55 protein-coding genes are annotated in these 55656 nt (G+C 70.1%); 34 read left to right on the top strand and 21 right to left on the bottom strand.

Translation table 11 applies throughout. The features are described 5' to 3' along the window. The first annotated feature begins 106 nt into the window (after positions 1 to 106). The 6 genes from tagH (at position 107) to ASC98_RS19760 (ending at position 5370) form a co-directional block, all read left to right on the top strand. Entirely contained in the window at positions 107 to 2236 is a 2130-nt protein-coding gene (tagH, locus tag ASC98_RS19785; RefSeq protein WP_056810089.1) for a type VI secretion system-associated FHA domain protein TagH, read from the top strand. A 35-nt stretch (positions 2237 to 2271) separates the two neighbouring features. Beyond that, complete coding sequence (locus tag ASC98_RS19780) at positions 2272 to 3090, top strand: PP2C family serine/threonine-protein phosphatase (protein ID WP_056810086.1); 819 nt, start codon at positions 2272 to 2274, stop codon at positions 3088 to 3090. An 89-nt stretch (positions 3091 to 3179) separates the two neighbouring features. Next, entirely contained in the window at positions 3180 to 3770 is a 591-nt protein-coding gene (locus ASC98_RS19775; protein ID WP_056810082.1) for an OmpA family protein, read from the top strand. 84 nt (positions 3771 to 3854) lie between these two features. After that, positions 3855 to 4316, top strand: a complete 462-nt coding sequence (locus ASC98_RS19770; protein ID WP_056810081.1) for a helix-turn-helix domain-containing protein — start codon at positions 3855 to 3857, stop codon at positions 4314 to 4316. Then, positions 4313 to 4888 carry a PIN domain-containing protein gene (locus ASC98_RS19765; protein ID WP_056810078.1) on the top strand — a complete coding sequence of 192 codons (576 nt, stop codon included), beginning with the start codon at positions 4313 to 4315 and terminating at the stop codon, positions 4886 to 4888. Before ASC98_RS19770 ends, ASC98_RS19765 begins: the two co-directional genes overlap by 4 nt. A gap of 2 nt (positions 4889 to 4890) precedes the next feature. Further along, a complete protein-coding gene (locus ASC98_RS19760) occupies positions 4891 to 5370 on the top strand; it encodes a GNAT family N-acetyltransferase (RefSeq protein WP_056810076.1) in 480 nt (159 codons plus the stop codon). 181 nt (positions 5371 to 5551) lie between these two features. Here ASC98_RS19760 and lolD read toward each other — a convergent pair whose 3' ends face one another. From lolD to ASC98_RS19730, 6 genes are all read right to left on the bottom strand, one after another. After that, positions 5552 to 6238 carry a lipoprotein-releasing ABC transporter ATP-binding protein LolD gene (lolD, locus tag ASC98_RS19755; protein WP_056810073.1) on the bottom strand — a complete coding sequence of 229 codons (687 nt, stop codon included), beginning with the start codon at positions 6236 to 6238 and terminating at the stop codon, positions 5552 to 5554. Further along, a complete protein-coding gene (locus ASC98_RS19750; RefSeq protein WP_056810070.1) occupies positions 6231 to 7487 on the bottom strand; it encodes a lipoprotein-releasing ABC transporter permease subunit in 1257 nt (418 codons plus the stop codon). The genes lolD and ASC98_RS19750 overlap by 8 nt, the downstream gene beginning before the upstream one ends. Positions 7488 to 7530: 43 nt before the next feature. Beyond that, positions 7531 to 8322, bottom strand: coding sequence for a GTP cyclohydrolase FolE2 (folE2, locus tag ASC98_RS19745; protein WP_056810066.1), 792 nt, complete (start codon positions 8320 to 8322; stop codon positions 7531 to 7533). 89 nt (positions 8323 to 8411) lie between these two features. After that, positions 8412 to 10301 (bottom strand): 1-deoxy-D-xylulose-5-phosphate synthase, encoded by a 1890-nt coding sequence (gene dxs / locus ASC98_RS19740; RefSeq protein WP_056810063.1) that lies wholly within the window; start codon positions 10299 to 10301, stop codon positions 8412 to 8414. 7 nt (positions 10302 to 10308) lie between these two features. Further along, positions 10309 to 11196 carry a polyprenyl synthetase family protein gene (locus ASC98_RS19735; protein WP_056810061.1) on the bottom strand — a complete coding sequence of 296 codons (888 nt, stop codon included), beginning with the start codon at positions 11194 to 11196 and terminating at the stop codon, positions 10309 to 10311. Continuing rightward, positions 11193 to 11447, bottom strand: coding sequence for an exodeoxyribonuclease VII small subunit (locus ASC98_RS19730; RefSeq protein WP_056810057.1), 255 nt, complete (start codon positions 11445 to 11447; stop codon positions 11193 to 11195). Before ASC98_RS19730 ends, ASC98_RS19735 begins: the two co-directional genes overlap by 4 nt. Before the next feature lie 220 nt (positions 11448 to 11667). Here ASC98_RS19730 and ASC98_RS19725 point away from each other — a divergent pair, with 220 nt between their 5' ends. The 4 genes from ASC98_RS19725 to ASC98_RS19710 all read left to right on the top strand — a co-directional run bounded on the left by ASC98_RS19725 (position 11668) and on the right by ASC98_RS19710 (position 15153). Then, the gene (locus ASC98_RS19725; protein ID WP_056810054.1) at positions 11668 to 12822 is read left to right on the top strand and encodes an aromatic ring-hydroxylating dioxygenase subunit alpha; all 1155 of its coding nucleotides are present in this window, start codon (positions 11668 to 11670) and stop codon (positions 12820 to 12822) included. Between the two features lie 48 nt (positions 12823 to 12870). Beyond that, positions 12871 to 13764 carry a DMT family transporter gene (locus ASC98_RS19720; protein WP_235581326.1) on the top strand — a complete coding sequence of 298 codons (894 nt, stop codon included), beginning with the start codon at positions 12871 to 12873 and terminating at the stop codon, positions 13762 to 13764. A gap of 11 nt (positions 13765 to 13775) precedes the next feature. Further along, on the top strand, positions 13776 to 14630 hold the full coding sequence (locus tag ASC98_RS19715) for a sulfurtransferase (protein WP_056810048.1): 855 nt from the start codon (positions 13776 to 13778) through the stop codon (positions 14628 to 14630). Between the two features lie 88 nt (positions 14631 to 14718). Further along, on the top strand, positions 14719 to 15153 hold the full coding sequence (locus ASC98_RS19710) for a universal stress protein (protein WP_056810045.1): 435 nt from the start codon (positions 14719 to 14721) through the stop codon (positions 15151 to 15153). Positions 15154 to 15157: 4 nt separating this feature from the next. On the opposite strand, the gene ASC98_RS19705 is transcribed toward ASC98_RS19710, so the two are convergent. Together ASC98_RS19705 and ASC98_RS19700 are read right to left on the bottom strand one after the other, a co-directional pair. Next, positions 15158 to 15934 carry a ZIP family metal transporter gene (locus ASC98_RS19705; RefSeq protein WP_056810042.1) on the bottom strand — a complete coding sequence of 259 codons (777 nt, stop codon included), beginning with the start codon at positions 15932 to 15934 and terminating at the stop codon, positions 15158 to 15160. A gap of 57 nt (positions 15935 to 15991) precedes the next feature. Beyond that, on the bottom strand, positions 15992 to 16804 hold the full coding sequence (locus ASC98_RS19700; RefSeq protein ID WP_056810040.1) for a dienelactone hydrolase family protein: 813 nt from the start codon (positions 16802 to 16804) through the stop codon (positions 15992 to 15994). A 100-nt stretch (positions 16805 to 16904) separates the two neighbouring features. Between ASC98_RS19700 and ppx the strand changes: the two genes are divergently transcribed. After that, positions 16905 to 18407, top strand: a complete 1503-nt coding sequence (ppx, locus tag ASC98_RS19695; RefSeq protein ID WP_056810036.1) for an exopolyphosphatase — start codon at positions 16905 to 16907, stop codon at positions 18405 to 18407. A gap of 36 nt (positions 18408 to 18443) precedes the next feature. On the opposite strand, the gene ASC98_RS19690 is transcribed toward ppx, so the two are convergent. The 4 genes from ASC98_RS19690 to imuA form a co-directional block, all read right to left on the bottom strand. Beyond that, entirely contained in the window at positions 18444 to 18770 is a 327-nt protein-coding gene (locus ASC98_RS19690) for a hypothetical protein (RefSeq protein WP_056810033.1), read from the bottom strand. Between the two features lie 94 nt (positions 18771 to 18864). Further along, complete coding sequence (locus tag ASC98_RS19685) at positions 18865 to 20355, bottom strand: S8 family serine peptidase (RefSeq protein WP_162249314.1); 1491 nt, start codon at positions 20353 to 20355, stop codon at positions 18865 to 18867. A 25-nt stretch (positions 20356 to 20380) separates the two neighbouring features. Then, complete coding sequence (locus tag ASC98_RS19680) at positions 20381 to 21910, bottom strand: DNA polymerase Y family protein (RefSeq protein WP_056810026.1); 1530 nt, start codon at positions 21908 to 21910, stop codon at positions 20381 to 20383. 27 nt (positions 21911 to 21937) lie between these two features. Next, positions 21938 to 22744 (bottom strand): translesion DNA synthesis-associated protein ImuA, encoded by an 807-nt coding sequence (imuA, locus tag ASC98_RS19675; protein WP_082542094.1) that lies wholly within the window; start codon positions 22742 to 22744, stop codon positions 21938 to 21940. Between the two features lie 131 nt (positions 22745 to 22875). Between imuA and ASC98_RS19670 the strand changes: the two genes are divergently transcribed. Both ASC98_RS19670 and ASC98_RS19665 read left to right on the top strand, forming a co-directional pair. Then, the gene (locus tag ASC98_RS19670) at positions 22876 to 23850 is read left to right on the top strand and encodes a helix-turn-helix domain-containing GNAT family N-acetyltransferase (RefSeq protein WP_056810023.1); all 975 of its coding nucleotides are present in this window, start codon (positions 22876 to 22878) and stop codon (positions 23848 to 23850) included. A gap of 7 nt (positions 23851 to 23857) precedes the next feature. Continuing rightward, positions 23858 to 24232 carry a YchJ family protein gene (locus tag ASC98_RS19665; protein ID WP_056810019.1) on the top strand — a complete coding sequence of 125 codons (375 nt, stop codon included), beginning with the start codon at positions 23858 to 23860 and terminating at the stop codon, positions 24230 to 24232. On the opposite strand, the gene ASC98_RS19660 is transcribed toward ASC98_RS19665, so the two are convergent. From ASC98_RS19660 to ASC98_RS19650, 3 genes are all read right to left on the bottom strand, one after another. After that, on the bottom strand, positions 24233 to 24763 hold the full coding sequence (locus tag ASC98_RS19660; RefSeq protein ID WP_157598088.1) for a hypothetical protein: 531 nt from the start codon (positions 24761 to 24763) through the stop codon (positions 24233 to 24235). A gap of 165 nt (positions 24764 to 24928) precedes the next feature. Further along, complete coding sequence (locus ASC98_RS19655; RefSeq protein WP_056810153.1) at positions 24929 to 26005, bottom strand: hypothetical protein; 1077 nt, start codon at positions 26003 to 26005, stop codon at positions 24929 to 24931. 17 nt (positions 26006 to 26022) lie between these two features. Beyond that, positions 26023 to 26292, bottom strand: a complete 270-nt coding sequence (locus ASC98_RS19650; RefSeq protein ID WP_056810152.1) for a MoaD/ThiS family protein — start codon at positions 26290 to 26292, stop codon at positions 26023 to 26025. Between the two features lie 44 nt (positions 26293 to 26336). Between ASC98_RS19650 and rarD the strand changes: the two genes are divergently transcribed. The 4 genes from rarD to ASC98_RS19630 all read left to right on the top strand — a co-directional run bounded on the left by rarD (position 26337) and on the right by ASC98_RS19630 (position 30660). Then, positions 26337 to 27212: an EamA family transporter RarD gene (gene rarD, locus ASC98_RS19645; RefSeq protein WP_056810010.1), complete on the top strand. Its 876-nt coding sequence runs from the start codon at positions 26337 to 26339 to the stop codon at positions 27210 to 27212. A gap of 97 nt (positions 27213 to 27309) precedes the next feature. Continuing rightward, positions 27310 to 28209: a chitosanase gene (locus tag ASC98_RS19640; RefSeq protein ID WP_304433556.1), complete on the top strand. Its 900-nt coding sequence runs from the start codon at positions 27310 to 27312 to the stop codon at positions 28207 to 28209. Between the two features lie 69 nt (positions 28210 to 28278). Then, a complete protein-coding gene (locus ASC98_RS19635) occupies positions 28279 to 29163 on the top strand; it encodes an alpha/beta hydrolase (RefSeq protein ID WP_056810005.1) in 885 nt (294 codons plus the stop codon). Between the two features lie 78 nt (positions 29164 to 29241). Further along, positions 29242 to 30660, top strand: coding sequence for a hypothetical protein (locus ASC98_RS19630; RefSeq protein ID WP_157598089.1), 1419 nt, complete (start codon positions 29242 to 29244; stop codon positions 30658 to 30660). Between the two features lie 10 nt (positions 30661 to 30670). Here ASC98_RS19630 and ASC98_RS19625 read toward each other — a convergent pair whose 3' ends face one another. The 4 genes from ASC98_RS19625 to ASC98_RS19610 form a co-directional block, all read right to left on the bottom strand. After that, complete coding sequence (locus tag ASC98_RS19625; protein ID WP_056810149.1) at positions 30671 to 31246, bottom strand: DUF3501 family protein; 576 nt, start codon at positions 31244 to 31246, stop codon at positions 30671 to 30673. 14 nt (positions 31247 to 31260) lie between these two features. Then, the gene (locus tag ASC98_RS19620; RefSeq protein WP_056810000.1) at positions 31261 to 32607 is read right to left on the bottom strand and encodes a (Fe-S)-binding protein; all 1347 of its coding nucleotides are present in this window, start codon (positions 32605 to 32607) and stop codon (positions 31261 to 31263) included. A gap of 4 nt (positions 32608 to 32611) precedes the next feature. Continuing rightward, positions 32612 to 33031, bottom strand: coding sequence for a rubrerythrin family protein (locus ASC98_RS19615; RefSeq protein ID WP_047510032.1), 420 nt, complete (start codon positions 33029 to 33031; stop codon positions 32612 to 32614). 126 nt (positions 33032 to 33157) lie between these two features. Further along, positions 33158 to 34024: an alpha/beta hydrolase gene (locus ASC98_RS19610; protein ID WP_056809997.1), complete on the bottom strand. Its 867-nt coding sequence runs from the start codon at positions 34022 to 34024 to the stop codon at positions 33158 to 33160. 146 nt (positions 34025 to 34170) lie between these two features. On the opposite strand from ASC98_RS19610, the gene ASC98_RS19605 reads away from it, so the two are divergent. The 6 genes from ASC98_RS19605 to ASC98_RS19585 all read left to right on the top strand — a co-directional run bounded on the left by ASC98_RS19605 (position 34171) and on the right by ASC98_RS19585 (position 39200). Then, complete coding sequence (locus ASC98_RS19605; protein ID WP_056810147.1) at positions 34171 to 34662, top strand: pilin; 492 nt, start codon at positions 34171 to 34173, stop codon at positions 34660 to 34662. 126 nt (positions 34663 to 34788) lie between these two features. Then, positions 34789 to 34911 carry a hypothetical protein gene (locus ASC98_RS32065; RefSeq protein WP_255358683.1) on the top strand — a complete coding sequence of 41 codons (123 nt, stop codon included), beginning with the start codon at positions 34789 to 34791 and terminating at the stop codon, positions 34909 to 34911. A 112-nt stretch (positions 34912 to 35023) separates the two neighbouring features. Next, a complete protein-coding gene (locus ASC98_RS19600) occupies positions 35024 to 36727 on the top strand; it encodes an ExeA family protein (protein WP_056809995.1) in 1704 nt (567 codons plus the stop codon). Between the two features lie 11 nt (positions 36728 to 36738). Next, positions 36739 to 37419, top strand: a complete 681-nt coding sequence (locus tag ASC98_RS19595; protein ID WP_056809993.1) for a general secretion pathway protein GspB — start codon at positions 36739 to 36741, stop codon at positions 37417 to 37419. Between the two features lie 156 nt (positions 37420 to 37575). Further along, complete coding sequence (locus ASC98_RS19590) at positions 37576 to 37809, top strand: DUF2630 family protein (protein ID WP_056809991.1); 234 nt, start codon at positions 37576 to 37578, stop codon at positions 37807 to 37809. A gap of 89 nt (positions 37810 to 37898) precedes the next feature. Continuing rightward, positions 37899 to 39200 carry a UDP-N-acetylglucosamine 1-carboxyvinyltransferase gene (locus ASC98_RS19585; protein WP_056809989.1) on the top strand — a complete coding sequence of 434 codons (1302 nt, stop codon included), beginning with the start codon at positions 37899 to 37901 and terminating at the stop codon, positions 39198 to 39200. 1 nt (position 39201) lies between these two features. Here ASC98_RS19585 and ASC98_RS19580 read toward each other — a convergent pair whose 3' ends face one another. Continuing rightward, positions 39202 to 39708: a GyrI-like domain-containing protein gene (locus ASC98_RS19580; RefSeq protein ID WP_056809987.1), complete on the bottom strand. Its 507-nt coding sequence runs from the start codon at positions 39706 to 39708 to the stop codon at positions 39202 to 39204. Between the two features lie 25 nt (positions 39709 to 39733). After that, complete coding sequence (locus tag ASC98_RS19575) at positions 39734 to 40894, bottom strand: imelysin family protein (RefSeq protein WP_056809985.1); 1161 nt, start codon at positions 40892 to 40894, stop codon at positions 39734 to 39736. Between the two features lie 184 nt (positions 40895 to 41078). Between ASC98_RS19575 and ASC98_RS19570 the strand changes: the two genes are divergently transcribed. From ASC98_RS19570 to ASC98_RS19520, 11 genes are all read left to right on the top strand, one after another. Then, positions 41079 to 42203: an acyltransferase gene (locus ASC98_RS19570; RefSeq protein WP_056809983.1), complete on the top strand. Its 1125-nt coding sequence runs from the start codon at positions 41079 to 41081 to the stop codon at positions 42201 to 42203. A 13-nt stretch (positions 42204 to 42216) separates the two neighbouring features. Then, complete coding sequence (locus tag ASC98_RS19565) at positions 42217 to 43710, top strand: lipopolysaccharide biosynthesis protein (protein WP_056809981.1); 1494 nt, start codon at positions 42217 to 42219, stop codon at positions 43708 to 43710. Positions 43711 to 43795: 85 nt separating this feature from the next. Next, positions 43796 to 45067, top strand: a complete 1272-nt coding sequence (locus ASC98_RS19560) for an O-antigen ligase (protein WP_056809979.1) — start codon at positions 43796 to 43798, stop codon at positions 45065 to 45067. A 71-nt stretch (positions 45068 to 45138) separates the two neighbouring features. Continuing rightward, a complete protein-coding gene (locus ASC98_RS19555) occupies positions 45139 to 46107 on the top strand; it encodes a polysaccharide deacetylase family protein (RefSeq protein WP_162249315.1) in 969 nt (322 codons plus the stop codon). Beyond that, entirely contained in the window at positions 46107 to 47855 is a 1749-nt protein-coding gene (locus ASC98_RS19550) for a phosphotransferase family protein (protein WP_056809975.1), read from the top strand. Before ASC98_RS19555 ends, ASC98_RS19550 begins: the two co-directional genes overlap by 1 nt. Before the next feature lie 28 nt (positions 47856 to 47883). Then, positions 47884 to 49047 (top strand): glycosyltransferase family 2 protein, encoded by a 1164-nt coding sequence (locus tag ASC98_RS19545; protein WP_157598090.1) that lies wholly within the window; start codon positions 47884 to 47886, stop codon positions 49045 to 49047. Further along, on the top strand, positions 49044 to 50204 hold the full coding sequence (locus ASC98_RS19540; RefSeq protein ID WP_082542099.1) for a hypothetical protein: 1161 nt from the start codon (positions 49044 to 49046) through the stop codon (positions 50202 to 50204). Before ASC98_RS19545 ends, ASC98_RS19540 begins: the two co-directional genes overlap by 4 nt. A gap of 855 nt (positions 50205 to 51059) precedes the next feature. After that, the gene (locus ASC98_RS19535) at positions 51060 to 52142 is read left to right on the top strand and encodes a glycosyltransferase (RefSeq protein WP_082542100.1); all 1083 of its coding nucleotides are present in this window, start codon (positions 51060 to 51062) and stop codon (positions 52140 to 52142) included. Beyond that, positions 52139 to 52750 carry a polysaccharide deacetylase family protein gene (locus ASC98_RS19530; RefSeq protein WP_056809969.1) on the top strand — a complete coding sequence of 204 codons (612 nt, stop codon included), beginning with the start codon at positions 52139 to 52141 and terminating at the stop codon, positions 52748 to 52750. The genes ASC98_RS19535 and ASC98_RS19530 overlap by 4 nt, the downstream gene beginning before the upstream one ends. Beyond that, positions 52747 to 53898 (top strand): glycosyltransferase, encoded by a 1152-nt coding sequence (locus tag ASC98_RS19525; protein ID WP_056809967.1) that lies wholly within the window; start codon positions 52747 to 52749, stop codon positions 53896 to 53898. The genes ASC98_RS19530 and ASC98_RS19525 overlap by 4 nt, the downstream gene beginning before the upstream one ends. Next, positions 53895 to 55067 carry a glycosyltransferase family 2 protein gene (locus ASC98_RS19520; protein ID WP_056809965.1) on the top strand — a complete coding sequence of 391 codons (1173 nt, stop codon included), beginning with the start codon at positions 53895 to 53897 and terminating at the stop codon, positions 55065 to 55067. The genes ASC98_RS19525 and ASC98_RS19520 overlap by 4 nt, the downstream gene beginning before the upstream one ends. Positions 55068 to 55656 lie beyond the last annotated feature (589 nt).

Genomic DNA, 55656 nt, shown 5'->3' with positions numbered 1-55656 from the left:
CGCATGACTTTCGTTGATTGCCAATCCGGATCGCGCGGCGGATAAACCGGCTTCAGGCGCGCCGGCCCCGCACGGCGGGCGTGCCTGCCTCGCTGTCGGAGCCCTCATGATCCTGGTGATACGCGCCCATACCCTGAAGAACGAGACCCTGTCTCAGTCGATCACGGGCCACTTCGACGAACGCGGTGGCACGATCGGCCGTTCCGACACGAACACGCTGGCCCTGCCCGATCCGGAGCGCCACATCTCGCGCCTGCAGGCCGAGGTCTGGTTCAGCAACGGCTCGTTCTCGATCCGCAACGTCGGCAGCGCCAATGCGATCGTCGTCAACGGCCGGCCGATCAACGCCGGCGAAGGCAGCACGCTCGGCCATGCCGACGAACTGGTGATCGGCGGCTATGTGATGCGGGCGACGCTGGCCGCGCCCGAGACCACGCCGCGCACCGACGAGCGGGCGCCGATCGATTCGCGCACGGTGATCAAGGCTTCGGCGGTCGAATCGCGCACCAACCCGCGCCTGCAGCTGAGCCCGCCGATGCCGCCGGCCCCGCCGACGCCCCGCCCGCTCGGCGGCACGACGGCAGCCATGCCGCCGCCCGCGCAGCCGACGCCGCCACGCGCCACGCCCGCGCCGATCGATTCGGCCAACCCGTTCGGCGACCTGCTGGGCGGCCCGAGCGGCCCGGGCGCCAGCGATCCGTTCGCCGACCTGATGGGCGGCGCCCGCGAGTCGAGTCCGACCGGCACAATGCCGTCGTTCCGGCCGGCCGCCGCGCCGATGGTGGCTCCGCCGCCTCCGTTCGCGCCACCGCCTCTTGCGCCGCCGCCTTTCGCGCCACCTCCGCCGGCCACGCGCGCGTCCGCGGCTTTCGCGCCGCCGCCGCCCGCCACCGCCAGCCGGCTGCCGGACGATTTCGACCCGTTCGCCGATTTGCCGTCGCCATCGTCCGGATCGGCAGCGGCCGATCCGCTGGCCGGCTTCATGGGCAGCTCGGCCTCCGCGCCGCCGCCGGCGCCGTCCGGCGGCTCGCTGCCGGTGGATTTCAGCCTCGGCGACCTGCTGGGCACGCCCACCGCCGCGCCGTCGTCGAGCCTCGATGCGATGTTCGGGCTGGGCCAGGCGCCGGCTGCCGGCAGCGGCGGCGATCCGCTGGCCGCCTTCCTGGCCGCGCCCGCGCCGGGCGGTGCGTCGGCCAACACCGATCCGCTGGCGATGTTCGGCGGCACCGCGCCGGCAGCGCCGGCCGCCGCGATCCCGGCCGATTTCGACCACACGCCCGAGCTGCGCGGCGCCTACGTGCCGCCGGCGGTGCAAAGCCCGCCGCCGGCCGCGCCGCCGGCACGCCCCCTCCCGCCGGCCCCGGTGGCGCCGCCGCCGTTCGATCCCAACATGACGCAGGTCAGCTCGCCGCGCCCGCCGGCACCGCCGCGCGCCGCGCCGCCGGCCGCGCGAATCCGCGGCGAGGACCTGACCCCGACGACCACGATGCCCGGCGTGCGCCCGGCCCGGCCGTCGCTGATGACCTCGGCCCCGATGCCGCTGACGCCGATGCCGCCCGCGCCGGTGGCACCGCCGGTCGCTGCGCGCCCGCCCGTGGCAGCGCCTGCCCATGCCGCCGGCGACACATCGCCCGAGGCACTGTGGGCGGCGTTCTGCGAAGGCGCCGGCATCCACCTGCAGCCGCCGCAGGGCCTGAACCCGGCGCTGATGCGCGTCATCGGCGAGGTGCTTCGCCATTCGGTCGACGGCACGCTGAAGCTGGTCGCCACGCGTGCCGCCGCGAAGCAGGAGCTGCGCGCCGACGTGACGATGATCCAGGCGCGCAACAACAACCCGCTGAAGTTCTCGCCGGACGCCGGCACCGCGATCGAGCAGCTGCTGCAGCCGCCGATGCGCGGCTTCATGGTGGGCCCGGCCGCAGTGCACGACGCGATGGACGACCTGGTCGGCCATGCGATCGGCACGATGGTCGGCATGCGCGCCGCGCTCGAAGGCGTGCTGAAGCGCTTCGAGCCGTCGCAGCTCGAGGGCAAGCTCTCGGGCAACAGCGTGCTCGACAGCGTGCTGCCGATGAACCGCCGCGCGAAGCTGTGGGAGCTGTACCTGCAGCACTACCAGCGCATCCACGACGACGCCCAGGAGGATTTCCACGAGCTGTTCGGCAAGGCCTTCATCAAGGCCTACGAAGACCAGCTCGACCGCCTGGACGCCGAGCGTCACCCCGGCGGCACCTGATCCATCGCCGTTTCCAAAGCCGCCGCACAGGACGCATGGCCATGCTGCAAGTCGAGATCGCCGCCCGCAGCGAGGTGGGTGGGCGAAGCCGCAACGAGGACGACCTGCGCCACGGCGTCAGCGGGCCGTTCTGCTATGCCGTGCTGGCCGACGGCGCCGGCGGGCACCGTGGCGGCAACGTCGCGTCCGACATGGTCGTGCGGATGACCGCGCTCGGCCTGCAGTCGGCCACGCAGGCCACGCCCGAGTACCTGACGCAGCTGGTGTGCGACACGCATGCGGCGATCAACGAACAGCAGCAGGGCAAGCGCAGTGCCGAGCGCATGCATGCCACGCTGGTCGCGCTGTGGATCGACACGCGGCGCGAGGAAGCGCTGTGGACGCACGTCGGCGATTCGCGGCTGTACATGCTGCGCCACGGCCGCGTGTGCCACGTGACGCGCGACGACAGCGTCGTGCAGCGCATGGTCGATGCCGGCTACCTGACGCCGGAAGAAGCGGTCGGCCACCCGCACAAGAACCAGCTGCTCAGCGCGATGGGCACCGAAGGCCCGGTCGAGCCGAGCACGCTCGAAACCCACATGCCGATCGAAGACGGCGACGCCTTCCTGCTGTGTTCCGACGGCTGGTGGGACCTGTTCTCGAAGCGGGCGATCGAGGCCGCGTTCGCCGCTGCCGATTCGGCCGAGGACTGGCTGGACCGCATGGGCGAAGCGATCCGTGCGGCCGCCAGGCCGAAGCAGGACAACTACAGCGCGGTCGCGGTGTGGATCGGCGATCCGTCGGAAACCACGCGCATGTCGGGGCTGTGGGACGACGACACGATCGGTGGCGGCGCGGGCAAGGCCCCTTGATCGCGGGGTGCCGTGACCCGGCGTGACCTTGGTCGCTTCCCGATGTCCGTGACGCAGGCATCATTCCAGCATCTGTACGGAGGTCCCTGATGGACACGCTGAGCTTCAATTCGTCTTCGCTGCGCCGGGTCGCCGGTCTGGTCCTCGCCACGCTGCTGGCGGCTCCTGTGGCGACGCCGCTGTGGGCCCAGGACATGGGCGACACGCGGGTGCTGAAGGGCAAGAACGTCACCGAGAGCAACCTGCTGGACGCGCTGACGCCGCCACCGGAGCCGGTCGTCACGCGCAGCCTGAAGGTGAGCCGCGACGGCGCCGGCGTGTCGGCGCCGGAACGCAAGGCGAGCGCATCGCTGCTGATCACGTTCCTGACCAATTCGTCGGAGCTGACCGAATCGGCGAAGCAGCAGCTCGACGTGGTGGCCGGCGCGCTGAAGAACGACCGGCTGGCCGACTACAGCTTCAACGTCGAAGGCCATGCCGACCCGCGCGGCAACCCCGACGCGAACATGCTGCTGTCGCAGCAGCGCGCCGAGAGCGTGCGCGACTACCTGGTGACGACCCACAGCATCGCCGCCGACCGGCTGAAGGCCGAGGGCAAGGGCGACCACGACCTGCTGAACCGCGCGGTGCCGGCCGCGCCGGAAAACCGGCGGGTGACGATCGTGACGAACGCGAAGTAGCGCGGTCGGCACGGCCGACATTTCGTTTATTGCGTTTATCGACCGCCTCGCATAGAGTCGTGCTCCGCTGATCAGGAGTACGCGATGGCGCCCGCGCCCAAAGTGATGTTGCCCGTCGAACGGGAGGTGCAAGCTGCCGCACAAGGGCAGCGTGCATTGGCTGCGTATCTGGCGACGCAGTTCGAGACGCAGCGCATCCAGATCTTCGATGACCAGAACCGGGCCCATCAGGTTGAGTTGCCGACCTCCGCGCTGCGCCTGCTGGTTGACATCCTCAGTGAGCTCGCCGATGGGAACGCCGTGCAAGTGGTGCCGGTCCACGCGGAGTTGACGACCCAGGAGGCCGCCGACCTGCTCAATGTGTCGCGTCCTCATCTCGTAAAACTCCTCGAAGGCGGATCGCTGCCGTTCCACCGGACGGGCAAGCATCGACGAATCCGCTTTGCCGACCTGATGGCATTCAAGGAATTGCGTGATCGCGACAGCGAAGAAGCACTCGATGAGTTGGCGCGCCAGGCGCAGAACCTGGGAATGGGCTACGAGTGAGGCACTCGCCGTTCACGGTGGTGTACGACGCCTGCGTCCTCTACCCGGCCCCGTTGCGGGACCTGCTGGTGCGACTTGGCTTGTCAGGGTGCTTCAGGGCGCGCTGGAGTGCGCAGATTCATGACGAGTGGCGACGCAACCTGCTCCGCAATCGCCCCGACCTCACTTCCATGCAGGTCGAACGCACCTCGGGCCTGATGGACCGCGCGATACCGGATGCGCTGGTGAGCGGCCACGAGCATCTCGTTGCAGGCCTGCACTTGCCGGATCCTGACGATCGCCACGTGCTCGCTGCGGCTATCCGTTGCCACGCCAGCGTCATCGTGACATTCAACGAGAAGGATTTTCCACACGAGGCCCTGTTCCAGCTCGGCATCGAGGCGCAGCATCCTGACGTGTTCATCGACAACCTGTTCGATCTCGACCCTGCCGTCGTGATTGGCGCCGCGCAACGCCAACGTGCGCAGTTGAAGGCACCGCCGATCGACGTGGACCTCTATCTCGAAATCCTGCTGCGCCAAGGCCTCGTCCAGACCACCAAACTGCTGACCCCTTACCGGGCCATCCTGTAGCCATGTCCGACATGCTCGTCACGCTTTACAAGCTGCCCCCACTCGACGACGCACTGGCAGCAGTCCGCCGCCATGGCATCACGGTGCGCCGTGCCCTCGCCCCCGAGAAGCCGCGCATCCTGGCGTGGGCGGCCGAACACTTCCCCGGCTGGGTGGCCGAGATCGACGTCGCGATCGGGCGGCTGCCGGTCGCCTGCTTCATCGCGGTCCGCGACCAGCAGATCGTCGGCTTCGCGTGCCATGACGCGACCTGCAAGAACTTCTTCGGCCCGGAGGGCGTGCTCGATGCGGTGCAAGGCCAAGGCGTCGGGCGGGCACTGCTGCTGGCCGCGTTGCATGCGCAGCGAGAACTGGGCTACGCATACGCGGTCATCGGCAGCGCCGGGCCGAAGGCGTTCTACGAGAAGACGGTGGGTGCGGTGGTGATCGAGGGGTCGTCGCCCGGAATCTATGCCGGGATGTTGCGAGGCGGTCTCGAATAGAGCTGCGCTTCTTGCGCAACGCTTTCCCGGCCGCCTCGGCCAGCATCGGCGTCAGTCGCCCCACGCGGTACGCGTGGCGGCACTCGCACCATGGAAGCCAGCACCAGGGCCACCCGTCGCAGGTGTCCGGTCTGGACGCCTCATGAGTGATCGACTTCGCGGATTCGGTTCCACCGACCGCTCAGTCGACCAGCCGCCCCTGCTTCAAACGCAGCACCCGGTCGCAGCGCTTCGCCAGCCCTTCGTCGTGCGTGACCATCACGAAGGCCGTGCCCTGGTTGCGGGCCAACTCCAGCATCAGTGCGAACACCCCATCGGCAGTCTCGCGGTCGAGGTTGCCGGTCGGCTCGTCGGCCAGCACGCAGGCCGGCTTGCCGGCCAGCGCGCGGGCGATCGCGACGCGCTGGCGCTCGCCGCCCGACAGCTCCGACGGCCGGTGGTGCACGCGCGCCGCCAGGCCCACCTGCGCCAGCACCGCCTGCGCCTGCTCGCGCGCCTCGGGCTGCGTCAGCCGGCGAATGCGCAGCGGCATCGCGACGTTGTCGAGCGCGGTGAACTCCGGCAGCAGATGGTGGAACTGGTAGACGAAGCCCAGGTGCCGGTTGCGCCAGGCGCCCTGCTCCGTCGCGCTCATGTGCGAGAAATCGCGGCCCTTCAGTTGCACCGCGCCGCTGTTCGGGGCCTCCAAGCCGCCCATCAGGTGCAGCAGCGTGCTCTTGCCCGAGCCCGAGGCGCCGACCACCGCCACCGTCTCGCCGGCGTGCACGTGGAGCGCCACGCCCTGCAGCACGTGCACGTCGAGCCCGCCTTCGCTGAAGCGCTTGTGCAGCGCCTGCGCATCGATCACCAGTTCGCGCGGGTCACTCATAGCGCAGCGCCTCCGCCGGTTGCACGCGGCTCGCGCGCCAGCTCGGGTAGAGCGTCGCGACGAACGACAGCACGAGCGAGATCAGCGTGATCGGCACGATGTCGGCGGCCTGCGGGTCGCTCGGCATGCGGCTGATCAGGTAGATGCTCGACGGCAGGAAGCTGGTGCGCAGCAGGTGCTCGATGAACGGCACGATCACGTCGATGTTCAGCGCGATCAACAGCCCGAAGCCGACGCCCGACAGCGTGCCGATGATGCCGGACGCCGCGCCCTGCACCATGAAGATGCCCATGATCGAGCGCGGGCTCGCGCCCAGCGTGCGCAGGATCGCGATGTCGGCCTGCTTGTCGGTGACGGTCATCACGAGGGTCGAGACGAGGTTGAAGGCGGCCACCGCGACGATCAGCGTCAGGATGATGAACATCAGGCGCTTCTCGAGCTGCACCGCGGAGAACCAGTTTCGGTTGGTCCGCGTCCAGTCGCTGACGATGAACTGCGGACCGAAGGCCTGCGACAGCTGCTCGGCGACGTCGCGCGCCTGGAACAGGTCTTTCAGGCGCAGCTGCACGCCGGTCGGGCCGTCGGTGCGGAACAGCTTGGCGGCATCGTCGACGTGGATCATCGCGAGGCCGCTGTCGTATTCGTAGTGGCCGGCGTTGAAGGTGCCGACCACCGTCATCTGCTTCAACCGCGGCACCACGCCGGCCGGCGTGACCTGCCCGCCGGGCGCGACGATCGTGATCTTGTCGCCCTCGTGCACCCCGAGCGAACGGGCCAGCTCGATGCCGAGCACGATGCCCCATTCGCCGGGCACGAGCTTCGACAAGGTCGAGTCCTTGATGCTCGCGGCGAGGTCGGTGACGGTGGCCTCGTCATCGGGCGAGATGCCGCGGACGATCGCGCCGCGCATGTCGTCGCCGCGCGCGATCAGCGCCTGCGCCGCGATGAACGGCGCGGCGCCGGTCACCTGCGGGTTCTCGCGCGCCTGCTTCGCGGTCAGGTGCCAGTCGGGCAGCGCCTGGCCCTGGCCGTCCATCACCTCGACGTGGGCGACGACCGACAGCATGCGGTCGCGCACTTCCTTCTGGAAGCCGTTCATCACCGACAGCACGATGATCAGCGCCGCGACGCCGAGCGCGATGCCGAGCATCGAGACGCCGGAGATGAAGGAGATGAAGCCGTTGCGACGGCCGGTGCGACCGGCGCGCGTGTAGCGCACGCCTATTTGTAATTCGTAGGGCCAGTTCATAGGTGCCGGGATGCTACCCGGATTGCCCTCCGCATCGCACCGGTCACAGGCGTTCGATGCGGGCGAACGCGCTGTGGTTGTGGATCGACTCGAAGTTCTCGACGTCGACCGTGTAGCGGCCGATGCGCGGGTCGGCATTCAAGCCCAGCGCGACATCGCGCACCAGGTCTTCGACGAACTTCGGGTTCTCGTAGGCATGCTCGGTGACCCACTTCTCGTCGGCGCGCTTCAGCATCGGCCAGATCTCGCTCGACGCCGCGTTCTCCGCAAAGCGCACCAGCTCGCCCCACGGCACGTCCTGCAGCAGCTCGGCCCGGATCGTCACGTGCGAACGCTGGTTGTGCGCGCCGTAGTCGGAGATCTCCTTCGAGCACGGGCACAGCGACTTCACCGGCACCAGCACCTGCGACCACACGACCGGCTTGCCGTCGCGCATCTCGGCGACCCAGCTGCCCTGGTAGTCGAGCAGGCTCTCGACGCCGGACACCGGCGCGCGCTTGCGGATGAAGAACGGGAACTTCACCTCGACGCGGCCGTGCGTCGCGTGCAGCTTCTCGAGCATCTCGGCGAAACGCAGCTTCAGGCCGTCGGCATCGAGCGGCTCGCCGAGCGCATCGAGCCACGCGACGAAGCGCGACATGTGCGTGCCCTTCTGCTCGGCCGGCAGCGCCACGTCGAGCTCCCACTGGCCGATCGTCGGCTGCACCGTCTTGCCGAACTTCAGCTGCAGCGGGTAGCGCACGTCCTTCACGCCGACGCGCTGGATCGCCAGGTGGCGCTCGTCGCGCTCGCTCTGCGTGTCGGGAATGTGCAGCGCGTCTTTCAAATTCGTCATGTGATTCATGTCGGACTTCTATCTGTCAACAGCCGCAAGGATGACAGGAATCAGTGCGCCCACGGCGCGAAAGGACTTGACGACGCCGTTCAAACCCTTTGGCCGGCGACCGGCCTCACCAGCGCCGGGCGCGCGCCGAAGCGCTTCAGGATCGATTGCTCGATGCCCGCCGCATCGAGCCCGCAGGCAGCCAGCAGCTTGGCCGGATCGCCATGCTCGACGAACACGTCGGGCAGGCCGAGCTGCAGCACCGGGATCTCGAGCCGCGCGGCCTGCAGGGCTTCGAGCACTGCGCTGCCGGCACCGCCCATCACGCAGCCTTCTTCGACCGTGACGATCGCATCGTGCGTGCGCGCGAGCTCGGCCACCAGGTCGGCGTCGAGCGGCTTCACGTAGCGCATGTTGGCCACCGTCGCGCCGAGTGCCTCGCCGGCAGCGAGCGCCGGGTACAGCAGCGTGCCGAAGGCCAGGATCGCGATGCGCTCGCCGCGGCGGCGCACCTCGCCCTTGCCCCAGGGCAGCGACGTCAGTTCGGGGTCGATCGCGACACCGGCACCGGCGCCGCGCGGGTAGCGCACCGCCACCGGATGGTCCTGCTCGAACGCGGTGGTCAGCAGCTGGCGGCACTCGCGCTCGTCGGCCGGTGCAAGCACGCTCATGTTCGGCACGCAGCGCAGGAACGCGATGTCGTAGGCACCGGCATGCGTCGCGCCGTCGCCACCGACCAGGCCCGCGCGGTCGAGCGCGAACACCACCGGCAGGTTCTGGATCGCGACGTCGTGCAGCAGCTGGTCGTAGGCGCGCTGCAGGAAGGTGGAGTAGATCGCGACCACCGGCTTCAGGCCTTCGCAGGCGAGGCCGGCGGCGAAGGTGACCGCGTGCTGTTCGGCGATGCCGACATCGTGGTAGCGATCGGGGAAGCGCTTCTCGAACTCGACCATGCCCGAGCCTTCGCGCATCGCCGGCGTGATGCCGATCAGGCGCTTGTCCTTCTCGGCCATGTCGCACAGCCACTGGCCGAAGATGGCGGTGAAGGTGGGCTTGCTCGGCTTGGCTTTCGGAAAACCCTCGGCCGGGTCGAACTTGCCGGAGGCGGCGTGGTACTTGACCGGATCGGCCTCGGCCAGCTGGTAGCCGTAGCCCTTCTTCGTGACGACGTGCAGGAACTGCGGGCCCGGGCGGTCGCGCAGGTTCTCGAGCGTCGGGATCAGCGAATCGAGGTCGTGCCCGTCGATCGGGCCGACGTAGTTGAAGCCGAATTCCTCGAAGATCGTGCCGGGCACGACCATGCCCTTCGCATGCTCCTCGAAACGGCGCGCCAGCTCGAACAGCGGCGGCGCGTTCTTCAGCACCTGCTTGGCGCCTTCGCGCGCGGCGGCGTAGAACTTGCCGCTCATCAGGCGGGCCAGGTAGCGGTTCAGCGCACCGACCGGCGGCGAGATCGACATGTCGTTGTCGTTCAGCACCACCAGCATGTTGGCCTGCGACACGCCGCCGTTGTTCAGCGCCTCGAAGGCCATGCCGGCGGTCATCGCGCCGTCGCCGATGATCGCGACCGAGCGGCGCTCCTCGCCCTTCAGCTTGGCGGCCACCGCCATGCCGAGCGCGGCCGAGATCGAGGTCGACGAATGCGCGGTGCCGAAGGTGTCGTACTCGCTCTCGTCGCGCCGCGGGAAGCCCGACAGCCCGCCGAGTTGCCGCAGCGTGGCCATGCGCTCGCGGCGGCCGGTGACGATCTTGTGCGGGTAGGTCTGGTGGCCCACGTCCCACACCAGCCGGTCGTGCGGCGTGTTGAAGACATGGTGCAGCGCGACCGTCAGCTCCACCGTGCCGAGGTTGGATGACAGGTGCCCACCGGTCTCGGCAACGCTGTGCAGCAGGAAGTCGCGCAGCTCGCTCGACAGCTGCTTGAGCTCGACGCGCGACAGCCGGCGGATGTCGGCCGGACTCTGGATGGTGTGCAGCAGGGGGTGGTTCATCGGCGGTTCAGGAGTCACGTTCGACCACTTTGTCGGCCAGCATGCCCAGCAGGCGGGTGCTCGGGAGGCCGCTGCGCCGCAGCGCCGCATGCGCCTGGTCGCGCAGCTGCGCGGCATGCCGGCGCGCAGGCTCCAGGCCCAGCACGCTGACGTAGGTCGGCTTGTTGTTGTCCATGTCCTTGCCGGCGGTCTTGCCGAGGGTTTCGGAGGCCTGCGTCACGTCGAGGATGTCGTCGACCACCTGGAACGCGAGGCCCAGGGCGTCACCATACTCCGCCAGCGCCTGCCAGGCCACCGGATTCGTGCGCCCGCAGGCCGCGCCCATCAGCACGCTGGCCTGCAGCAGCGCACCGGTCTTGCGGTGGTGCATGTCGCGCAGCGTGCGCTCGTCGAGCGTGGCGCCGATGCTCGCAAGGTCGATCGCCTGGCCGCCGGCCATGCCGGCATGGCCGGCCGAGCGCGCCAGCAGCGAGCACAAGCGGGCCTGCAGCACCGGCTCGACACCTTCGTCGGGCGTCAGCACCTCGAAGGCCAGCGCCTGCATCGCGTCGCCCGCCAGCATTGCCTGCGCTTCGCCGTACTGGACGTGCACCGTCGGCTTGCCGCGGCGCAGCACGTCGTTGTCCATGCAGGGCATGTCGTCGTGGATCAGCGAGTAGGCGTGGATCAGTTCGACCGCGCAGGCCGCGCGCAGCGCCGCCTCGCACTGGCCGTCGACCGCGCGGGCCGCCGCCAGCACCAGCAGCGGACGCAGCCGCTTGCCGCCGTCGAGCACGCCGTAGCGCATGGTCTGGCCGAGCCCGGCCGGCGCCTCGACCGGCACCCAGCGCGACAGCGCGGCTTCGACCGACTCCAGCTCGGTGCGGGCCCATTCATCGAATTCGATCAAACTCATCCCCCGGACCACGGCTTCAGTTGGCCATCTTCGAGCACCTGCACCTGCTGCTCGACGGCGCTCAGGCGCTCGCGGCAGTAATTGAGCAGATCTGCCCCTCTCTTGTAGCTTTCGAGCAGCTTCTCCAGCGGAAGCTGCCCGCCTTCCATCGCCACGACCAGCCGCTCGAGCTCGGACAACGCGTCCTCGTAGCTGGCGGGCGCCGGGTGGGACACCTCGGTCGGCGCAGGGGTGGCAGAAGGCTTTGGCATGTCGTGACACAAAAACAAGCATTGTAGTCAGCGACCATCCCGCGATCCACGAACCGGCCGCCGCTTCATCTCTCCATCCCCCCAAAGAGGGTCGAGGTGCGGCGCCGCAGCTACAATCCCGCCCTCGCTGGTTCCAACGCGCCGTGCGCAGCGAGACCTCCCACCCCCGGCAGCGCCCGTGGTGGCACGTTCACATCGGTTATAGGAGACCCTCGGGATCATGTCCGACCTGAGCCTCGCTCTTCCAGCGCTCGAGCGCCAAAGCAGCCCCCCCAGCCACACCGGCCCCCACAACACGCAACTCCCCGTCTCCGCGTACTTCGACGACGACCTCCATCGCCGCGAGATGGAGCTCATCTTCCAGCACGGGCCCCGCTACCTGGGGCACGAACTCGCGGTTCCCGACATCGGCGACCACTACGCCCTGCCGCAGGAGGGCGAGGGCCGCGCGCTGGTGCGCACCGCGCAGGGGATCGAGCTGATCTCCAACGTCTGCCGGCACCGGCAGGCGGTGATGCTGCGCGGGCGCGGCAACACCGGCAGCCACATCGTGTGCCCGCTGCACCGCTGGACCTACGACCTGAAGGGGCAGCTGATCGGCGCGCCGCACTTCCCGGCCGACCCCTGCCTGCACCTGAACCGCTACAAGACCCAGACCTGGAACGGCCTGGTCTTCGAGGCCAACGGCCGCGACGTGGCCGCCGACCTGGCGGGCCTCGGCCCGCGCGCCGACCTGGACTTCAGCGGCTACGTGCTCGACCGCGTGCACATGCACGAATGCGACTACAACTGGAAGACCTTCATCGAGGTCTACCTGGAGGACTACCACGTCGGGCCGTTCCACCCGGGGCTGAGCCAGTTCGTCAGCTGCGACGACCTGCGCTGGGAATTCGGTCGGCACCATTCGGTGCAGACGGTCGGCCCGAAGAACGCGCTCGCGAAGGCCGGCTCCGACACCTACCGCAAGTGGCACGACGCGGTGCTGGCCTTCCGAAGCGGCCGCTTCGACAACCCGGTGCCGGAGCACGGTGCGATCTGGCTCACCTATTACCCGAACGTGATGGTCGAGTGGTACCCGCACGTGCTGGTGGTGTCGACGCTGTACCCGAAGGGGCCGCAGAAGACGCTGAACGTCGTCGAGTTCTTCTACCCGGAAGAGATCGCGGCCTTCGAGCGCGAGTTCGTCGACGCGAACCAGGCGGCCTACCTCGAGACCTGCGTCGAAGACGACGAGATCGCGCTGCGCATGGACGCCGGCCGCAAGGCGCTGCACGAGCGCGGCGACAACGAGGTCGGCCCATACCAGACGCCGATGGAAGACGGCATGGAGCAGTTCCATGCGTGGTACCGCAAGGCGATGAAATTGGCCGTCTGAAGGGCGGCCCGGCGGCGGCTGACACTCGCGGTGAGTGAAAATCACCCGATGCGTTCCGCTCCCGTCCTGATGATCCTCGCGTCGTTCCTGTTCGCCAGCATGGGCGTGTGCGTGAAGCTCGCTTCCGCGTACTACCCGGCCGGCGAGATCGTCTTCTACCGCGGCCTGACCGGCACGCTGCTGCTGGCCGGGCTCACCCGCTGGCGCGGCGGCACGCTGCGCACCAACGTGCCGTCCATGCACTTCTGGCGCAGCCTGACCGGCGTCTCGGCGCTGTGCCTGTGGTTCTACTCGATCGGCAACCTGCCGCTGGCCACGTCGATGACGCTGAACTACATGTCGTCGGTGTGGATGACGCTGTTCCTGATCGGCGGCGCCGCGGTGCTGGGCACCGCCCGCGTCGACGGCCGGCTGATCGCGACGGTGCTCACCGGCTTCATCGGCGTCGGGCTGATCCTGCGCCCGACGATCGCCGAGAACCAGCTGTGGCACGGCCTGATCGGGCTGCTGTCGGGCGTGGTCTCGGCCACCGCCTACCTGCAGGTCTCGGCGCTCGGCCGGGCCGGCGAACCCGAATCGCGCATCGTCTTCTACTTCTCGCTCGGCGGCGTGCTGGCCGGCGCGCTCAGCATGCTGTGGACCGGCATGCACGCCCACACCTGGACCGGCGCGGCGCTGCTGCTGGCCGTCGGCCTGCTGGCGACCACCGCGCAATTGCTGATGACGCGGGCGTACAGCACCGGCAGGACGCTGGTCAATGCGAGCCTGCAGTACCTGGGCATCGCGTTCTCGTTCGCGTACGGCGTGCTGGTGTTCAGCGATCCGGTCACCTGGATGGCGCTGGCCGGCATGGTGCTGATCGTCGGGGCTGGCCTCGCCGCGACCCGGCTGCGCCAGGAGTCTCCGCCGCAACGCGACATTTCCGTCCTGCCCGAAAGCTGAAAGGCCTCCCGATGATCCGACCGCCGCTGATCTCTGCCGCCGAGCTGCAACAGGCGCTTGCACAACCGCAGCCGCCACTGGTGCTCGACTGCAGCTTCGACCTCGCCGATGCCGCGGCCGGCGAGCGCAGCTACCGCGAAGGCCACATCCCCGGCGCGCTGTACGTGAACCTGAACGAGGACCTGTCCGGCCCGAAGACCGGCCGCAACGGCCGCCACCCGCTGGCCGGGCGCGACGACTATGCGCGCTGGATGGGCGACATCGGCCTCGTGCCGGGACGCGAGATCGTCGTCTACGACCGGCAGGCCGCGATGTACGCGGTGCGGGCCTGGTGGGTGCTGCTGTGGATGGGCCATCCGACGGTGCGCGTGCTCGACGGCGGCCTCGCCGCGTGGCAGGCCGCCGGTGGCGCGCTGTCGCAGGACATCGCGCAGCCGGTGCCGGCCGCGCGCTACCCCGACACCGCCCCGCAGCGGCCGACGATCGACGCCGTGCAGCTCCAGCAGCGCCTCGGCGACGTGCTGGTGCTGGACGCCCGCGCACCGGAGCGCTTCCGCGGCGAGGTCGAGCCGATTGATGCGGTGGCCGGCCACATCCCCGGCGCGAAGAACCGCTTCTTCAAGGACAACCTGCAGCCCGACGGCCGCTTCAAGCCGGCGGAGCAGCTGCGCTCGGAGTTCCTCGCGGCGCTCGACGGCCGCGCGCCGGAATCGGTGGTGAACCAGTGCGGCTCGGGTGTCACCGCCTGCCACAACCTGCTGGCGATGGAAGTGGCCGGGCTGGGCGGCGCCGTGCTGTACCCGGGGTCCTGGAGTGAATGGTCATCCGACAGCGCCCGTCCGATGGAGAAATCTCCTCGTCTCTGACGCGGGATAGCGGCCCCGGCCGACGCCTTCTGGGGAACACTGGACTTCCGGGTGAAGTCCATCCTGTTCCCACTCTCAGGAGGTGACCATGTTCCACCGCATCCTGGTTCCGACCGACGGTTCGGACATCACGAAGAAGGCGACCGACACGGCCATCGCGCTGGCCAAGTCGGTCAACGCGCGGGTCTACACGCTGAGCGTCAAGGAGCCGTTCCCGTACAGCGCGATCTCGGAGATGCAGCCGACGCCGCCGCAGGAGTTCTTCGACGCGCAGGAGCGCATCGCGTCGACCCGCGTGAAGGCGGTGCGCGACGACTGTGTCGCGCTCGGCGTGCCTTGCGAGGCCCACACGCTGGAAGCCTTGCACCCGTGGGAGGCGATCATCGATCATGCCCGCCGACAGGAGTGCGACCTGATCGTGATGGCCTCGCACGGCCGGCGTGGCGTCAGCGCGCTGCTGCTGGGCAGCGAGACGCAGAAGGTGCTGACGCACAGCAAGGTGCCGGTGCTGGTCGTCAGGTAGGCCCTCAGTGGTGGTGGGCGTGGCTGGCGACGAAGATCACGATCGCCAGGCCCACGCCCAGCCAGCCGAGCTGGGCCGCCGTGTCCTTCGCCGACAGCCGGTGCTGCAGTTGCGGGATCAGGTCGGCCACCGCCACGTAGATGAAGCTGCTCGACGCGATCACGAGCAGGTACGGGAACAGGGCCTCCCACGGCCCGACCACCACGTACCCCACCACGCCGCCGACCACCGCGGCCATGCCCGACATCGCGTTGTAGAGCAGCGCCTTGCGGCGTGACAGCCCGGCGTTCAGCAGCACGATGTAGTCGCCCACCTCCTGCGGGATCTCGTGCGCGATGATTGCGAGCGCGGTGAACATGCCCAGCCGCGTGTCGGTCAGGAAGGCGGCCGCGATGATGATGCCGTCGCAGAAGTTGTGGATGCTGTCGCCCAGCAGCACGGTCCAGCCGCCGCGGCCGGCCTGGTGCTTGTCGAAGCCGTGGTGGTGGTGGTGCTCGTCGCCTTCATGGTGATGGCCGTGGCGGTACAGCTCGGCCTTCTCGAGCAGGAAGAAGAACAGCAGCCCGATCAGCAGCGTCATGAACAGGCTCTGCGGGCTGGCCTTGCTCTCGAAGGCCTCCGGCAGGATGTTGAGCAGCGCGGTGCCCAGCAGCACGCCAGCCGACAGGCTCACCAGGTGGTGCACGATGCGGCCCAGCACATTGACCGTCAGGCTGGCGGCCAGCAGCACCGACAGCAGCCCGCCGGCAAAGGTCGCGAGCACGATGTAGAAGAGGGTCATGGGACTCGATCAAACAAAAAGCCGCGCGGTGCGCGGCTCGGGACAAGCCAGGGCTGCTCAGGCGACGCCGTGCGCCTTGAACCAGTCGAGGCAACGCCGCCAGCCGTCCTGGGCCGCCTCGGGCCGATAACTCGGCCGGTAGTCGGCATGGAAGGCGTGCGGCGCGTCGGGGTAGAGCACGATCTCGGAAGCCTTCGACGCAGCGGCACCCGCGGCCAAGGCTGATTTCATCTTATCAACCGTGTCAAGCGGGATGCTGGTGTCGGCCGCGCCGTACAGCCCGAGCACCGGGCCGTGCAGCCGGCCGGCGATGTCGACCGGGCGGCGCGGCTGCAGTTCGGTGGCTGGCGTCGCGAGCTTGCCGTACCAGGCCACGCCGGCCTTCACCGCGGCGTTGTGCGCATCGAACAGCCAGGTGATGCGCCCACCCCAGCAGAAGCCGGTGACGCCCAGCCGCGACACGTCGCCGCCCTGCGTCGAAGCCCAGCTGACGGTCGCATCCAGGTCGTTCAGCACCTGCGCGTCGGGCACCTGGCTGATCAGCTCGGAGACCAGCAGCGTCATGTCGGTGTAGGCCTTCGCATCGCCCTGGCGCACGAACAGCTCGGGCGCGATCGCGAGGTAGCCCTGCTTCGCGAAGCGCCGCGCGACGTCGGCGATGTGCTCGTGCACGCCGAAGATCTCGCTGACGACGACGATCACCGGCAGCTTCGTGCCGCCGGCCGGCATCGCGCGGTAGGCCGGCATCGCGAAATCGCCGACCGGGATCGTGACCGGCCCGGCGGCCAGGCCGTGCGCATCGGTGACGATGGCCTGCGCGGTGACCGGCTGCACCGATGCGGCATAGCCCTGGCCTGCGGTGACGAGCATGGCGGTCTCCCTGTCTGGACTGAGTGGGCGCGATTCTATTTTCAGCGCGCCGGCCCTGGCCGCGACGAGGTCTGCCGGCAAACCAAGTGAGAATCGCGCGATGACCAGCCGATTCCCCGACCACCTTGCGGCCATCGACATGGGCTCCAACAGCTTCCGCCTGGAGATCGGCGAACTGAGCCCGGGCCGCTACAAGCGCATCGACTACCTGAAGGAGACCGTGCGCCTGGGCGCCGGCCTCGACAAGTCGGGCCTGCTGACGGAAGACGCGACGCTGCGCGGCCTGGCCTGCCTGGGCCGCTTCGCACAGCGGCTGCGCGGCTACGAGCCCGCCCAGGTGCGCGCGGTCGCGACACAGACGCTGCGCGAGGCGCGCAACCGCGACGCCTTCCTGCTGCGCGCGCAAGAAGTGCTGGGGCATCCGATCGAGGTGATCTCGGGCCGCGAGGAAGCGCGGCTGATCTATGCCGGCGTGGCGCGGCTGCAGCCGTCGGAAGACCCGCGGCTGGTGATCGACATCGGCGGGCGCTCGACCGAGATGATCCTCGGGCAGGGCCGCACGCCGCTGCGCGCCGAGTCGTTCCAGGTCGGCAGCGTCAGCCTGTCGATGCGCTACTTCGCCGACGGCCGTTTCACCGAGGCCGCGTTCCGCGCCGCGCAGGTGGCCGCCGGTGCCGAGCTCGAAGAAGCGCTGACCCCGTTCGCGCCGCAGCACTGGCGCGAGGCGCTGGGCTCGTCGGGCACCGCCGGTGCGGTGTCGCAGCTGCTGCAGGCGAGCGGCATCACCGACGGCGCGATCACGCCCGACGGGCTGCGCTGGTGCATCGAGCAGTGCCTGAAGGCCGGCCGCATCGACAAGCTGAACCTGCCCGGGCTGAAGGAAGACCGCCGCGCGGTGATCGCCGGCGGCCTCGCGATCCTGTACACGCTCGCGACGCACTTCGGCATCCAGCTGCTGCAGCCGGCGCGCGGTGCGTTGCGCCAGGGCGTGATCTTCGACCTCGACGAGCGGCTGCATGCCGAATCGCGCGACCGCGAGGGGCACGACATGCGCGATGCCTCGGTGGTCGAGATGCAGCGGCGCTTCGAGGTCGACACCACGCAGGCGTGGCGGGTGGCGGGCGTCGCCGACGCGCTGCATGCCAGCGCCGCGCCGCAGCGCAGCCCGATCCAGGCGCGCGAGCTGCGCTGGGCCTGCGCGCTGCACGAGATGGGCATGATGATCTCGCACCACGACCACCACCGGCACAGCGCCTACGTGCTGGGCAATGTCGACGCGGCGGGGTTCTCGCAGTCGCAGCAGCGCCGGCTGGCGGAGCTGGTGCTGGCGCAGCGCGGCGGGCTGCGCAAGGTCGAGCCGCAGCTCGCGAACGCCGATTTCGCGGTGCAGGTGATGTGCCTGCGGCTGGCGATCCTGAAGTGCCATGCGCGCGGGCCGGTCGATGCGACCGCGCTGCGCCTGGAACTGAGCGGCCGGCAGGCGACGCTCGGCTTCAGCGAGGCCTGGGTGCTGACGCATCCGCGCACGCTGTTCCTGCTGAACGAGGAAGTGGAGGCGTGGCAGCGCAGCGGTGCATTGAAGCTGGCGCTGGCGCCGCGCTGAGCCTCGCCAGGAACCGAGGCAGGCCCCGCAGCGGTTCTACGCCGCCACCCGCCCGTGGAACTGGTTCGGCCGGATGGCCTGGACCGACGGCGTGGCCGCCAGTTCACGCAGCTGGCGCGGGGTGACCTCGACGACGAACGCGCCGGCCAGGTCATTGCGGCGAGCACGTGCTGCCAGCCCCAGGCGCTCCAGATCGCACTGAAGCTCGCTCATCTGCGCCACGATCCGGGGAGGGGCGCGCCGCCCGCCGACCGGTGTCGCCGGACGCCGGGCCTCGATGATCACCGACGCACGCCGCGATCCGGACTGGCTGGCGAATTCCACCAGGTCATCGTGTTTCAGTGCGCTGTGCGTTGTGGTCATGCGGGACTGCCAAGACTGGATGCCAGATCGGCCACCGCGGCGGCGCGCGTGCATCTGGCCTGGACACCCAGGGTACCCCGAGCGGCGCCCGGTTTCAACCCTTGGGCAGGTACCCGCGATCGATCGCGTGTCCGAAAGCCGGCAGAAGCGCCAGCTTTCCATGCCCGAACCGGTGGTCCGGGCCGTTCTCGCCCCGGTCGACCACGCTGCCGACGATCAGCTGGATCAACGTGTCGGAGCGGTCCCACCCGGCCAGCTTCAGCAGCGCCGCCCCCTTCTTCGCCTGCGGCGTGCGGCTGAGCAGCACCGCGATGGCCCCGGCAACGTGCGGCGCCGCCATCGACGTGCCGTTCAGGTGCTCCCAGCGCTGCCTGCCGATGCAGGAATACACCTGCACGCCGGGCGCGCCCAGGTCGGGCTTCGAGTAGACGAGCGGCAGGTTGCGCGGGGCGATGGCCTCCGATTCCTCGACGATCTGCGTGCGGCCGGCACTGAAGGCGGCGACCCGGTCGTTCACGTCCATCGCACCCACGGCCAGCGCGAAGTAATCGTTGCCCGGCGAGCCCGAGGTCTGGGCGCCCTCGTTGCCGACGCTCACCACGCACGGAATGCCGGCCTGGCGAGCGGCGATCAGCGCCGAGGTGTAGGTGTCCAGCACCGAAGGCTCGAAGGACAGGCCGCCCAGGCTCATGTTGATCACGTCGGCCCCTTCGGCGACCGCCCACTCCATGCCCTTCAGGATCTGCTCGTCGGTGCCCCCGGCCTTGCCGAGGACCTTGGCCACCAGCAGCTTGCACTCCGGGGCCATGCCGATCCATCGCCCGCTGGCGCGGCCGCCGGCGATCGTGCCGCAGACGTGGGTGCCGTGCCCGTCGGCGTCCCAGGCTGCATCGACCCCCTGCGCGACCAGGCGCCCTCGCGCATCGAACTCGGCGAACCCCGCCACCTTGCCGGCGAGATCCGGATGGGACGGTTCCACCCCGGTGTCCAGCACCGCCACGCGAGCACCCTGCCCACGGGCCTCGAAGGCACCCCAGCTGGCCAGGGCGCCCGAGGCCTCGATGCCCCAGGCGTGGGTGGCACGCTGCGCGACTTCCGGCGGCAAGGCGGTGGCACGCATGCGCGGCGGGACCGGAACACGCCGGTTCGCGAACACGGCCAGCGCTTGCGGCAGCGCCTCGGGCAGCTGTGCCAGGTCGTCGCGATCGATCTCCATCGCCGCCGCACCGGCCAGCGGCAAGGCGCGCATGCGGCCGCCTTCGTCCGCCCGCCTCGCCTTGCGCGAGAACCGCACGAAGGCCGCCTCCTGCATCGGCTCGATGGCCTTGATGCCGGTCTTGCGCAACGCGTGAACGTCGGCGGCATGGCGCGCCACGGCCTTGTCGCCGGCGAGCCGCTCCTGCGCCGGCGGCGGCAGCAGGTCGGCCGCATTGGTCACCGCGCGCCGCTCGATCGCACGCTCCGCCGCCTCGACGATGGCCTGGCGCAGGCCTTCATGCCGACCCTGCACGATGATGCTGAGCGTCTGCTGGGCCTGCTCGTCGAGCAGGCGCTCCACCTGTCGCCTGATCCTGGTCCGATCCATCTCGTCCTTCCCTTCGAAACACGGGCTACCCGAACCGCCCCTGCAGGAACCACCCCTCCCCCTCCGACTGCGCCGACAGCGGCATGCGCGCCCGGTAGATCCACACCAGCGCCCCATCCGGCTGCTGCGCGATGAAATAGTCGCGCTCCACCGCATCGCCGTCCCACCAGCCGGCCTCGATGCGCTCCGGGCCTGCCAGCAGCTGCAGCGCGTCGCCGTCGAGCAGCGGCCTCGACTGCCGCTGCGCCAGCGGCAGCGCCTGCGGCAGCAGCCACACCGGGCGTGCCACCGCGCAGCGCGCCAGCACCTCGGCCCGGCGCAACGGCGGCCCGGTGCGGGCAGGTGGGCTGCCGTCCAGCGCGGCGGCTTCCATGCGGCCGGCGCATTCGGGCCGGTGGTCCTGCACCGGCACCAGCCGCTGCACCCGCTCGCGGCCGAGCCGCGCCTGCAGCCGCTCCAGCAGGCGCGTCAGCCCTTCGCGCTCGCTGCGTGGCGTCGGGAACAGCTCGGTATTCGGCGGCGGCTGGCGTGCGATGTCGCTGGCGCGCAGCGCGAGTTCCAGCGTCGGCGCCGGCAGGGCCACCTGCGACAGCCGTTCGCGCAGCAGCGCCATCAAGTGCTTCGGGTCGCGCGACGGCTCGGCCAGCGCGATCTCCAGCGTGGTGTGCAGCGGCGTGCCGGCGTCGCGCCGCCAGCGCGGCTCGTGCTTCATCTGCAGGCTGAAGCGGCGCACGAAGGCATGCTGCGCCGCAAGCCATGCCACCAGCCGCGCCAGCAGCACCTGCGCGCCGTGCAGCACCTGCTCGGTGGTGTCGGCCCGCGCGAACAGCTCGAGCGCGCTGTCGAAACTGGCCGGCAGCTCGATCGACACGCGCGGGTCGGGGCGGCGGCCGAGCGCGCTGTCGAGCTCGACCAGCAGCGCCTCGCCGAAGCGGCGCGTCAGCCCGGCGCGCGGCAGGCTGCGCAGGTCGCCCAGCGTGTTCAGGCCCATGCCCTGCAACGCCTCCCAGTGCTCGCGGCCCGGGCCGAGCAGCCAGACCGGCGCGGCATCGAGTGCGCGCTGCAGCGCGGCGGCATCGGCGCAATGCAGGCCGTCGGTGCTGCGCGACAGCAGCGCCGCGCCCTGCGCCGTCGGCGTGCTGACGCAGTGCAGCGCATGGCCGAGCGGCCGCAGCGCGTCGCGCAGCCGCTGCAGCAGCGCGTCGCGTCCGCCGAAGTAGCGCAGGCTCGCCTCGACCTCGAGCAGCACGCCCTGCGGCAGCGCGAAACTGACCGCCGGCGTGAACGCCAGCGCCGCATGCGCGACGCTGGTCAGCGCCTGCCGGTCGCGCAACGCATCGGCCTGGCCGATCAGCAACTGCGGTGCGAGCGCCAGCGCGGTCGCGCGCTTCAGCCCCGGCTTGACGCCCAGCGCCTGCGCGGCCGCGTTGGCGTGGACGATGCGGTGCGCCTCGACCAGCGCGACGGCCGGCTCGCTGCCGCCGTGGCCCGCCGGGAGCGTCGCCAGGAAGGATTCCAGCGGCAGCAGCGGCAGGTGAAGACCGATCCAGAGCATCGCGCGCCCATTGCAGCAGGTGCCGGATCAGGCCAGGTTGACGAAGGTCGCGGCGCGCAGCGGTGGCGCCGCGCCGGTGGCCTCGACCGCCTGCGCCGCCAGTTCGCGCGCCTTGCGCGTGGCGCTGGCGGACAGCACCGGCGGCAGCTCGAGCAGCAGCTCGTGCGCCAGCGGCGGCCCCCGGCGCTTCAGCACCCGCACGCTCAGGGCATCGGCCCCGCCGGCCCGCAGTGCCAGCCGCAGCGGCGCCGGGCTCGCCTGCTGCTGTACCGCCATCTCGCGCAGCACGAAGGCCGGGCCGTCGTGCGCATGGGCCGCCACCTGCAGGCGGCGCAGCCGCTCGGCGCGCAGGCGCGGCGGCAACCAGGCCAGCACCGCGCCGACATGGCCGCTGTGCAGCGCCTGCTCCAGCGCCCACAGCCGCGCATCGACGCCGGCCTCGTGCGGCCGGCCGTCGACGCCGGGAATGCCCTGCGTGCCGGTGTCGATCACCAGCAGCTGCTCGGCGTCCAGCCCCATCTGCATCAGTGCCCAGGCCGACAGCGCGGCCGGCGGATCGAACAGCATCACCAGCCGACCGGCCCGCTGCGTGGCGGCGAGGCTCGGGGCCAGCAGGCGGATCTCGCCGAGGCCGGGATGCGGCAGCAGCAGCTCGCTGAGCGCACGGCGCGGCCAGCCGCCACCGGGCAACTCGGCATCGAGCGCCGCAAAGCCGCTGGGCAGCGCGCGTTCGACGCTGCGCCCCATCTGGTGGCCCCGCCAGACGCTGGTGTGCAGCCGCTCGGGCAGCGGCAGGCGGGCGGGGGCGGCGGCGAAGGAGGCGATGGAAGGCATGGCGACTACTGTATGAACATCCAGTATATCGATCCACCTGAAAACGGGGTCATGCCGTTACAAGTCCCCTGGAAGAAGCCTTCGGCACATTGATCATTGCTTTTGGCAATCATCTGCGGCACGATGTCCCGATGCCTGACGCCCTTCCTCCCGTCGATCCGAACGCCCGCGTGGACGCGGTGCGCGCCTTCAACCGCTTCTACACGCGCCGCATCGGCGTGCTGCGCGAGGGCCTGGTCGACAGCGGCTTCACGCTGACCGAATCGCGGCTGCTGTGGGAGTTCGCGCACCAGGCGCAGCCGACGGCCGGCGCGCTCGCGCGCTCATTGGAGCTCGACCCCGGCTACCTGAGCCGGCTGCTGCGCGGCCTGCGCGAGCGCGGGCTGATCGAGGCGACGCCGTCGGCCAGCGATGCGCGGCAATCGCACCTGTCGCTCACCGACGCCGGCCGGGCCGCCTTCGCGCCGCTGGACAGCGGCTCGCAGCAGCAGGTGCAGGCATTGCTCGCGGCGCTCGACGAGCCGTCGCAGCAGCAGTTGCTGCAGGCGATGGGCACGCTGCAGCGCCTGCTCGACGACGACCCGGTGCGCCGCTCGCGCGAGCCTTACCTGCTGCGGCCGCACCGCCCGGGCGACATCGGCTGGGTGATCGCGCGCCACGGCGCGCTGTATGCGCAGGAGTACCGCTGGGACATCGCCTTCGAGGCGCTGGTGGCGCGCATCGCGGCCGGCTTCATCGAGCGCTTCGAGCCGGCGCGCGAGGCCTGCTGGATCGCCGAGCGCGACGGCGCGAACGTCGGCTGCGTGTTCCTGGTGCAGGCGCGCGACGAGGCCACACAGGCCGTGCAACAGGGCGTGGCCCAGCTGCGCATGCTGCTGGTCGAACCGTCGGCCCGCGGGCTGGGGCTGGGGCGCCGGCTGGTCGAAGAGTGCGAGCGCTTCGCACGCCACGCCGGCTACCGGCGCATCACGCTGTGGACCAACGGCAACCTGCTGGCCGCGCGCGGCATCTACGCGGCAGCAGGCTACCAGCTGGTCGCGAGCGAGCCGCACCACAGTTTCGGGCACGATCTGGTCGGAGAAACCTGGACCCTCGACCTGGACTGACCCCGACATGACTTGCCCTTGCGGCCTGCCTCGCGCTTACCCCGACTGCTGCGGCCGCTACCACGCCGGCCCGCTGCACCTGCAGGCGCCCGATGCCGAAGCGCTGATGCGCTCGCGCTACAGCGCCTTCGTCAACGGCCTGCCGGACTACCTGCTGGCGACCTGGCACGCGAGCACGCGGCCCGCCATGTTGGAACCCGATCCGCCGGGCCTGCGCTGGCTGGGGCTGGAGGTGCGCCGGCATGCATCGCAGGATGCCGATCACTCAACGGTGGAGTTCGTCGCCCGCAGCAAGCTCGGCGGCCGCGCGCAGCGGCTGCACGAGATCAGCCGGTTCGTGCGCGACGCAGGCCGCTGGTTCTACGTCGACGGGGAATTCTGATCAGGCGAATTCTTGACGCACGCTGGCCGACATCAGCCGGCGGATGATCCACCCGAGCAACCCGCAGGCACCGAGCGTCACCAGCACCGCCATCACGCGCGCCGCGGTCACGAAACCGCCGAACACGCCGAGCGCCCGCGGCGGCAGCGTCGCGGTGCTCAGCGTGCTGTCGGCCACCGACTGCATCACCTCCTGCTGCAGCCACAGCCCGAGCAGGTTCGCGACGATCGCCAGCAGCAGCAGCGCGATGAAGGTGCGGCGCGCCCAGTTGAGCCGCAGCAGCAGGCCGACCGCCGACACCAGCGTGGCCAGCGACATCACGAGCCCGGCGTTGACCACCCACGGCAGGTGGGCGATCAGCAGCCCGAACAGGCCGCTGACCTGCAGGCTTTCGCTGCGGAACCCGCCCGACACCAGCATCGCGTTCTGCAGCAGCGCCGACGCACAGGCCAGTGCGCCGAGCAGCATGAACACCCATGCCGTCGCGGTGACGAAAATGGAACGGGCTCCGACGGTGATGGTGGTGGGCACGGCGCTTCCTCGACAGCTCCGATTGTCCGGAGCGCGGGTGGGCTTGTCATGCGCTGCAACACGCGTCCCCCCGAGATCAAGGGGACGGTAGCGCGCCGGGTGTGCACATGGCGCCACAAGGTGTCAGTCGATGTATCAACCGGTGTGCGTGAATCGGGCGCGGCATCAACCGAAGCGCAGCGCATACACCGGCGGCAACTGCGCCGGCAGCGCGGCCCAGGTGTCGCCGCCATCGTCGCTGCCCCACACATGGCCGGTCGTGCTGCCCATCAGCAGGCTGCGGCCGTCGGGCGACACGTCGAGCCCGTGGCGGTACAGCAGGTCGTAGCAGTGCTGCTGCGGCAGGCCGCTGCGCAGCGTCTCGAAGCTCGCGCCACCGTCGCGCGTGCGGTTGACTGCCAGCGCCCCGCCGACCGGCACGCGCTGCTGGTCGGCGACGCCCGGCACGAACCAGGCCGTCTGCGCGTCGCCGGGGTGCACCGCGACCGCGAAGCCGAAGTCCGACAGCGGCGCGCTCGTCACCTGCTGCCACGAGGCCGACGCATCGGTCGAGCGCCAGATGCCGTTGTGGTGCTGGGTCCACAGCACGTCCGGTTGCGCGGCGCAGCGCACGATGCGGTGCGGATCCTGCGTGTTCGGCGAGCCGGCCTGCTCCGGCGGCATGTAGGCGGCGCGCATGCCGTCGGCCTGCAGCAGCCAGTTCGCGCCGTTGTCGTGCGTGACCCAGGCGCCGCCGCAGCTGATGCCCAGCACGAGATCGCCGGCGCGTGCGGGATGCGGGCAGATCGAATGGATGCCGGGCACGTCGTAGCCGCCGCCGAACCATTCGGCGCGCTCCGGCCGCTGCCACAGCGAATCGACCAGCTGCCACGAATCGCCGCCGTCGCCGCTGCGGAACAGCCCGCCCGGCAAGGTGCCCAGCCACAGCGTGCCGTGGTCGCGCTCCAGCGACCACACCTGCACCACCTTCCACGGCACGCCGGTCGCGCCTTCCGGCTGCGCCGGAAAAGCCGGTGCCGCCACCTCGTGCCACGTGACGCCCTGGTCGTCGGATGCATGCAGCTTGACGCCGAAGTGGCCGAGGTTCAGCGCCGCCAGCAGGCGGCCGTCGGCACCGGGCGGCAGCAGCATCGACACCGGCTCGCCAAGGAAGCTGGTGCGGGCGATCTCCCAGGCGCCGCCGCGACCGCGTGTCAGTTCGAACAGGCCCTTGCGGGTGGCGACCCAGGCACGGTCAGACATCGGCAACTCCTTGAAGATCAACCGCCGGACAGCGCCTGCATCACGTGGATCCGGCTGTCCGGCCGCAATGCATCGGCCAGTGCCACGCGGTCGTCGCTGCGCACGCCGTCGACAAAGGCCACCACGTTCGGCCGCAGGTGGCCCTGCTCGTCGAGCACGTAGCCGCGCAACCGCGGGTGCGTGGCGAACACCGCGTCGAGCGCGCCGCGCAGGCTGACGGCGTCGACATCGAGCTCGGGCGTCTCGATGAAGCGGCGCAGCTGCTGCGTGAACACGACGTGGGCCATGGGCGCGATGATGCCCGCCGCGGCCAGCCGCGACAATCCACCGGATGAATTACGGACTCTTCTACGCTGCCTTCGCCTTCGCGCTGTGGGGCGTCTTCCCGCTGTTCTTCCGCCGGCTCGCCATGCTGCCGGCCGGCGAGGTGCTGGCACACCGCATCGTGTGGTCGCTGGTCTTCGTGCTGATGGTGCTGGGCGTGCGCCGCCAGTGGAGCTGGCTGCGGCCGCTGCTGCGCCAGCCGCGCGTGCTCGGCGCGTTCGCCGCCAGCGCGCTGCTGCTGGCGGTGAACTGGCTGACCTACATCTGGTCGGTCAACAACGGCCATGTGATCGACGCGAGCCTCGGCTACTTCATCACGCCGCTCGTCAATGTGCTGCTCGGCTACACCGTACTGCACGAGCGGCCGCGGCGCGGCCAGTGGGTCGCGCTCGCACTGGCGAGCGCCGGCGTGGTCTGGCTGACGGTGCAGGCCGGCCAGCTGCCGTGGATCGCGCTGGTGCTGGCCGCGAGCTTCGGCAGCTACGGGCTGTTGCGCAAGGTGGCGGTGCTCGGGCCGCTGGAGGGCCTGGCGCTGGAGGCGATGCTGCTCGCACCGCTGGCCGTCGCCGCGCTGCTGTTCTGGCAGGCGCAGGGCACCGGGCTCTTCCCGCTGCCCGACACCGCGACCAACCTGTGGCTGCTGGCGGCCGGGCCGATCACCGCGGTGCCGCTGCTGCTGTTCGCCGCCGGCGCGCGCCGCATCTCGATGACGACGCTCGGGCTGATGCAGTACATCGGCCCGACGATCCAGTTCGGGCTCGGCGTGTGGCTGTTCGGCGAGCCGTTCGGCGGCGCGCGGCTGGCGGGCTTCGGGTTGATCTGGCTGGCGCTGGCGGTGTACAGCGTGGAAGGCTGGCGGGCCGCGCGGCGCACCCGCGCCTGAAGCCGCCGACAGCGGGGTTGCAGCTGGTCACAACCCGGCACCGCCGCGGTGGCATCGCGCGTTCAGAATGGAAACGATTCCACCGGACTTTTCCATCATGAACCGTCGAACCCGCGTTGCGCTGCTGTCGTTGAGCATGGCCCTCTCCGCTTGCGGCGGGGGCTCGGACGACGAATCGTCCCCGCCGGTGTCGGGCGCTCCGCCGGCACCCGCACCCGCGCCTTCACCGGCACCCGCTCCAGCCCCTGCCCCTGCCCCTGCCCCGGCTCCGGCTCCGGCGCCATCGTCGGCCGACCTGACCGATGCCCGCAAGAAAGACATCGCGATGCAGATCGTGTCCAGCGCCGAGAACTCGTCGCTGAACTGGAAGGCGCAGTACGCCTACATCCAGGACATCGGCGACGGCCGCGGCTACACCGGCGGCATCATCGGCTTCTGCTCCGGCACCAGCGACATGCTGGAGGTCGTCCAGGACTACACCCAGCGCTCGCCGAACAACGTGCTGGCCAAATACCTGGCGGCGCTGAAGAAGGTGAACGGCAGCGACTCGCACGCCGGGCTCGATCCGAACTACACCGGCGACTGGAAGATCGCCGCGGCCGACGTGGTCTTCCAGCAGTCGCAGGACAGCGTGCGCGACGACACCTACTTCAACCCGGCCGTCAGCCAGGCGAAGACCGACGGGCTGCGCGCGCTCGGCCAGTTCGCCTACTACGACGCGATCGTGATGCACGGCCCGGGCAACGACGGCGTCAGCTTCGGCGGCATCCGCAAGGCGGCGATGGCGAAGGCCAGGACGCCCGCACAAGGCGGCGACGAGACGGCCTACCTGAACGCCTTCCTCGATGCCCGCGTGGCCGCGATGAAGACCGAAGAGGCGCACAGCGACACCACGCGCGTCGACACCGCGCAGCGCGTCTGGCTGAAGGCCGGCAACTTCGACCTGAACACGCCGCTGAACTGGAAGGTCTACGGCGACAGCTTCAGCATCAAGTAGCGCCCGGCGCGGCCGGAAAGCCCGAGCGGCGCCGTCGCCTGTTCGACGGCGTGGCAACATCCTTGCCCGATGCGCCCGTTGTCCCTCCGCCGATGGCACCGCCCGGCCGCCCTCGCGGCCGGCCTGGCCCTGCTGCTCGGCCTGCAGATCGGCTGCGCGTCGCTCGACGAACGCCAGCGCGCGTGGATCTTCCAGCCCGGCGACCGCGTCTGGTCCGGCGGGGCCGCGGCCGCCAAGGGCATGGACGACGCCTGGATCGACTACCGTTCGACCCTCGCCGAATCGCGCGACCAGGCGGTCCGCCTGCACGGCCTGTGGCTGGCGCAAGACGACCCGACGGCCCCGGTGCTGCTTTACCTGCACGGCGCCCGCTTCGACGTGCGCACCAGCGCGACCCGCATGCGGCGCATGCACGAACTGGGGTTCTCGGTGCTCGCGATCGACTACCGCGGCTTCGGCCGCAGCAGCGCCGGGCTGCCGTCGCAGGCGCTGGCCGATGAAGACGCCCATGCCGCCTGGGACTGGCTCGCGCACAAGCGCCCGCAGTCCCGCCGCTTCATCTTCGGCCACTCGCTCGGCGGCGCGATCGCGGTGCAGCTCGCGGCCGAGGTGCCCGACGAGGCCGGCCTGATCGTCGAAGGCAGCTTCACGTCGATTCCCGACGTGGTGTCCACCTTCCGCTGGGGCTGGTTGCCGGTCGGCCCGCTGATCACGCAGCGTTTCGACGCCGCATCGCGCATCGCCGACGTCGGCTCGCCGGTGCTGGTGGTGCACGGCAGCGACGACACCCTGATCCGGCCGGCGCTCGGCCGCGCGCTGTTCGAGCGGGCCCGAGAGCCGAAGCGCTTCGTGCTGATCGAAGGCGCATCGCACCACAGCACCAACGACCTGGGGCAGCCGCAGTACCGGGAAGCGGTGGCCGAGCTGTTCGGCGTCGGGCGATCGCCCCCCTGACACAGACACATGTCTGGAAACCGGATGCGGCGAATCGCCACTCACAGGCTTTCCACTTCGCTTCGTCGCCTGCCCACCATGAAACGCCTGCGATCTTCATCGGCCTCCAACGAACAGAAGCCTTCCTGCACAGGCGTCGTGCTCATGGCCGAACTGATGCAAGGAGGCAAGTTCAACCCGAACCTCGACACCCATCAAGCCATCTGGCGCCTGGCCACCCAGTTGCCGTCCGCAAGCTTTGCGTCGACATGGAATGGCCCCGACCACACCAAGCTGCTTCAGACCTGCAACGGCGAGGACTGGGTGGACAATTTTGCGCACATCGCCACGCTGTTCTGCGCAGGCGCGCTGACCCACGACATCATCAGCCCCAGCCCCGAGTTGATCGCTCACCTGCTCCACGCCTGCCCGCAGATCGTCGACATGAAGCTCGAGAACTTCAGCGCCGAAGTCCAGGACATCGCCGTGCTGGAAGTAGCGCTGTCGAGCACGCACCACCTGCGCAGCTTCCACATCACGCCGGAAGACATGGACCCCGGCGTCGGCCTGAGCATCGCGCGTGGATTGCGATCCCACCACCACCTCTCATCGTGGCGCCATTGGACCGACGACCAGCCGGACGCCATCGCCGCCGTGCTGTCAGAGACCCTGTCCAGCCTGCAAGACCTGCAATGCCTGGAATTGTGCATCGACGAATCCTGGACCGCCGATCACTTCGACCAGATCGCGGTCCCCCTGATGCGAATGCCGGCCTTGCAGGATCTGAGGCTCAGGCTTGCGGCGGGTTGCGATCTCTCGCGACTGTTCCAGACGATGTCGAGGGCCGGCTCATCCTTGCCGTTGGCATCGCTGACGGTGGACATCGACCGCGCTCCCAAAGTCGCGACCCGCAACACCGCCGCGGCGCTCACGCAGGCGATTGCCAGTCTGCTGCGACTGACGTCGCTGACCGTGTCGTGTCATGTGTTCGAGGCGATGGGCCTGCAGGCCTGGATCGGTGCGGTCCGGCGGAACGGCGCCTTCAGCGCCCTCACGCTCCTCGATGTCCATGGCGACGATCTGCCGCGCGAACTCCCCGCCGAGTTGTCCGCCGCGCTGGCCACCAACAGGGACCGCTTCGCCGTCGCGCCGGTCGAGATGATGGCCCCTGCCTGCAGCAGCTTCCTCAATGCCGCCATGGCGCAACACCAGCTCGGGCCCGTGTCGGACATCGGCCCCGTGGTGGCCGAGTTCCTGGTGGGTCGGAAAGCCGCGCCCGACATGCGGGACTGCCAAGGCGTGATCCGGGTGTCGAAGACCGTCTGGGCAGCCGCACGCGCCGCGCGCCGGCACGCCATGCTGGCCTTGCTGCAGGAGCCCTCCACCCAGAGGACCGGGCCGCACATGCTGCACCTCGTGAAGCTGGGCCGAAAGTTCGACATCCTCACGGCCGACGAAATGCTGCAATTGTGCGAACGGCACAGCCGCTGGATCGACGAACCGTCCGCCCGGCAGTGACCCTTTCGGCCTACCGCAGGTCCCCGGCCAGCGACGCCAGCGTCTCCGCGCTGATCGCCACATGCGCCGGGTAGTGCGTGTGGTCGCAGCCCAGCTTGCAGGCCGCCCCGGCGCGCAGCGCTTCACGTGCAGCGGGCGGAAATTCGAAGCGCAGGAAATGCACCGCCGAGGTCTTCTCGTCGGTCTCGCGATCCAGGTCTTCGTCGGCGATCGCGTAGACGCGCGCATGGCCCTCGACCTCGACGAACATGCGGTCCTCGATGCCGATCAGCCGCGCCAGCTCGCGGCGGCGCTCGTGCACGTCGGGGTACTCGATCAGCATCGTCGCCTTCCAGTTGCCGCCGTCGGGCAGCAGCGGCGCGTAGGCCTCGATCTCGCCGCGGATGCCGTCCTCGTCGAAGATCTTCTCGATGTGCAGCATCTCCTGGATCTGGCGCCGGATCGTCTGCTCGTCCTCGAACTGCACGGTGACGTGCTCGCCCAGCGCCACCGAGCGCAGCCGGCGGTGCGCGATGAACGCCGGCCGCTGCGCCTGGCGGATCCTCGCGTAGGCCTCCAGCGTCAGCAGGCTGTCTTTCGTGATCATCTCGACGCCCCCCTTCACAGGCCGTACGCGATGCGCACCAGGCTCAGCGGATGCGCCAGCGTCGCCGCCGGCGCGCCCTGCTGCGCCATGCCCTGCGCGATGTGGTGCCCCGCCAGCGCGCAGTCGGAGCTGATGTAGTCCGGCCCGTTGGCCGCCATCGCCTTGAACACCGGCCTGCCGATCTTCATCGCGACCGGGTGGGTCGGCGTCTTCACGCCATAGGTGCCGGCATGCCCCGAACAGCGCTCCACCGTGTTCAGCTGCACCGTCACCGCCTGGCCGATCAGCTTCAGCAGCTCCTCGGTCTTGCGGCCGATCTTCTGCACCCGGCCGTGGCAGGGCACGTGGTAGCTGACCTTGCCGAGCGGCTGCTTGAAGTCGGTCTTCAGCAGGCCGTCCTTGTGACGGGCCACCAGGTATTCGAACGGGTCGAACATCGCCTGCTGCACCAGCGTCACGTCCGCGTCGTCGGGAAACAGCAGCGGCAGCTCCTGCTTGAACATCAGCGTGCAGCTCGGGATCGCGCTCAGGATCGCGAAGCCGTCCTTCGCGTAGCGCGCCAGCACCGGCACGTTGGCTTCCTTGTGCCGCGCCACCGCGTCGAGGTCGCCGAGCTCCAGCTTCGGCATGCCGCAGCACGACTCCTTGTCGACGATCTCGTACGGGATGTCGTTGTGCGCCAGCACCTTCAGCAGGTCATGCCCGATGCCGGGTTCGTTGTAGTTGACGTAGCAGGTCGAGAAGATCGCCACCTTGCCCGGCGTGCGCTCGCCATTCGTGACCCGGGTCGCCGCGCCGCGCTTGTCCGCGCTCCAGCGAAAGCGGCTCGCCGCCAGGTCCGGCAGCCAGGCCTCGGGGTGCACGTGCAGCGTGGTGTCGAGCAGCCGGCGCATCGGCTTCGTGCGGTTCAGCGCATTCGCCACCTGCACCACCACCGGGATGCCGGCGAACTGGCCGTGCACGTCGGTCGACGCGAGGAAGCGTTCGCCCGCCCCGACCCCGCCACGCTTGAACTTGATGGCCTTGGCGCGCAGCATCGTGTGCGGGAAGTCGAGGTTCCACGGGTGCGGCGGCACGTACGGGCACTTCGTCATGTAGCAGAGGTCGCACAGGTAGCACTGGTCGACCACCTTCGCGTAGTCGGCCTTCGCGACGCCGTCGACCTCGCCGGTCGAGCTGTTGTCGATCAGGTCGAACAGCGTCGGGAACGACTGGCACAGGCTCACGCAGCGCCGGCAGCCATGGCAGATGTCGAAGACGCGCTCCATCTCGTGGAGGCAGGCCCCCTCGTCGTGGAACGAGGGGTTCTTCCAGTCGACCGGATGGCGTGTCGGCGCTTCGAGGTTCCCTTCGCGGGTCATGCCGTCAATCGACCAGCGCGTCCAGGGCCTTCTGGTAGCGGTTCGCGTGCGATCGCTCGGCCTTGGCCAGCGTCTCGAACCAGTCGGCGATCTCGTCGAAGCCTTCGGTGCGCGCCTGTCGCGCCATGCCCGGGTACATGTCGGTGTACTCGTGCGTCTCGCCGGCCACCGCGGCCAGCAGGTTCTGCCGGCTCGAGCCGATCGGCAGCCCGGTGGCCGGGTCGCCCACGGCTTCAAGGAACTCCAGGTGGCCGTGCGCATGGCCGGTCTCGCCCTCGGCGGTGGAGCGGAACAGCGCCGCCACGTCGTTCTGCCCTTCGATGTCGGCCTTGTTCGCGAAGTAGAGGTAGCGGCGGTTGGCCTGCGACTCGCCGGCGAACGCGTCCTTCAGGTTCTGCTCGGTCTTCGATCCTTTCAATCCCATGGCGCTCTCCTGCTGGTGGATGAAATGAACCCGCGAACCCTAGCGCGACCGCCGTTCGCCGGCAAATACAAAGCTTCAATGCGGTGCATAGCAGGCGGCTATGTTTTCTGCGGGTAAACGAGCCTGTCAGCCCAGCCCCAGCAACTGGCGGGTCAGGTGGTTGAGCCGCCCGTCGGGCGACGCCAGGTCGTGCAGCACGGTCAGGTGATGGGCGTCGGCGATGCGCTCGCAGACCGGCACCGCGCGCTCGCCCCAGGCGGTGCGGATGGCGTCGTTCTGCAGCAGGAACTCCTCGCTCTCGTCGGCGCCGACCGCGGCGCACAGCACGCCGTTCGGCGCCGGCATCGCCACCGGGCTCAGCTTCGCGGCCAGCGCCGGCGTGAGCCGCAGGTCGGCCGCCAGGAAGGGCGTGCGGCGCACCGGCTCCAGGTCGAACACGCCGCTGATCGCCAGCGCACCGCGCACCAGGTTCGGCGGCAGGTCGGCCCCCAGCTGGCGCCATTCGCAGTTCAGCAGCATCGCGGCCAGGTGGCCGCCGGCCGAATGCCCGGCCACGATGATGCGCAGCGGATCGCCACCGTACAGCGCCGCGTGGCGCCACACCCAGGCCAGCGCCCCGGCCATCTGCAGCGCGATCGTGTCGATGCCGACCGGCGCGTCGGGCGTGCCCGGGCACAGCGCGTAGTTCGGCACCACCACCATCGCGCCGGCATGCACGAAGGTCGGCGCGACGAAGGAATGCTCGGACTTGTCGAGCGAGCGCCACCAGCCGCCGTGGATGAACACCAGCACCGGGGCGCCGGCGCGCGGCGACGGGAAGATGTCCAGCGTCTCGTTCGGGCCGTCGCCATAGGGTACGTCGAGCCGGCGCGACATGCTGTCGCGCGACAGCGCCGATGCCCGCGCCCAGCGCTCGAAGATCTCCGGGTGCTCCGGAATGCGCGCCCGGTTGTTGTATTGCTGGTCGAGGCGGTCGGGGTCGAATCGGGCCATGCGGTCTCCGCGGTGCCGGCGCAGGGGTGCCGGATGGGCTGGTTTCTAACCCGGCCACCGCCGCAGGGCAAGCCGGCGCAGGTCACCGATCGAAACCGGTGCAACCGCCGCGCCACGGCAGAATGCGCCATCGCTACGAGGCCCGCATGCACGCACGCTCCCACCGCCCTTCGCGCGGATTCACGCTGATCGAACTGATGGTGGTCGTGGCCGTCATTGCCGTGCTGGCCACGCTGGCGGTGCCCAGCATGCAGGGCCGCCTGGTGCGCGGGCAGCTGGTCGAGGCGGTCAAGCTGGCCGACATCGCGAAGGCGCCGGTGGCCGCCGCCTGGGCCACCACCAAGACCCTGCCGGTGGACAACGCCGCCGCCGGGCTGCCGGCCAGCGACAAGATCGTCAGCACGCTGGTCAGCGCGGTGGCGGTCGAGTCGGGCGCGATCCAGATCACCTTCGGCAACCAGGCCAACGGCGCGATCCGCGGCAAGACGCTGACGCTGCGCCCGGCGGTGGTCGAAGACGCGCAGGTCGTGCCGGTGTCGTGGGTCTGCGGCAATTCGGCGGTGCCGGCCCAGATGACGGCCAAGGGCCTGAACAAGACCGATGTGCCGGCCAATTTCCTGCCGGTGAACTGCCGCTGAATTCGGCGCTCCGCGGCCGCCGAAAGGCTGGCACGAAGATCGCTTGAAGAGACTCGCCTGGCCGGAAATCCCGCGCCGGGCGGTCGTTCCGGCGGTTTCGGGGCGATCCGGACACACGGAGTTCACATGATTGACAAACAACGTCACCGCGCCCGCCCCGTCCCCCACGGCTTCCTGCCGAACTGGGTGCTGGTGGTGCTCGCGACCGGCGCGATGGCCCTCGTCGGCTTCGCCCATTCGTTCGTCTGAGCGGTCCTCTTCCCCGCTGATCGATCGCGTGCATCTCCGGCGCCGTGAAGGCGCCGGGCGGCGATAGACTGCGCGAGGCCGCACCGGCCGCTCGCACCGTCACCCCGCCCCCATGTACGCGCCATTCTTCGGGCTCAAGCAGGAGCCCTTCTCGATCGCCCCGGATCCGCGCTACCTGTTCATGAGCGAGCGGCACCGCGAGGCGCTCGCCCACCTGCTGTACGGCGTGCGCGGCGGCGGCGGCTTCGTGCTGCTGACCGGCGAGATCGGCGCCGGCAAGACCACCGTCTGTCGCTGCTTCCTCGAGCAGATCCCGAAGCGCTGCAACGTCGCCTACATCTTCAACCCGAAGCTGACGGTGTTCGAGCTGCTGAAGACGGTCTGCGAGGAATTCCGCATCCCGTACCAGCACCAGGGCCCCGGCGCGCCGACGGTGAAGGACTACCTCGACCCGCTGAACGATTTCCTGCTGCGCACGCATGCGATCGGCCTGAACAACGTGCTGATCATCGACGAGGCTCAGAACCTGTCGCCCGACGTGCTGGAGCAGCTGCGCCTGCTGACCAACCTCGAGACCACCGAACGCAAGCTGCTGCAGATCATCCTGATCGGCCAGCCGGAGCTGCGCGACATGCTGGCGCGGCCGCAGCTGGAGCAGCTCGCGCAGCGCGTGATCGCCCGCTACCACCTGAAGGCGCTGAGCGAGAAGGAAACCTCGCAGTACATCCGCCACCGCATGGCGGTCGCCGGCATGCGCACCGCACTGCCCTTCGACCGGCCGGCGCGCCACCGCATCTACCAGCTCTCGCGCGGCGTGCCGCGGCGCATCAACCTGCTGTGCGACCGCGCGCTGCTGGGCGCCTACGGGCAGGGCCAGCCGCGCGTCGACGAGGCCATCGTCGACAAGGCGGCGGCCGAGGTGTTCGGCTCGGCGCATGACGACGACGCGACGCTGCCGGCCGGCTCGCGCTTCCCGCATGTGGCGCGCTGGGGGCTCGGCGCGGCCGGTGCCGCGGCGCTGCTGGGCATGGTGGCCTGGGCGGTCGACGGCCGGCTCGGGCGGCCGTCCAATGGCACCCCCGATGCGCAGGCCTCGCAGTTCCCGGCGTCGGCCGCCAGTTCGCCCGACAAGGCGCGGCCTGCGGTCGCGGCCGCATCGGCCGCCACGCCCGCCGCGCCGCCGGCGAGCGCGGTGTCGCTCGACCTGCGCGACGGCCTGAAGACCGCCTGGCGCACCGAGAAGGAAGCCTGGCGCGAACTGGCCCCGGCCTGGAAGCTGGCCGCCGACCTGCCCGACCCCTGCGCCAGCGCACAGCGCGAGAACCTGCTGTGCTTCCGCACCGTGGCGACGCTGGCGCTGATCCGCCAGCTGAGCCGGCCCGGCATCCTGCTGCTGCGCGACGACGCCGGGCAGTCGGTGTTCGTGCTGCTGACCGCGCTGACGCCGCAGACCGCGACGCTGCGCGCCGGCGGCGTCTCGCAGACGGTGTCGCTGCTGTCGCTGGCCAAGGTGTGGCGCGGCGATTTCGCGACCTTCTGGCGTGCGCCCGAGGGCTACCAGTCGGCGGTCAACGAAGGCAGCGGCGGGCCGGTGGTCGACGCACTGGCCGCGCTGGTCGCGCGGGCCGAAGGCGCGAGCGCACCGAGCGGCGCCTCGACGTTCAATGCCGCGCTGAAATCGCGCCTCGCCAGCTTCCAGGTCGCCTGGGGCCTCGCTGCCGACGGTGTCGCCGGTCCGACCACCTTCATGCAGCTCAACCGCGCCGCCGGCGTCGACGAGCCGCGCCTGCAGGCCGATGCCGGCCTGGTCCACTGAAAGGCATTGCGATGTCCTACATCCTCGATGCCCTGCGGCGCGCCGATTCCGAACGCGAACGGGGCCGCGTGCCCGGGCTGCATGCCCAGCCGGGCAGCGCCGCAGCCGATGACGACGACCTGCCGGACGGCCGCGGCGGCATGCGCTGGGGCTTCGTCGCGTCGCTGCTGGGGCTGGCGCTGGTCGTCGTGTTCGCATGGATGGCGTTCGGGCGCGACAAGCCGATCGAGGTGATCGTGTCGGCACCGCCGCCGCTGGTGCAGCCGGCGCCGCCGCCGGTCGCGCCGGCGCCGGTGGCAACCGCGCTGCCGACGCCGGCGCCGGTGCAGGAGCCGATCGCTGCCGCCGCGCCGGCGACACCCGCGCCAGAGCGCGTCGCCGCAGCCGTCGACAAGCCGCAGCGCAAGCCGCCGGCCCCGGCCAGGCGAGAGCCGGTGCGCAGCGCCCCGCCGCCGGACGAGCCGAAGGCCGTGCCGCTGAGCGAGCTGCCCGAGGACGTGCGCCGCCAGTTGCCGACGCTCGCGATCAGCGGCGCCACCTACTCCGCGAGCCGCGCGAACCGCATGCTGATCGTCAACGGCCAGCTGTATCACGAGGGCGACATCGTCGCGCCCAACCTGCATCTGGAGCAGATCCAGCTCAAGTCGGCGGTGCTGCGCTACAAGAACTACCGCTACAGCGTCGGCTACTGATTCCGGCGTACGCTGCGGCCCATCCGCCACTGCAGGAGAACGCACCGTGAGACCGCTACTGTTCGACGCGAAGCCGGCCGAGCGCCGGGCCGCTCCCAAGCCGGCCGGCATCCCCTCGGGGGATCGGCCGATGTACTCATCGGACGAGGGGCTGTCATGAGCGACAAATCGATCCTCGACCACATCAGCGCCCTCGTCGACGAGGAGCAGCACCTGCGCGACGGCGCCAAGGCGCCCGGCCAGAACGCCGAGCGCATCCGCCACATCGAGCACCAGCTCGACCAGTGCTGGGACCTGCTGCGGCAGCGCCGGGCCAAACGGGAGTTCGGTGAAGACCCGTCGGGCGCGCGAGTGCGCGACGAAAAGACAGTCGAAGGCTACGAAGGCTAGCCGCCACTTCACACGGACTTCATCCGGCGTTCGACGACGCCGCGGACAGTGCGCCGGTGCCCACCACCGCGCGCCTCGCGCACTGTCCCATGTCCCACCTCATCGTTCACGGCGGCCAGCCCCTGTCGGGCCGCATCGTCCCGTCGGCCAACAAGAACGCGGTGCTGCCGATCCTGTGCGCCACGCTGCTGACACGCCAGCCGGTGCGCCTGCGCCGCGTGCCCGACATCACCGACGTGCGCAAGATCCTCGAGGTCTTCCGCGCGCTCGGCAGCCGGGTCGAGGTCGACTTCAGGACCGGCCTGCTCGACCTGCACCACCGCCACACGAACTTCGACGAGACGGTGCACCGACTGCCGCAGGAGATGCGCTCGTCGATCATGCTGGTGCCGCCGCTGCTGGCGCGCTTCGGCGTCGCCCGCATCGAGAACGATGTGCAGGGCTGCACGCTGGGCGTGCGCGAGATCGATCCGCACGTCGAGGTGCTGCAGCGCTTCGGCGCGCGCGTCGAGCGCCGGCTCGATGCGCTGGTGGTGCGCAGCGACGGGCCGCTGCGCGCGGCCGACCACTGGCTCGACTACGCGTCGGTCACCACCACCGAGAATTTCGTGCTGTGCGCCGCGCTGGCCGAAGGCAGCGCGACGCTGATGAACGCCGCCTCCGAGCCGCACGTGCAGGAGTTCTGCGAGTTCATGCGCCAGCTCGGCGCGCGCATCGAGGGCTGCGGCACCTCGCGGCTGACGATCCACGGCGTCGACGCGCTCGGCGGCGCCGACTACAGCTTCGCCGACGATTTCCACGAGGTGGTCACCTTCCTCGCGCTCGGCGCGATCACCGGAGGTGACGTGCGGGTGCGCAACACCGCGTCGCACCAGTTCCCGCTGATCGACCGCACGTTCGCGAAGCTCGGCGTGCAGGTCGTCCACGAGGGCGGCTGGTCGCGCACCGTCGTCGACGGCCCGCTGCGCGTGGCCGAGCCGTTCACGCAGAACATGCTGCCGAAGATCGAGGCCGCGCCCTGGCCCTACCTGCCGGTGGACCTGCTGCCGATCTTCATCGCACTCGGCACGCGGGCGCACGGCAGCGTGATGTTCTGGAACAAGGTCTACGACGGCGCGCTCGGCTGGACCTCGGAGCTGTCGAAGTTCGGCGCGCATGCCTTCCAGTCGGATCCGCACCGCATCGTCACCTTCGGCGGCAAGCCGCTGTCGCCGGCCGAGGTCGAGAGCCCGTACATCATCCGCGTCGCGATCGCGCTGCTGATGCTGGCCGCGAGCATCCCCGGCCGCTCGGTGATCCGCAACGCCGGGCCGATCCGGCGCGCGCACCCGCAGTTCGTCGAGAACCTGTGTGCGCTCGGGGCCAGGATCGAATGGGAGGCGGGCGACTGAGTCAGCGCGGCTCGGCGGCGAACACCAGGTCGGTGCGCCACTTCGACATGTCGGGTTCGGTGTCGGGCCCGTCGAGGTAGAACTCGTAGCGGCCGGCCCACACCTCCGCGCTGCCGCGCGGCTGCTTGCGCCATGCCACGTTCTGCTGCTGGCCCCAGGCGAGCAGGTAGGCGGTGGCCGGCATCAGCTCCTCGGGGTGGCCGGTGTGGCGCATCGTCACGTAGCTGCCGGCGGGGACGCTGCCCGACTGCACCCGGGCGTCTCCCGCGGCCGGCTTGCGGACGATGGTGCCGACGTCGATCTCCATCATCCCGGCCATGTCGATCACGTTGTAGCGGAAGAACAGCGGGCCGACCGGCGGCACGTCGTGCGCCTGAAGCCACTCGAACAGCTGCGGGATCAGCGGCACCACCTTCGTTCCGATCTCGCCCATCGACACCTCGGTGCGGATGAACATGCAGGGCTGCTCGGTGCGCTGCTCGAAGCGCGGGGTCGTCAGGGTCGTCATGCGAGGCTCCTTTCTGCAGGGTGGGTCAATCTCCATCGGCATCGGTGAATTCGATCGTCACCTTCCATGCGGTCGCGATCGGCGGGTCGATCACCGCGCGCAGCGCGACCAGCGCCTTCAGCGGCGGCGCGATGCGTGCCGGCGTCCAGGTGGCCGCATCGACCGGCAGCGCGGCGATCGATTGCCGCACCGCCGCCACCGCGCGCCGCAGCGCCGGCCCGTGCGGCTTTCCAAGGCCCTGTTCGGCCAGCACGTCGTCCAGCCCCCAGCGCGGCCCGCCCTGCGTGTAGGCCAGGCCGGGCGTCTGCCCGAGCAGCAGCTGTGCGACGCCATCCACATGCGCCAGCAGGAACTCCCGCGTGTGCTTCGTGCGCATGCTGTCGAAGTTCTCCAGCGCATCGCGCTGCCCCGGCACCTGCAGCGCCTGCGCGCGGGCCGCCTTCTCGAGCTTCTTGCCGCGCAGCAGCTCGACGCTGCCCACCAGCAGGTTCAGGATCAGCTTCTTCGCCGCCGGCACGTCGGGCGGCGTCGCCGAACGCCAACGGTCGGCCTCGGTGCGCCAGCCGGCCAGCAGCAGGCCCACCTCTTCCTTCAGCGACATCGCGATGCGCAGCGTGTAGCGACACAGCGCCGGGCTGCGCAGCACCGGCGCGTCGGGCTCGGCGCCGGCCGGGAACAGCAGCCATTCGAGCGCCGGCAGCCCCTTCACCGCGGTGCCCCAGCGCTCCATCGCGTCGTTGGCGGCCGGACCGCTCATCGGCGCCGTCGCGGTGATCGTGGCGGCCTGCTGGATCACCTTCGGCCGGGTCGGCCAGAAGTCGATCGCCTTCGAGCTGCGCCGCGCGAGCGTCGGCCCCATCTGCAGCGCCTCCAGCCGACGCCAGCTCAGCATCGCCTGCAGCCACAGCGCCTGGCCTTCCTTCAGCTGGCCCGGCGTCGGCTTGCCGCCGGCCGCCATCGCCGCCTCGAGCACCGTCACCAGCCCGGCCGCGCTGCGGTCCAGCGTCTCGTAGGCCGGCACCGCCCACTGGTCGTGCAGCATCTGCATCCAGGTGACGAACGGGTCGGTGGCCGCACGGGTTCCGGCCGGGGCGGCCGAGATCGCGGCGATCGACGCCAGCCGCCACAGCAGTTCGCGGCGCGCCGGCGAGGCGCGGGGCGGACGGTGTGCCGGGCGGGAGGACATCGGCAGATTATGGACAAAGTCACATTCCGTGCGTGTTTTTCCCCTCTGCCGCCGTCCCCCCTGCCCGAGGGACGACCCCCTGCCCGGGTGGTGTTTTCTGCCAGGTCCCTATGGTGCAATGCGACGCCTTTCCCCCCGGCAGGACGCTTCCAGACCCCGCCGACCTGCCCGCACACCGACCCGCATGACCCGACCCGCCACCCCCACCGCCACCGCCTCGTTGCCCTCGCGCAACCTGACGGTCGACGGCCTGCGCGGCATCGCGGCGATGCTGGTCGTGCTGTACCACCTCTACCTCAACACCGAAACGCTGCTGCGGCCCTTCACGCCCGACTGGCTGCACGCGCTGATCGGCAGCTTCGGCGCCACCGGCGTCAACGTGTTCTTCGTGCTGAGCGGCTTCGTGATCTCGATGAGCCTGCGCGACGCGCCGCTGTCGGGCCGCTACGTCGCGATGTTCGCGCTGCGCCGCTCGGTGCGGCTCGACCCGCCGTACTGGGCCACCATCATCCTGTGCATCGGGATGGCCAAGCTGTCGGCGCTGCTGTTCAGCGAGCTCGCCGGCCGCGGCCAGTTCTCCGCCGCGCAGATCGTCTCGCACCTGTTCTACCTGCAGGACATCCTCGGCTACGGCGACATCTCGGCGGTGTTCTGGACGCTGTGCATCGAGCTGCAGTTCTACCTCGTGCTGGTGCTGGTGCTGACCGCCGCGCACGATCCCGCCCAGCCGCGCAGCCGCCCGATCCTCGCGATCGCCGCGCTCGCCGCGTTGTCGCTGGTGCTCGCGGTCGGCCAGATCAAGCTGCCGGTCGACGGCCTGTTCGTGCGCTACTGGCACATGTTCGCGCTGGGCGCGCTGACCTGCTGGTGCGTGTTCGGCGACCTGTCGTGGCGCTGGTGGTGGGCGCTGGTCGGCGTGGAGCTCGCGGTGGTGTTCGGCAGCGCGCCGTCGCTGCCCCACCTGGCGCCGGTGCTGGCCGCGCTGGTGCTGGTGCTGTCCAGCCGCTGGGTGGCCGCGCGCGGCTGGCTCGACGGCGCGGTGCACCAGTTCCTCGGCAAGCTGTCGTACAGCCTGTACCTGATGCACCCGATCGTCGGCTGGAGCACGATCTCGGTGCTGAAGAAGCTGTTCGGCGACCACCCTTCCGTGCCGCTCGGCCTGCTGTACATGGCCTGCGGCATCGCGACCAGCATCGTCGCCGCGTGGATCCTGTACCGCGCCGTCGAACTGCCGGCCATCCGCTGGAGCAAGAAGGTGCCGATGCCGCGCGCCGCCGCCCCCGCGGTGCATGCCGCCGTCGCGACCTGACCCTGCCCTTCCCATGTCCTCCACCTCCAAGGAAGTCGGCCGCTTCTTCAAGCACTCGGGCATCTATGCCATCGGGAATGCGCTGAACCGCGTCGGCGCATTCCTGCTGCTGCCGATCTACACCCGGCTGCTGACGCCGGCCGAGTACGGCACGCTCGAGACGCTGTACCTGGTCTCGTCGGTGGTGTCCGGCGTGCTCGGCGTCGGCATCGCGCATGCGACGCTGCGCTTCTACTTCGACTACAAGGACGCCGCCGACCGCCGCTCGGTGGTCAGCACCAACCTGCTGGCGTCGATCGCGATCTCCACCATCGGCGTGCTCATCGTCGCGCTGTTCTCGACGCCGCTGGCCGGCTGGCTGTTCAAGGGCCAGGGCCTGTCGAACCTCGGCGGCGCGATGCACTGGATGCTCGCCACCATCGTGTTCGAGCTCGCGTCGCAGGTCGGCCTGGCCTATGTGCGCGCGGTCGAGCGCTCGATGCTGTTCATCGTCGTCTCGTTCGTGAAGCTGGTGGTGCAGGTGATCGCCAACTCGGTCGCGCTGATGCACTTCAACGCCGGCGTCGAAGGCGTGATGGCCGGCAACTGCCTGACCGTCGCGCTCGGCTTCGCGGTGCTGTCGTGGGTGACGTTGCGCGACTGCGGGCTGCGCTTCGAATGGGCCAAGCTGATGCCGGTGCTGCGCTACAGCCTGCCGCTGCTGTGGACCACGATGGTCGGCATCGTCGCGAGCACCGCCGACCGCTTCCTGCTGCAATCGATGGTGTCGCTGGAGGCGCTGGGCATCTATGCGCTGGCGCTGAAGCTGTCGAAGCTCGCGTCCGACCTGGTCGGCGAGCCGATCAACCGGGCCTATGGCGCGTTCCGCTTCACGATCATGGAGCGCGACGACGCCGGCACCATCCAGGCCCAGGTGGTGCGCTACCTGGCGGTGATCCTGTCGCTGATCGGGCTAGCCATCGTGCTGTTCGCCGGCGACGCGCTGCGCCTGATCGCCGCGCCGGCCTACTGGGAAGCCGCACGCTACCTGCCGTGGCTGGTCGGCGCCGCGGTGCTGCAGGTGCTGACCTACCCGCTGCAGACCGGCATCTACTACCAGAAGCAATCCAGCAGCATCTTCCACATCGCGCTCGCCGCCTGCATCGCCGGCCTGGTGCTGGGCGTGCCGCTGATCTGGGCCTTCGGCATCCTCGGCGCCTGCCTGTCGGTGCTCGGCGTCTCGATCGTCTCGGTGGTGATGACCGACCGCATCAGCCAGCGCTTCTTCCCGGTGCACTACGAATGGCGCAAGCTCGCGACGCTGCTCGCGCTGGTGGTCGCCGTCGCGGTCGCCGGCCAGCTCGCCGACCAGCTGCCGCTGCTGTGGAGCCTGCCGCTGCGCTTCGTGCTCGGCGCCGCGTTCCTGGTCGGCATCGTCGCGACGCGCGTGATCGAGCCGGCCGAGCTGGCCGCGGCGCGCGCGAAGCTGATGCAGCGCCTGGGCCGGCCGAGCGGAGCGGCAGCATGAGGCGGGCCGAGCGCCGGGCCGCTCCCAAGCCGGCCCGCATCCCCTCGGGGGATCGACCGATGTACCCATCGGGCGAGGGGCTGTCATGAGCTTCGCGGTCCTCCCGATCTGGCTGTTCCTCGGCAGCCTGCTGGTCGCGCCGCAGCTGTGGTGGTCGCCGCTGCTCGGGCTGCGCGTCGACTACATCGTCTACCCGATGTGGGTCATCGTGCTGGCGTCGCGCGGCCGCTTCGGCGAGGTGTTCCGCTTCCGCACGCAGGACTACTTCTTCCTGCTGATGTACGTCTGGATCTTCCTCAGCGTGATGGTCGCCGGCCTGACCGACATCGGCCAGTTCTACCTCGTCTACTACGCGAAGCTGTTCCTGGTGTACCGCCTCGTCAGCGCGACCATCAGCGACGTGACCGACCTGAAGCGCACCGGCTATGCGCTGATCGCGCTCGCGCTGCTGATCGCGATCGAAGGCATCCAGCACATGAACAACCCCGAGGGCCTCGGCTGGGCCGGACAGAGCTTCGCGTGGATCGACGGCTCGGCATCGTCGATCGGGCTGAAGTCGCGCATCCGCTGGATCGGCATCTTCGACGGCCCGGGCGTGTTCTGCGTGATGTTCACCGCCGCCGCGCCGTTCGCGTTCCAGTACATGGTGAGCCCGTATGCGCTGTGGCTGCGCTTGGTCGCCGCCGTCGGGCTGACCTTCCCGCTGCTGCTGGCGGCCTTCTACACCGGCTCGCGCGGCGGCATCCTGGCCACCGCGGCGATGGTCGGCATGTTCATCGTGTCGCGCTTCAAGATCAGCCTGGGCAAGCTGGTGCTCGCGGCGGCCTGCGGCGGCATCGCGCTGGCCGCGGCGCCGTCGTACCTGACCGAGACCAAGGATTCGAACAACTCGGCCCAGGGCCGCGTCGAGATGTGGGCGATGGGGCTGCAGATGGTGCAGGAGAGCCCGCTGTTCGGCGTCGGCAAGGGCAACTTCGCCATCTACACCCGCAAGCTGGTCGCGCACAACTCGGCGCTGGAGGCGATGGGCGAGACCGGCTTCCCCGGCATGTTCCTGTGGATCGCGGTCATCTACATGGGCATCAAGCACATCGTCGTGCGGCTCAGGGAAGCCACCGACCCGACCGAGCGGCAGGCGCTGCTCGCGGTGCTGATGAGCCTGTCCGGCTACCTGATCAGTTCGCTCTTCGTCTCGCTCGAGACGGAGATCATGTATTTCCTCCTGGGAATGACGGCCGCGGTGGGCCGCTTCACCACACAACCCGTGGGATTCACCCGCAAGGACTTCATGATCATCGTGGCCTTCCAGGTCGCGTACTACATGGCCTTCAAGGTGTTCATCATGGGGTACTACTAGCAGTCACGGAGCGAGGGGACACCATGGGCGGCAAGCAGGCAATGCTGGCGAGATGGCTGGAGAGGGCCGGGGTGACCCGTGCGCGCCTGCGCAGCGGGCCGCGCGGGCTGACCATCCTCGCGTACCACCGCATCCAGGACCTGGCCGACGAATCCCGCTTCGCGGCCGACCCCGAGCTCATCAGCGCGAGCGTGGCCGAATTCCGCCGCCAGCTCAGCTTCCTGCGCGAGCACTGGAACCCGATCGGGCTGTCGAACGCGATGGACGCGATCGAGCGCGGCCGGGCGCTGCCGCCGCGCAGTGTCGCGATCACCTTCGACGACGGCCACCTCGACAACTACACCCACGCCTTCCCGCTGCTGCGCGAGATGAACGTGCCGGCGACCATCTTCCTGTCGACGCTGTACATCGGCAGCCGCGACCCGTTCTGGTTCGACCGGGTGTCGACGCTGCTGTTCTGCGCACCCGCCGGCCTGCTCCGGCTGCCGCTGGCCGACGTGACGCTGCAGCTGTCCGACGTGGCGTCGCGCCGTGCCGCCTCCGACCGGCTGCTGTCGGTGCTGAAGCGCCTGGCCGACGACCGCCGCCGCGACGCGCTGCAGGAGCTGGAGGCGCTGCTCGGCCACCATGCCGCGCCGGCCGATGCGGCGCCCGCGTCGGCGCTGAACTGGGACCAGGTGCGCGAGATGACCCGGCACGGCATCGAGTTCGGCTCGCACACCGTCACCCACCCGGTGCTGTCGATGCAGACCGAGGAGCGCGTGCGCTTCGAGCTGTCGCAGTCGCGCGAGACCATCCGCCGCGAGACCGGCCAGAGCGCCGACCTGCTGGCGTATCCGGTCGGCAAGACCTACACCTTCAACGACCGCGTCGTCGCGATCGCGAAGGAATGCGGCTACCGTGCCGCGCTGGCCTACATCGACGGCGTCAACGACCCGAGCTGCGCCGACCGTTTCGCGCTGAAGCGCATCGCGGTCGAGCGCTACATCCCGCACCCCCTGTTCATGGCCCGCATGACCTTTCCCGGAATCTTCGTCTGATGGCCGAGCTCGCGATCCCGCCCCTGACGTCGCCGTCGATCTCGCAGCCGGCCGACCTGCACAACGCCCCGCCCTGGCAAGAGGGCTGGGAGCTGCTGGTCGGGCCGCTGGGCGGCCGCTCGGTCGTCTGCCTCGACGACGGCGGCCCGGCGGTCACCGCGCTGGCGCAGCGCTGCGCGCGCGTGCGCGTGCTGGCCGCCGACGGCCGCAGCGCCGACGAACTCGCGCAGCGCGTGCGGGCGCACGGCTGGTCGCATGTGGAGGTGATCGCGCTCGACGACCTGCAGCGGGCCGCGCCGATCGCGTTCGACGGCCTGGTCGTCAGCGACCTGAGCGGCCGCGCGCTGGCCAAGGTGCGCGGCGGCCTGGGCCGGCTGCTGGCGCATGCGCGCCCGCTGCTGCGCGACGGTGCCTTCGTGCTGCTGGCCACGCCGAACCGCTTCGGCCTGAGCCGCGAGCGCCTGGCCAGCGGCCTGCGGCGCGGCACGAGCGCCTGGCCGTGGTTCACGCTCGCGTCGCAGCTGCGCCGCCTGGGCGTGCGCGCGCCGCGCGTGCACCCGCTGCTGCTGAACGAATACGCCGGCATCAGCGAGGCCATCGCACCCACCGGCTACCTGCCGACCAAGAACCAGGGCCTGACGCGCGAGCGCATCAAGCAATGGCTGTGGGGCCCGCGCGCCGCGCGCTGGTTCGCGCCGGCGCTGGCGGCGGTGGGCTGGATCGGCGACCCGCAGCCGGGGCTGATCGATGCGGTCGCCCTGACGCTGCAGGCCGGCGGCAGCCAGTTCCAGTGGGTGCAGTACCTGGTGCTGCTGAGCGGCAAGGTGATCGCGACCTTCCGGCCCGATTCCGACCGCGAGACCTCGCGCGTGGTCGTCGTCACGCGCGACCCGCTGGCGGTGGCGCGCCGCGTGCAGGAGGCCGAGAGCCTGCGCCGCCTGCATGCGATGCTGCCGGCGCACCTGGGCGTGCTGCTGCCGCGCGTGCTCGACCGCTTCAAGCTCGACGGCAACGACTGCTTCGTGCTGCAGCACATGCGCGGCGTGACCGCCGATGCGCCGGTGCCGGGGCTCGATCGCGTGACGCGCACTGCGCAGCGTTTCCTGCTGGCGCTGCACGAGGTGACCTGCGTGAAGCGCGTGATGGACGACGAGGCCTGGGAGACCAGCCTGCAACCGATCTTCGACTCGGCCCTGCTGCGCAACCCGCAGTCCGCTGCAGCGCTGCAGCGGCTCGCGCAGCACATGCGCGAGCACGTGCTCGGCCATGTGTGGCTGGATGTCTGCAGCCACGGCGATTTCAAGATCGAGAACGTGATGTACGACCCGCAGACCTGCGAGATCACCGGCGTGATCGACTGGGAGCATGCGATGCTGTGCGGCCTGCCGTACATCGACATGGCCTACCTGCTGACGTACAACCGCATGCTGGGCGGCGAGAGCTGGCTGCAGGCGGCGCGCGCGCTGTTGACGGGCCGGGTGAGCCCGAACGAGCTGGCGGTCGAGGCCGAGTACTGGCGCGCGACGCGGCTGCCGGAGCGGCTGGTGCCGGTGCTGCGGACGCTGGTCGTCGTGCACCACATCGGCTGCCGCTGGCACGGCCAGTGGTCCACGCAGGCGAGTGCCGAGCTGAATGCGCTGATCGAGAGCTGTGTCGAACTGCTGCTGCGCTCGCCGATGCCGGCGGCGCTGGCCAGCGTGCTGCCCGGTGCGCCGGCGGCGCGCGCGGCGGCGCACCCGTTGGGCTGATGAAACGAATGACGAGAACGACCCCGAGATGAAACCGATCGTCCTGCTGAGCATTGCCGCGGTGCTGTACCACTATGCGGTCTACCCGGTGCTGGTGCTGCTGATCGCGCGCTGGCGCGGCCGGGGCGCCGCGGCGCGTTATCCCGCGACGCCCGAAGGTGCCGCGCAATGGCCGCGTGTCACGTTGCTGATCGCCGCGTACAACGAAGAGCGCGTGATCGAGGGCAAGATCCTCAACTCGCTGGCGCTCGACTACCCGCACCCGATCGAGCTGATCGTCGTCTCCGACGGGTCGAGCGACAGCACGCCGCAGATCGTGTCGCGCCATGCCGACCGCGGCGTGGTGTCGATGCACCAGGCGCCGCGGCGCGGCAAGACGGCCGCACTGAACCGCGGCGTCGCGGCGGCCACCGGCGAGATCGTGGTGTTCTCCGATGCCAACAACGACTTCAACCGCGACGCGCTGAAGGCGCTGGTGCAGCACTTCGCCGACCCGGCGGTGGGCGGCGTCTGCGGCGTCAAGCAGATCCGCGAGGCCGGCGACCGCGAGAGCAGCGTCGGCGACGGGCTGTACTGGCGCTACGAATCGGCGATCAAGCTGGCCGAGGGGCAGATCGGCTCGATCACCAATGCCGACGGCGAGATCTTCGCGATGCGCCGCGGGCTGTGGCGGCCGATTGCCGAGCACATCATCAACGACGACGCGCAGATCACCTTCGACATCGTCGACCAGCACAAGCGCATCCTCTACGAGCCGGCGGCGCGTTCCACCGAGTACGCGTCGATCCGCATCGAGGACGACTTCTTCGTCAAGGTGCGCATGGTGGCGGGCGGCTTCCAGACCATCGCGCAGCAATGGCGCCGGCTGCTGCCGCCGCTGTCGTGGTTCGCGCTCGCGTACGTGTCGCACAAGGTGCTGCGCTACCTGGTGCCGCTGTTCCTGGTGGCGATCGCGATCGGCTCGCTGTGGCTGGCCGCGACCGGCGAGGCGGCCTACCAGGTGCTGGTGGTGCTGCAGCTGCTGTTCTACGGCACCGCCTGGGCCGGCTGGCTCAGGCTGCGGCGCGGGCCGCTGCCGACGGCGCTGTACGTGCCTTTCTATTTCTGCACGATGAACCTGGCCGCGCTGCTCGGCTTCGTGCGCTTCGTGACCGGCAAGCAGGGCACGAGCTGGCGAAAGGCGCAGCGATGATGGTCGCGCTCGTGTTGCTCGTAGCCGTCGTCGTCATCGCCGCGGGGGCCGGCGTGGTCTGGCGCCTGCTGCGCTCGCGCCACATGGACCAGTGGATCGCGAGCTACCTGCGGCAATGGCCGCGCCGGCTGCGTGGGCGCAACGCAGCGCACACGCATGTGCACTTCTGCTTCGCCGACCACTACGAGCCGTTCTGGCACAAGCCCGACCTCGCGACCGCGCGCGCGCGCGTCGATCGCTGGATGGACCGCTACCCGACGATCGCGGCCGAGCACACCGACAGCAACGGGCGCCATCCGCAGCATTCGTTCTTCTACCCCGAGGAGGAGTACGACGAGGTGATCCTCGACCAGCTGGCCGACCTGTGCCGGCGCGGCTTCGGCGACGTGGAGGTGCACCTGCACCACGACAACGACACGGCGGAGAACCTGCGCAAGACGCTGACCGGCTTCACGACGCTGCTGCACGAGCGGCATGGCCTGCTGCGCAAGGACCCGGTGACGGGCCAGGTGCTGTACGCCTTCATCCACGGCAACTGGGCGCTCGACAACTCGCGGCCCGACGGCCGCTGGTGCGGCGTGGACAACGAGCTGGACGTGCTGCACGAGACCGGTTGCCGCATGGACATGACGCTGCCGTCGGCGCCGAGCGACACGCAGACGAGCAAGATCAACTCGATCTACTTCGCGCACGGCGAAGCGGGTTGCTGCAAGTCGCACGACCACGGCCGCGATGCGCGCGTCGGCGACTGGCTGCAGCGCAAGGAGCTGCTGATGGTGCAGGGCCCGCTGGCGCTGAACTGGAGCGACCGCAAGGCCGGCATCATGCCGCGCATCGAGTCGAGCGAGATCTCGGCCGACGCGCTGCCGACCGCGGCGCGCATTGCGCTGTGGGAGCGGGCCGCCATCGGCATCGAAGGTGCCGAGAACCACCTGTTCATCAAGGTGCACACGCACGGCGCCGAGGAGCGCACCGCGGGCGCGCTGCTCGACGGCGGCATGCAGCGCATGTGGACCGAGCTTGCGAAGCGCTTTCGCGACCGGCCGGGGTTCTCGCTGCACTACGTGACGGCCTGGGAGATGTACCAGCAGATCGAGCGGCTGTGCAAGAACGAGCCGGTGAAGGCTTCTTCGATGCGGGCGGAGGTTTTGGCGTGAGTTGCGTTGTTGTTCTTGCTTGTGGCAAAGGCGCGGGTGGGGAGGCTGTGGCGCGCCGTCGGGGGCGGTCCTCGGCCCCCTGGGGGGCCGAGGACTTCCCTCCGCTGGCTGGCTTCACGGCCCGTCGCCGAAACTCCCTCCGCTCACTTCGTTCGCTGTGGTCAAACAGTCGGCGACAGTCAGTTCACGAACGCGCTGCGCGCGGGGCCACGAAGCCAGCCAGCTCCGGCGCCCCCTCCTTATTGGCGCGCCACAGCCTCCCCACCCGCGCCTTTGCCGGCACCGCTCGCTSTGTTGGGGGGAAAAGATTGAANCCAGCCAGCTCCGGCGCCCCCTCCTTATTGGCGCGCCACAGCCTCCCCACCCGCGCCTTTGCCGGCACCGCTCGCTCTGTTGGGGGGAAAAGATTGAACAGACCGACGGGCGTGCCGGCGCTCGCGCGCTCGTCGGTCACTTCAATCTTTTCCTCCCCCAAGAACGGCTGGTTCTTCGCGRSGGGTGAGGGGATGGGCTGGGGGCGATTTCTGGGGCGACGAAGAAGATCGGCTTTGGGGATGGCGCGCGCCAGCGCGCTTCGTGGACTGACTCGCCGGCACTGTTTGACCACAGCGAACGNGCGATTTCTGGGGCGACGAAGAAGATCGGCTTTGGGGATGGCGCGCGCCAGCGCGCTTCGTGGACTGACTCGCCGGCACTGTTTGACCACAGCGAACGAAGTGAGCGGAGGGAGTTTGCCGGCGCATCCCCAAAGCCGATCTTCTTCGTGGAGTCGACAGGCCCCCGGGGGCCTGTCGACCGCCCCAGCATGAGCTCCCAGCCCATCCCCTCACCCCCCGCGACACGCCACAACCAGCAATGAGAGTTCTCCATGTCATCGAGACCTTGGACTTCGGCGGCGCCGAGAAAGTCGTCGTCGACCTCGTCGCCGCCACCAAGGGCCGCTGCCAGCCCGCCGTCTGCTGCGTGAAGCACAGCGGCGAACTGGCGCAGCGCCTGGGCGACGGCGTGCAGGTGTTCTCGCTCGGCAAGACCGAAGGCAACGACCTGACCGTGCCCTGGCGCCTGGCCCGGCTGGTGCGCGAACAGGGCTTCGACGTGATGCATTCGCACCTGTGGGGCGTCTACCTCGAATCGGCCCTCGCCGCCCGGCTCGCCGGCGTGCCGCTGGTGCACACGGTGCACGGCAACTACCAGGACTACGGCCGGCGCTTCATCCCGCGCCTGAAACTCGCGCTGCGCCACCGGCTGGAGCGCTTCGCGGCGCGCTGGCACCAGCGCATCGTCACGGTGTCGCATTCGATCCAGAGCTACGTGGTCGAGAACATCGGCATCGACGCGCGCCGTGTCGAGACGGTGCACAACGGCATCGACGAACGGCTCGAGCTGACGGGCGAGCGCCGCGGCACCACCTTCATCACCGTCGGCCGCATGGCGGCGGTGAAGAACCACGCGATGATGATCCGGGCGTTCGCGCGCGTCGCCGCCGCGCGGCCCGATTCGCGGCTGCAGCTGGTCGGCGACGGGCCCGACCGCCCGGCCCTCGAGGCGCTGGCCGCCTCGCTCGGCGTCGCCGCGCGGGTCGAGTTCCTCGGCTTCCGCAACGATGTCGCCGAGCTGCTCGCGGCCGCCGACGTGTTCCTGATGTCGTCGCACTACGAAGGCGTGTCGATCGCGATCCTCGAGGCGATGCGCGCCGGGCTGCCGGTCGTCGGCACCCAGGTCGGCGGCATTCCCGAGACCGTGCTGCAGGGCGAGAGCGGCCTGCTGGTGCCCGATGGCGACGAGGCCGCATTCGCCGACGCCATGCTGACGCTGCTGCAGGACGCGAGCCGCCGCACCGTGCTCGGCCGCGCCGCCGCGCAACGCCAGCGCGAGGCCTTCTCGCTCGAGAGCGCCGCCCAGCGCTACCTGCAGCTCTACGCCGGAGGCCTGCAATGATCAAGGCGATGCTGCGCAAGCTGCTGAGCCCGGTGCTGCGCTACCGCGGCGACGCACCCGACCTGTACCTGAGCTTCGACGACGGCCCGCACCCGGTCGTCACGCCGCAGGTGCTCGATGCGCTGGACCAGGCCGGCGTGAAGGCCACCTTCTTCATGATCGGCCAGGAGATGGAACGCCATCCGGCGCTGGTGACCGAGGTGCGCGCGCGCGGCCATGCGATCGCGATGCACGGCTTCACGCACCGGCACTGCAGCGACATGGGCTGGCGCGAGCAGCTCGACGACCTGCGCCGCATGCGCGCGGTGGCGGCGCGCTTCGGCGTGCGGCTGCGCAGCTACCGGCCGGCGTATGGCGAACTGTCGGTGCTGCGCATCGGCTGGTGCCTGCTGAACCGCGTGAAGATCGTGATGTGGTCGTTCGAGACGCGCGACTCGTTCGTGCAGCAGGCGGCCGAGCTCGAAGCGCGGGTCACGCCGCAAGCCCTGACGGACGGCGACATCCTGCTGTTCCATGACGACACCCCGGTGACCGCGCAGGCCCTGCCGCGCTTGCTGGACAACGCCCGCGCAGCCGGCCTGCGCTTCGGCGTCCTGGAGACCGTGTGAAGACCCTCATCCACATCATCAGCGCCGACGACGTGTTCGGCCCCGAGAAGACCGTGATCAACGAATGCCTCGCGCTGCGCGGCAGCGACTGGCACGCCCGCATCATCAACATCTGGCACACCGACGACACGCCGATCTCGCGCAAGCTGCGCGAGGCCGGCATCGACCACGAATGCCTGCAGTCCACCGGCAAGCTCGACCTGGGCGCCATCCGCGCGCTCGCCGGCAAGCTTGCGGCGCAGCCCGGCACGGTGGCGCACAGCCACGGCTACAAGGCCGACCTGTACACGCTGCTGGCCGCGCGCCGCGCGAAGGTGACGGCGCTGACCACCGCGCACGGCTGGACCTCGGAGAACGCGAAGGTGCGGCTGTACGAACGCCTGCAGGCCTTCCTGTGGCGCTTCTTCGACCGCGTGGTCTGCGTGTCGCAGAGCTACCGCCAGCTGGCGGTCGCGGCCGGCGTGCCGGATCGCAGGATCACCGTGGTGCACAACGCGATCCGCAGCTCGTACCAGGCACACGGTGCGCAAGCCCGCAGCGACGCACGCGCGGCGCTCGGCCTGGCGGACGATGCGCAGGTCGTCGCGATCGTCGGCCGGCTCGGCATCGAGAAGGGGCACCGGCTGTTCGTCGACGCGGCCGCGCAGCTCGCGCCGCGCTTTCCGAAGGTGCGCTTCCTGATCGCCGGCGAAGGCGCGCAGCGTGCCGAGATCGAGGCGCAGGTGGCGCAGCTGAAGCTCGACGGCACGGTGCGGCTGCTCGGCCACCGCAACGACCTGCCGGCGATCTACCCGGCACTCGACCTGTTGGCGATGGCCTCGCTGCGCGAAGGCCTGCCGAACGTGCTGCTCGAAGCGATGCTGCACGGCGTGCCGGGCGTCGCGATGGCGGTGGGCGGCATCCCGGAGGTGGTGAGCGACGGCGTCGACGGGCTGCTGGTGCCGCCGGGCGACCTGGCGCGCTTCGTCGAATCGCTCGCGAGCCTGCTCGGCGACCCGGCACGCCGGGCTGCGATGGGCGCGGCGGCGGTGACGAAAGTGCGCGACGGTTTCCTGTTCGACGCGCGGATGAAGCGCATGGTCGAGATCTACGAAGCCGGCCTGCTGCGGCCCGGCACGCCGGCCGGTGCCGCAGGGAGCGCCGCATGATGCACGTGCTGTGGATCGTGGCGGCGGTGGCCGCGAGTGCGCTGGTGCTGGCGGTGGCGGCGATCTTCTTCTACCAGGCGATCCGCGGGCTGTGGGGCGTGCGCGCGCCGGCGCCGCTGGCGCCACGCCGCGACAAGCGCTTCGGCGTGCTGGTGCCGGCGCACAACGAGGAAGGCGTGCTCGGCCCGTTGTTCGCGTCGCTGGCCCGCGTGGACTACCCGCGCGAGCAGCTCGCGATCCTGTTCGTCGCCGACCATTGCAGCGATGCGACGGTGGCCGAGATCCGGGCGGCCGGTTTCGACTGCCTGGACCGCCAGAGCGGCGCGCGCGGCAAGACCGCGAGCCTGGCCGAGGGCATCACGACGCTCGAGGCGACGCATGGCGCGGCACTCGATGCGGTGGCGTTCTTCGATGCCGACAACGTCGTCGACCCGTTGTTCTTCCAGCAGGCAGCGGCGGGCCTGCACGAAGGCCATGCGGTGCTGCAGGGCCGGGTCGGCGTGCACAACTGGCAGGCCACACTGTTCTCGCGGCTGAACTACATGAATGCGGTGGTCGAGAACCGGCTGGAAGAACTGGCGCGCAGCCAGGCCGGCTGGAGCTGCAACCTGCGTGGTCACGGCATGGTGTTCCGGCGCGACGTGCTGCAGCGCATGCCCTGGCATTCGGACACGATGGTCGAGGACCAGGAGATGCTGGTGAAGCTGGTGTGCAGCGGCCAGCGGGTGCATTGGCTGGAGCATGCACGCGCGTCGAGCGTGATCCCCGAGACCGCGAAAGAAGCGGCGGCGCAGCGCCGGCGCTGGGCCGGCGGTCGCTCGGCGATCGTCGGGCGCAGCGTGCGGGCGCTGTGGGCGCGTTTCAGTGCGAGCGGCGATGGGGCGGCGCTGAACCTGCTGATCGACTTCCTGCTGCCGTCGCACGCGGTGCAGCTGAGCCTGCTGTTCGTCGCGATCGTCGCGGCCGCGGCCGTGTGCGGGCTGGCCTCTTGGCAGTTCGTGCTGGCGTTTGCGCTGCTGCCGGCCTACCTGCTGTACTTCATCGCGGGCAACCTGCTGAGCGGTGTGCCGGTGAAGACCTTCCTGGATATCCTGTGGGCGCCGGCGTTCATTGCGTGGCGGACGTGGATCTACTTGAGCAGTTTGAGTGGCGTAAAGCGTTGGCGCTGACTTTGGCGTGTCGCGGCGGGTGAGGGGATGGGCTGGGGGCTCATGCCGGGGCGGTCGACGGGCCCCCGGGGGGCCCGTCGACTCCACGAAGAAGATCGGCTTTGGGGATGCATCGGCAAACTCCCTCCACTCACTTCGTTCGTTGTGGTCAAACAGTGCCGATGAGTCAGTCCACGAAGCGCGCTGGCGCGCGCCATCCCCAAAGCCGATCTTCTCCGTCGCCCCAGAAATCGCCCCCAGCCCNCAGTGCCGATGAGTCAGTCCACGAAGCGCGCTGGCGCGCGCCATCCCCAAAGCCGATCTTCTCCGTCGCCCCAGAAATCGCCCCCAGCCCATCCCCTCACCCGCCGCTCGAGACCAGCCGCTCTTGTTGGGGGGAAAAGATTGAAGTGACCGACGAGCACGCGARCGCCGGCAYGCTCGTCGGTCACTTCAATCTTTTCCCCCAAACACAGCGCGGCGGTTCGCAAAGGCGCGGGTGGGGAGGCTGTGGCGCGCCAATAAGGAGGGGGCGCCGGAGCTGGCTGGCTTCRTGGCCCGCGTGCGCAGCACGCTTCGTGGACTGACTGTCGCCGACTGTTTGACCACA

The sequence above is a fragment of the Rhizobacter sp. Root1238 genome, from assembly GCF_001425825.1.
In the GTDB taxonomy this organism is placed as follows: domain Bacteria; phylum Pseudomonadota; class Gammaproteobacteria; order Burkholderiales; family Burkholderiaceae_C; genus Rhizobacter.
The sequence above is the reverse complement of the archived record's forward strand: the minus strand, read 5'-3'. Positions and strand labels throughout refer to the sequence as shown.

Coding starts and splice junctions, on each gene's coding strand:
- ASC98_RS19750 (WP_056810070.1), bottom strand. CDS start 7,487: ATGAACTGGCCCTACGAATTACAAATAGGCGTGCGCTACACGCGCGCC.
- ASC98_RS19575 (WP_056809985.1), bottom strand. CDS start 40,894: ATGTCCTCCCGCCCGGCACACCGTCCGCCCCGCGCCTCGCCGGCGCGC.
- ASC98_RS19610 (WP_056809997.1), bottom strand. CDS start 34,024: ATGGCCCGATTCGACCCCGACCGCCTCGACCAGCAATACAACAACCGG.
- ASC98_RS19760 (WP_056810076.1), top strand. CDS start 4,891: ATGTCCGACATGCTCGTCACGCTTTACAAGCTGCCCCCACTCGACGAC.
- ASC98_RS19640 (WP_304433556.1), top strand. CDS start 27,310: ATGAACCGTCGAACCCGCGTTGCGCTGCTGTCGTTGAGCATGGCCCTC.
- ASC98_RS19560 (WP_056809979.1), top strand. CDS start 43,796: ATGAGCTTCGCGGTCCTCCCGATCTGGCTGTTCCTCGGCAGCCTGCTG.
- ASC98_RS19700 (WP_056810040.1), bottom strand. CDS start 16,804: ATGCTCGTCACCGCAGGCCAGGGCTATGCCGCATCGGTGCAGCCGGTC.
- ASC98_RS19650 (WP_056810152.1), bottom strand. CDS start 26,292: ATGGCCCACGTCGTGTTCACGCAGCAGCTGCGCCGCTTCATCGAGACG.
- ASC98_RS19590 (WP_056809991.1), top strand. CDS start 37,576: ATGAGCGACAAATCGATCCTCGACCACATCAGCGCCCTCGTCGACGAG.
- ASC98_RS19770 (WP_056810081.1), top strand. CDS start 3,855: ATGGCGCCCGCGCCCAAAGTGATGTTGCCCGTCGAACGGGAGGTGCAA.
- ASC98_RS19705 (WP_056810042.1), bottom strand. CDS start 15,934: ATGACCCTCTTCTACATCGTGCTCGCGACCTTTGCCGGCGGGCTGCTG.
- ASC98_RS19540 (WP_082542099.1), top strand. CDS start 49,044: ATGATGGTCGCGCTCGTGTTGCTCGTAGCCGTCGTCGTCATCGCCGCG.
- ASC98_RS19630 (WP_157598089.1), top strand. CDS start 29,242: ATGAAACGCCTGCGATCTTCATCGGCCTCCAACGAACAGAAGCCTTCC.
- ASC98_RS19635 (WP_056810005.1), top strand. CDS start 28,279: ATGCGCCCGTTGTCCCTCCGCCGATGGCACCGCCCGGCCGCCCTCGCG.
- ppx (WP_056810036.1), top strand. CDS start 16,905: ATGACCAGCCGATTCCCCGACCACCTTGCGGCCATCGACATGGGCTCC.
- ASC98_RS19545 (WP_157598090.1), top strand. CDS start 47,884: ATGAAACCGATCGTCCTGCTGAGCATTGCCGCGGTGCTGTACCACTAT.
- ASC98_RS19530 (WP_056809969.1), top strand. CDS start 52,139: ATGATCAAGGCGATGCTGCGCAAGCTGCTGAGCCCGGTGCTGCGCTAC.
- ASC98_RS19670 (WP_056810023.1), top strand. CDS start 22,876: ATGCCTGACGCCCTTCCTCCCGTCGATCCGAACGCCCGCGTGGACGCG.
- ASC98_RS19720 (WP_235581326.1), top strand. CDS start 12,871: ATGCGTTCCGCTCCCGTCCTGATGATCCTCGCGTCGTTCCTGTTCGCC.
- lolD (WP_056810073.1), bottom strand. CDS start 6,238: ATGAGTGACCCGCGCGAACTGGTGATCGATGCGCAGGCGCTGCACAAG.
- ASC98_RS19580 (WP_056809987.1), bottom strand. CDS start 39,708: ATGACGACCCTGACGACCCCGCGCTTCGAGCAGCGCACCGAGCAGCCC.
- folE2 (WP_056810066.1), bottom strand. CDS start 8,322: ATGACGAATTTGAAAGACGCGCTGCACATTCCCGACACGCAGAGCGAG.
- ASC98_RS19570 (WP_056809983.1), top strand. CDS start 41,079: ATGACCCGACCCGCCACCCCCACCGCCACCGCCTCGTTGCCCTCGCGC.
- dxs (WP_056810063.1), bottom strand. CDS start 10,301: ATGAACCACCCCCTGCTGCACACCATCCAGAGTCCGGCCGACATCCGC.
- ASC98_RS19710 (WP_056810045.1), top strand. CDS start 14,719: ATGTTCCACCGCATCCTGGTTCCGACCGACGGTTCGGACATCACGAAG.
- ASC98_RS19655 (WP_056810153.1), bottom strand. CDS start 26,005: ATGTCTGACCGTGCCTGGGTCGCCACCCGCAAGGGCCTGTTCGAACTG.
- ASC98_RS19725 (WP_056810054.1), top strand. CDS start 11,668: ATGTCCGACCTGAGCCTCGCTCTTCCAGCGCTCGAGCGCCAAAGCAGC.
- ASC98_RS19550 (WP_056809975.1), top strand. CDS start 46,107: ATGGCCGAGCTCGCGATCCCGCCCCTGACGTCGCCGTCGATCTCGCAG.
- ASC98_RS19615 (WP_047510032.1), bottom strand. CDS start 33,031: ATGGGATTGAAAGGATCGAAGACCGAGCAGAACCTGAAGGACGCGTTC.
- ASC98_RS19780 (WP_056810086.1), top strand. CDS start 2,272: ATGGCCATGCTGCAAGTCGAGATCGCCGCCCGCAGCGAGGTGGGTGGG.
- imuA (WP_082542094.1), bottom strand. CDS start 22,744: ATGCCTTCCATCGCCTCCTTCGCCGCCGCCCCCGCCCGCCTGCCGCTG.
- ASC98_RS19775 (WP_056810082.1), top strand. CDS start 3,180: ATGGACACGCTGAGCTTCAATTCGTCTTCGCTGCGCCGGGTCGCCGGT.
- ASC98_RS19585 (WP_056809989.1), top strand. CDS start 37,899: ATGTCCCACCTCATCGTTCACGGCGGCCAGCCCCTGTCGGGCCGCATC.
- ASC98_RS32065 (WP_255358683.1), top strand. CDS start 34,789: ATGATTGACAAACAACGTCACCGCGCCCGCCCCGTCCCCCACGGCTTC.
- ASC98_RS19715 (WP_056810048.1), top strand. CDS start 13,776: ATGATCCGACCGCCGCTGATCTCTGCCGCCGAGCTGCAACAGGCGCTT.
- rarD (WP_056810010.1), top strand. CDS start 26,337: ATGAATTACGGACTCTTCTACGCTGCCTTCGCCTTCGCGCTGTGGGGC.
- ASC98_RS19685 (WP_162249314.1), bottom strand. CDS start 20,355: ATGGATCGGACCAGGATCAGGCGACAGGTGGAGCGCCTGCTCGACGAG.
- ASC98_RS19625 (WP_056810149.1), bottom strand. CDS start 31,246: ATGATCACGAAAGACAGCCTGCTGACGCTGGAGGCCTACGCGAGGATC.
- ASC98_RS19605 (WP_056810147.1), top strand. CDS start 34,171: ATGCACGCACGCTCCCACCGCCCTTCGCGCGGATTCACGCTGATCGAA.
- ASC98_RS19520 (WP_056809965.1), top strand. CDS start 53,895: ATGATGCACGTGCTGTGGATCGTGGCGGCGGTGGCCGCGAGTGCGCTG.
- ASC98_RS19620 (WP_056810000.1), bottom strand. CDS start 32,607: ATGACCCGCGAAGGGAACCTCGAAGCGCCGACACGCCATCCGGTCGAC.
- ASC98_RS19665 (WP_056810019.1), top strand. CDS start 23,858: ATGACTTGCCCTTGCGGCCTGCCTCGCGCTTACCCCGACTGCTGCGGC.
- ASC98_RS19595 (WP_056809993.1), top strand. CDS start 36,739: ATGTCCTACATCCTCGATGCCCTGCGGCGCGCCGATTCCGAACGCGAA.
- ASC98_RS19690 (WP_056810033.1), bottom strand. CDS start 18,770: ATGACCACAACGCACAGCGCACTGAAACACGATGACCTGGTGGAATTC.
- tagH (WP_056810089.1), top strand. CDS start 107: ATGATCCTGGTGATACGCGCCCATACCCTGAAGAACGAGACCCTGTCT.
- ASC98_RS19565 (WP_056809981.1), top strand. CDS start 42,217: ATGTCCTCCACCTCCAAGGAAGTCGGCCGCTTCTTCAAGCACTCGGGC.
- ASC98_RS19680 (WP_056810026.1), bottom strand. CDS start 21,910: ATGCTCTGGATCGGTCTTCACCTGCCGCTGCTGCCGCTGGAATCCTTC.
- ASC98_RS19600 (WP_056809995.1), top strand. CDS start 35,024: ATGTACGCGCCATTCTTCGGGCTCAAGCAGGAGCCCTTCTCGATCGCC.
- ASC98_RS19735 (WP_056810061.1), bottom strand. CDS start 11,196: ATGAGTTTGATCGAATTCGATGAATGGGCCCGCACCGAGCTGGAGTCG.
- ASC98_RS19730 (WP_056810057.1), bottom strand. CDS start 11,447: ATGCCAAAGCCTTCTGCCACCCCTGCGCCGACCGAGGTGTCCCACCCG.
- ASC98_RS19535 (WP_082542100.1), top strand. CDS start 51,060: ATGAGAGTTCTCCATGTCATCGAGACCTTGGACTTCGGCGGCGCCGAG.